Genomic DNA, 57124 nt, shown 5'->3' on the forward strand with positions numbered 1-57124 from the left:
ACCATCGATGGCCAGGTTTTCCATGGCCTTGTTCTGGAATTCCTCAAGCTTCTTCTTATCATCGCAAGCGATCCAGCGGGCCGACCACACGGTGATCGGCTCGTAGGCGCATTCAACCTTGTACTCTTCCTTCAGGCGGCTGGCGACCACGTCGAACTGCAGCACACCGACTGCACCGAGAATGATGTCGTTGCTGCGCTCGGGGAAGAACACCTGGGTCGCGCCCTCTTCCGCCAACTGTTGCAAGCCCTGACGCAGCTGTTTGGATTTCAGAGGGTCCTTCAGGCGCACCCGGCGGAACAGCTCTGGGGCGAAGTGAGGGATACCGGTGAAGCCCAGCGCTTCGCCTTCGGTGAACGTATCGCCAATCTGAATGGTGCCGTGGTTGTGCAGGCCAATGATGTCGCCGGCGTAGGCCTCTTCCAGTTGCTCACGCTCGGAGCTGAAGAAGGTCAGTGCATCGCCGATGCGCAGGTCTTTGTTCAGACGTACATGGCGCATCTTCATGCCCTTCTCGTACTTGCCCGAGCAAATGCGCATGAAGGCGATGCGGTCGCGGTGCTTGGGGTCCATGTTCGCCTGGATCTTGAACACGAAACCTGTGAACTTCTCTTCAACGGGCTCGACGGTGCGCTCATGGGCGACACGACCCAACGGGCGAGGCGCCCAATCGACTACAGCGTCCAGCACATGGTCGACACCGAAGTTACCCAATGCCGTACCGAAGAATACCGGGGTCAGCTGGCCGTCGATGAACTCTTGCTGGTTGAACTCGTGGCAGGCTCCCTGCACCAGCTCCAGTTGTTCGACGAACGATTCGTACTGATCGCCCAGGTGCGCGCGGGCCTCGTCGGAGTCCAGCTTCTCGATGATCTTGGCTTCGGTACGTTCATGGCCATGGCCTGGGGTGTAGACCACGATGTAGTCCCCGGTCAGGTGATACACGCCTTTGAAGTCGCGGTAGCAGCCGATAGGCCAGGTGATCGGCGCGGCCTTGATCTTAAGAACCGCCTCGATCTCGTCGAGCAGTTCGATCGGGTCACGGATGTCCCGGTCGAGTTTGTTGATGAAGCTGACGATCGGCGTGTCGCGCAGGCGGCAAACGTCCATCAGGGCAATGGTTCGTGGCTCAACGCCTTTACCACCGTCGAGCACCATCAGTGCCGAGTCCACTGCAGTCAGAGTGCGGTAGGTGTCCTCGGAGAAGTCTTCATGGCCGGGGGTGTCGAGCAGGTTGATCATGTGCTCGCGGTACGGGAACTGCATCACCGAGGTGGTGATGGAGATGCCGCGCTGTTTCTCCATTTCCATCCAGTCGGAGGTAGCGTGGCGGTCGGACTTGCGCGACTTCACGGTACCGGCGACGGCAATGGCCTTGCCCATCAGCAGCAGCTTCTCGGTGATGGTGGTCTTACCGGCGTCGGGGTGGGAAATGATTGCGAAAGTGCGGCGCTTCGCGACTTCGGCGGCCTGGTTGGTCATGGGAAATCGCCTGACTGAGGATCGAAAAGGGGCAGTATCATACCCGAATCCGCAGGCAGACCAAAGCACCGGCGCGCCGCCTGTTGAGGCGACACACCGGTTGCGGATCAGTGGTCGTCCAGCAACTCTTCACCGATGTCGGTGATTTCAAGCCGCAGGTCCAGCACCGGCCCACCGTGGGAAACCGCGTACGCCATCCACTGGTCAGCCACCTCGGTACGGCCGTAGCCACAAAGGGCAAGGTTGGTTGGCGTCCAGATCTGCGCTTCGATGTGCTGGCCTGGCGCCAAGTCATCGCCAACACTGACGAATTCATCATCCTGCAGGGTCATGACGCTCCACAGGCGGTCAGTGGCGGTTGGCTCCTTGTAGAGCTTGGCGTAGCCGTTATTGGTCAGTTCAAGGTTGCGCACCTTGGTGTTGAAATCCCGCCCGGTGCGACGGCTCCACGACTGAATGTCGTAGTAACGCATGCCGTGCTCGTCTTCCATGCAGCGAAACCAAAGGCGATGCGGCTCACGCCCCGCCACAGGCGTGATGATCATGTAGTCGTCGGCCGTGAAGGCAGCTCGTCCTTCCTTTTCGGCCAATTTGGCGAAATTCAGATACCCCTCAAGCGTCGGGGTGATACAGGCGACATGCGCCACGAACGATCTGTCATACACATGATTGAACATTTTCAGCTCCTGTAAGCGACTTAAATCAGGTTTTTCAACCGCTTGTCGGCATAGCCGACACCCTTGATTTGAAAGGCCTGGGGCGCTGCGAAGCAGTGGGAATATTTGTGCGGGAAGGAAATCGGCGCTGGCCAAATGCCGCCTCAAATGGGAACCTTTGCGCCCACGGAGACGTCCATTCCCCTGCAACCCGCTTCGCTTGGGGACTGGTTTCATCAGCATTTTCGGGCCCGACGGGGTTCGGCTCATGGCTTGAACGCAGCCTTCGGTTGCCTCTTGCTGCTATTCGCGAACACACCACCCGCCGCCAGCATCGGCCGGCATCAAAGAAGTGTGCTCGCCGACAAAACAAGGAGTCCGCCTGTGGCTAAACGCTACGGAAAAGGGCTGTTGGGATGCGCCACCGTGCTCATCATCCTGGCCCTGCTGGTCCACTGGATCGGCATCGATACGATCGTGCGATATCGCGACGATCTTCAGTTCTACCTGCAAGCGCATCTGGTCCTGGTGCTGGCTTCGATGGCGGCGGCGCTGGCCGTGGGCATCCCCGCCGGCATTGCCTTGAGTCGACCGCACCGGGTCGACAAAGCCGAGCGCTTCATGCAGTTCTTCAACGTAGGCAACACCATCCCCCCGCTGGCCGTACTGGCCATTGCTCTGAGTATCCTCGGCATCGGTGCCGGGCCTGCGATCTTCGCGCTGTTCCTCGCCTCCCTCCTGCCCATCGTGCGCAACACCTACGAGGGCCTCAAGAACGTCCCCGCCTCACTCAAGGAAGCCGCCACCGGCATCGGCATGACACCGCGCCAGCAGCTCTGGCAAGTGGAACTACCTAATGCTGTGCCGATCATCGTCGGCGGTGTGCGGGTGGCCTTGGCGCTGAACGTCGGTACCGCGCCCCTGGCGTTTCTGATCGGTGCCAACAGCCTTGGTAGCCTGATCTTCCCCGGCATCGCCCTGAACAACCAGCCACAACTGTTGCTGGGTGCAGCCTGCACCGCGCTGCTGGCCCTGATTCTGGATGCGGCAGTGAGTTTTGCCAGCAAGCGCTGGCTGGAACGCGGCCTGGCTGGTTAACGAGAGGGAAACCATGAAGAAGAAAATCGCCTTGCTGCTGGGCGCGGCACTGCTGTTCGCAGGTTTTGCCCAGGCAGCGGAGAAACCGCTGATTCGCATCGGCGCGCGGGTGTTCACCGAGCAGACCGTGCTTGCCGAAATCACCGCGCAATACCTGCGTGCCAACGGCTTCGACGTACACGTCACCAACGGCCTTGGCAGTAGCCTGGCACGCCAGGCACAGGAGACCGGGCAGCTCGATCTGATGTGGGAATACACCGGTGTTTCGCTGGTGTCCTACAACCACATCGAAGAACGCATGCCCAGTGCAGAGGCCACCTACGCCAAGGTCAAGGCGCTGGATGCGAAGAAGGACCTGATCTGGTTGACGCCGTCGAAGTTCAGCAATACCTACGCTTTGGGCCTGCCCAAAGAGGTGGCTGAGGCTTACCCACAGGTCAACACCATCAGCGACCTCAACCAGGTACTGCGTGATGAAAGCGACCGCAACCACTTGGTTGCCCTGGACACCGAATTCGCCAACCGGCCGGATGGCCTCGTGGGCCTCAAGCAGATGTACGACCTGCAAGTGGGGCGCGCCAATATCCGCCAGATGGATGCCGGCCTGGTCTATACCGCGATGCACAACAACCAGGTGTTCGCAGGCTTGGTGTACACCACTGACGGCCGCCTGAGCGCCTTCAAGATCAAGCTGCTCGAAGACGACAAGCACTACTTCCCCGATTACACCGCCGCCCCGGTGGTGCGCAAACAGATCATCGACGCCAACCCGAAACTGGTGGCGCTGCTCAAGCCACTGGCCGAACAGCTCGATGACGAAACCATGCGTCAGCTCAACGCCAAGGTCGATGTCCAGCACCAGAGCCCGACCAGCGTGGCCGCTGCCTTCCTGCGCGAGCACCCCTTGAACAGCGAGGTCCAGCCATGAACCTGTTTGACACGTTCGCCCATCTTGACTGGGCCTTGGTGCTGCAGCTGACCTGGCAGCACATCATGCTGGTGGGCGTGGCGGTGGGCCTTGCGATTATCGTCGGGGTGCCGCTGGGCATTCTGATGACCCGCTTCCCGGTGGTCGCCGGCCCTTTGCAAGCCAGTGCCACGGTGCTGCTGACCATCCCGTCGATCGCGCTGTTTGGCTTGCTGCTGCCGTTCTACTCCAAGTTCGGCCAAGGGCTCGGCCCACTGCCCGCGATCACCGCAGTGTTTCTTTATTCGCTGCTGCCGATCCTGCGCAACACCTACCTCGCCCTGACCAACGTCGAGCCCGGTATCCGTGAGGCGGCGCGGGGGATCGGCATGACCTTCGGCCAGCGCCTGCGCATGGTCGAGCTGCCCATCGCCGTGCCCGTGATCCTCGCCGGCGTGCGCACCGCCGTGGTGATGAACATCGGCGTCATGACCATCGCCGCCACCATTGGCGCCGGCGGCCTGGGGGTGCTCATTCTCACCTCAATCAGCCGCAGCGACATGTCGATGCTGCTGGTCGGCGCTGTGCTGGTCAGCCTGCTGGCGATCATCGCCGACCTGCTCCTGCAAACCCTGCAACGTGCCCTGACTCCAGAAGGACTGCGCTCATGATCGAACTGAAGAACCTCAGCAAAACCTTCAACGTCAACGGCAAGGACGTCAAAGCCGTCGACGCGGTAAGCCTCACCGTCAATGAAGGCGAAATCTGCGTGTTCCTCGGCCCATCGGGCTGCGGCAAGAGCACCACGTTGAAGATGATCAACCGCCTGATCACGCCCACCTCCGGGCAGGTGTTCATCAATGGCGAAGACACCAGCGCGCTGGACGAAGTGACCCTGCGCCGGCACATCGGCTACGTGATCCAGCAAATCGGCCTGTTCCCCAACATGACCATCGAGGAGAACATCACCGTGGTCCCGCGGCTGCTCGGCTGGGACAAGCAAAAGTGCCGTGAGCGCGCCCGTGAGCTGATGCACATGATCAAGCTAGAACCCAAGCAGTACCTGCAGCGCTATCCGCGCGAACTTTCCGGTGGCCAGCAGCAGCGCATCGGGGTGATCCGCGCGCTGGCAGCCGAAGCACCGGTATTGCTGATGGACGAGCCGTTCGGCGCAGTCGACCCGATTAACCGCGAGATGATCCAGAACGAGTTCTTCGAAATGCAGCGGGCGCTGAACAAGACCGTGATCATGGTCAGCCACGACATTGACGAGGCGATCAAGCTCGGCGACAAGATCGCCATTTTCCGCGCCGGTAAATTGCTCCAGCTCGACCACCCGGATACCCTGCTGGCGCACCCTGTGGATGATTTCGTGAGCAACTTCGTCGGCCAGGACAGCACCCTCAAGCGCCTGCTGCTGGTGCGCGCCGAAGATGCCGCAGACAACGCGCCATCGGTCAGCCCGCAAACCCCGGTCAATGATGCCCTGGAGCTGCTCGATGAGCATGACCGTCGTTATGTGGTGGTGACCGACGGGCAGAACAAGGCACTGGGTTACGTACGCCGCCGCGACATGCACCGCCAGCAAGGCACCTGCGGCGACTTCCTGCGCCCGTTCAACGCCACTGCATCGCACGACGAGCATCTGCGTATCCTGCTGTCGCGGATGTACGAGTTCAACCGTGCCTGGTTGCCGGTGCTGGACGCTGAGCAGGTATTCCTTGGCGAGGTCACACAGGAGTCGATTGCCGCTTACCTGAGCTCCGGGCGCTCACGTGGGGCGAAGACCAGCATTGTTTCGCCTGCCGAGGTCGCAGCTTCCTGACGGCATCATCCAGGCTTAGATGGCAGTGATTCTCATGGACGAGCACTGTCCGCCTGTCGGTAACAAAAAATTTATGAGTCATTTTCTGCACGCCGGTCCCAGAAAACCGTGGCCATAAATATGAACACCAAAGCCTCCTCCCCGTGTGCTGTCGCTCCCGGCCGCACCGGCAAAACCCTGTAGGAGCGGGTTAACCCGCGAAGGTGCCAACTCGCTCCATTCCACAATTTTTTACGCTTGAAAGTGCCAGGGGAACATCAGCTGGTCATGCGAGTCGGTTATTCAGTGGGAAGGGTGCCGTTCCACGACGATCACGCCCGGATTGCCTGTTGATTCTGCATTCTTCACGCCCTAAAGTGCGCGCCGAACGTCCATGCTGGAAACGATCCATCCGGCTCAAGTACTGAGTAGGCGAACCAAAGTGGGGATACGGAGGACGTTCAGTTGCAGCCACTTATTCTTTCAGTTTGCCCATGGAGTCCCTGAGCATGTCGATCCAGGTCGAAGACTATTTCGCACGTGACACCTTCCAGAAAATGAAGGCGTTCGCCGACAAGCAGGAAACCCCGTTCGTACTCATCGATACCCAGATGATCAGCCAGGCCTACGACGACCTGCGCGCAGGTTTCGAATTCGCCAAGGTGTACTACGCGGTCAAGGCCAACCCCGCCGTCGAGATCATCGACCTGCTCAAAGAAAAAGGCTCGAGCTTCGACATCGCCTCGATCTACGAGCTGGACAAAGTGATGAGCCGTGGCGTCAGTGCCGACCGGATCAGCTACGGCAACACCATCAAGAAATCCAAGGACATTCGCTACTTCTACGAGAAGGGTGTGCGCCTGTACGCCACCGACTCGGAAGCGGACCTGCGCAACATCGCCAAAGCCGCGCCGGGCTCTAAGGTCTACGTGCGCATCCTTACCGAAGGCTCGACCACGGCCGACTGGCCGCTGTCGCGCAAATTCGGCTGCCAGACCGACATGGCCATGGACCTGCTGATCCTCGCCCGTGATTTGGGCCTGGTGCCTTACGGCATTTCCTTCCACGTAGGCTCCCAGCAGCGCGACATCAGCGTGTGGGATGCGGCCATCGCCAAGGTCAAGGTGATCTTCGAGCGCCTGAAGGAAGAAGACGGCATCGAGCTTAAGCTGATCAACATGGGTGGCGGCTTCCCGGCCAACTACATCACCCGCACCAACAGCCTCGAAACCTATGCCGAAGAGATCATCCGCTTCCTGAAGGAAGACTTTGGTGACGACCTGCCGGAGATCATCCTTGAGCCTGGCCGTTCGCTGATTGCCAACGCCGGCATCCTGGTCAGTGAAGTGGTGCTGGTGGCACGCAAATCGCGCACCGCCGTCGAGCGCTGGATCTACACCGATGTGGGCAAGTTCTCCGGCCTGATCGAAACCATGGACGAAGCCATCAAGTTCCCGATCTGGACCGAGAAGAAAGGCGAAGCCGAAGAAGTGGTCATCGCCGGCCCGACCTGTGACAGCGCCGACATCATGTACGAGAACTACAAATACGGCCTGCCGCTGAACCTGGCCATTGGTGACCGCCTGTACTGGCTGTCGACCGGTGCCTACACGACCAGCTACAGCGCAGTTGAATTCAACGGCTTCCCGCCGCTGAAGGCTTACTACCTGTAAAGCCAAACGGGGCCTGATGGCTAATGCCATTCAGTTGAGGCTGATGCTTTGAGCGTTCGGCCATAGGCCGCAAAATCCGATACCGGTGATCTGGTGTCGGATTTTTTCGGCTTGGTTTGAGCCTTTTGGTGGCAGTGAGATCGAGCGCCGCCTTACAACGTGCTGCGCTCGACCTGCTGCAACCGCTCGGCATAGCGGGCTGCGTAAGACGTCAACATCGGCCCCGCGCCCTGCAAGGTCACCAAGGCACTGCGCAGAAAATTCAGGTTGCCCTCCAACCGCGCCCGTTCCAGCCAGGTCCCAGCCTCGGCCAACTCGCCACGCTCGGCCAACACCATGGCCAGGCTGAACATGCCGCGAAAATCCCCCGCCTCAGCCGACCGCCGATACCAGCGCACCGCCCGTGCCGGGCTTGGCGCGGTGGCGATGCCATGCTCCAAATAGCGCCCATAGAGGTTCATCGACTTGGCATGGCCCAACAGCGCGGCCTTCTCGTAACAGATCAGCGCCTGGGCTTGATTGACCGGCAGCCCACGCCCAGTCGCGAGCATGTTGCCAAGGTTATAGAGGCCCCAATCGAGCCCTGCATCGGCGGCCTGCGCATAATGAATGGCCGCTAGTGCATCATTCACCTCGCCTCCCCAGCCCTGCTCGTGGCAACGACCGAGCATGTTATGCGCCATGGCATTGCCGCCCTGAGCTGCAATGGCGAACCAGCGCCGGGCCACACGTGCATCCTGCTCGATGCCAAGGCCATCGAGCAGGATTTGCCCAAGCAGCAACTGAGCCTCGACCATGCCCTGCCCCGCTGCCGCCAGAATTGCCTGGGCCGCCTTGCCAGGACTGTGTTGGAGCATCGCCTGCAGGCCGGCAGCATCCACCACTTCTTCACGCCGTAACTGATAGGACACGGTTTAGACCTCGGCCCAGCGGCGCAGCAAGTTATGGTAAGTGCCTGTCAGTTGCAGCAAGGATGGATGGTCTGGCACGTCGGCAGTGAGTTGCTGGATGGCATTGTCCATCTCGAACAGCAGCGCGCGCTGGCTGTCCTCGCGCACCAGGCTCTGGGTCCAGAAGAATGCCGCATAGCGCACGCCACGGGTCACCGGGTTGACCTTGTGCAAACTGGTGCCGGGGTACAACACAAGGTCACCGGCTGCAAGCTTGACCTGTTGCTCGCCATAGGTGTCCTGAATCACCAGCTCTCCACCGTCGTAGCTGGCTGGGTCGCTGAGGAACAGGGTCGAGGACAGATCGGTGCGCACTCGTTCGGCGCTGCCTTTGGGCTGGCGCAGCGCATTGTCGATGTGGAAACCGAAATTTCCGCCCTCGCGGTAGCAGTTGATCAGCGGCGGGAACACCTTGTGTGGCAGCGCCGCCGACATGAACAGGGGGCTTTGCCACAAGCGATCGATCAGCGCACTGCCGATTTCCTTGGCCAGGGCATGGCCTTCTGGCAATTGCAGGTTGTGCTTGGCCTTGGCCGACTGAAAACCGGCCGTGGCCTTGCCATCTGCCCAGTCGGCCTGCTCCAGCGCTACGCGAATGCGAGCCAGCTCTTGAGCATCGAACACCCCTGGAATATGAAGCAACATGCGACGGCACCGTTAAGAACTGTAAGATTTCGATGATATTGATTCCCTTTTACACTGCACAAGCCCTGACTGGGCTTACACGTTTCAGTGTCGCTAAAACGTAAAGAGAATATGTAAAGATTGTAAATTTCTAGCGAATGGTAACGAGTCTCAATTGTGCCTTACAAATCCTTACATTAACATCCGCGGCCTTCACACCTTGGGGAAGGTCCAGCGCAATGCCAAACGTACCATCTGCAGTAAGCTCACCACGCTCGATCGTAACCGCCATCGGCTTAGCCCTCGGCGCGTCCGGCGCCTATGCTGCCGACCCGGTCGCCAGCACTGCCTTGACCCTCGACGCCACCAGCGTCAAGGGTAAAGCTGAGCAAGCCAGCACCGATTACCAAGTAGAGCGTGCCTCCTCGCAGAAGTACACCGCACCGCTGGTGGACACCCCGCGCTCGGTCACCGTCATCCCGCAACAAGTCATCAAGGACACCAATGCCCTGACCCTGCAGGACGCGCTGCGTACCGTACCGGGAATAACGTTTGGTGCTGGCGAAGGCGGCAACCCGCAAGGCGACCGCCCGTTCATCCGCGGTTTCGACGCCCAAGGCGACACCTACCTGGATGGCGTGCGTGATACCGGGGCCCAGAGCCGGGAAATCTTCGCCATCGAATCGGTCGAAGTGGCCAAGGGCCCGAACTCGGCGATTGGTGGTCGTGGTGCCGCAGGCGGTACCATCAACCTGGTCAGCAAACGTGCCCACCTGGGCAATTCGCTCGACGGCGCCTGGACCTGGGGCAGTGACCAGACCCAGCGTTACACCCTCGATGGCAACTACCAGTTCAGTGACACCGCCGCCGGGCGCCTGAACCTGATGACCCACGACAGCAACGTCGCCGGCCGCGACAAGGTCAACTACGACCGCTGGGGTATCGCCCCCTCGCTGGCCTTTGGGTTGGGCACGCCCACCCGCGTCAACCTTGACTACTACCACCTGGAAAGCGACGACCTGCCTGACTCGGGCATTCCCTACAGCATCCCGGCAGGTGGCAGCAACGCACGCACCTCTGCTCACCCGAGCAAGCCCTACGACGGTGGCGACAGCGACAACTTCTACGGCCTGACCGACCGCGATTTTCGCAAGACCCGCGTCGATATCGCCACCTTCGCCATCGAGCACGACCTTAGCGACACCCTGACGGTGAAAAACACCCTGCGCCATGGCAACAGCATGCAGGACTACATCCTCACCCAGCCCGATGACAGCAAGGGCAACGTCAACAACGGCAGCGTCTGGCGCCGCGCCAACACACGGGTTGGCAATACCGCCACCACAACCAACCAGACCGACCTGTTCGGCGAGTTCTACCTGGCCGGGCTGAAGAACAGCTTCTCCACCGGAGTGGAACTGAGCCGCGAAGAAAGCCAGCGCTCGTCCTACACCGTCAACACCGATACCGTGCCAGGCGGCGCCGCCAACACCAACTGCACCCCAGGCATGATCGGCGCCAGCAGTGGCTATAACTGCACCTCGCTGAGCAATCCGAACCCGGACGACCCGTGGAGCGGCAGCATCGCCCGCAACTACGCTGGCACCACCACCAACAGCAAGACCCGTGCACTTTACGTATTCGACACGCTGGAACTGACGCCGCAGTGGCTGCTGAACATGGGCCTGCGCTACGACCACTTCGATACCGACTACAAAACCTACAACGCAGCAGGCACTACGACCGCCAAGGGCCAGGACACCAGTGAGTTCGTCACCGGCCAGTTAGGGCTGGTGTGGAAGCCTGCCGAAAACGGCAGCATCTATGTGTCCTATGCCACCTCTGCAACGCCACCTGGCGCGATGCTCGGCGAAGGCACCGAAGGCAACCCACTGCCAGGCACTCCTGATCGCAGCGGTAACTTGCTCAGCAGCGACCTGGAGCCCGAAGAAACCACAAACTACGAGATCGGCACCAAGTGGGACCTGCTCAACGAGCGCCTGTCCCTGGCCGCCGCGCTATTCCGTACCGAGAAGGAAAACGCCCGCGTACAGGTAGGCACTACCAGCTACGAAAACGTTGGTGAAACCCGCGTGCAGGGCATCGAGTTGTCGGCCAGCGGCAAAATAACCGACAAGTGGCAGGTATTTGCTGGCTACACCTACATGCAAGCGCGCCAGATCGATGGTGGGCCCATTGGCGGGGTCAACGATGGCAACCAACTGCCAAACACCCCCAACAACAGCGCCAGCCTGTGGACCACTTACTCGATCACGCCAAAGCTGACCGTTGGCGGCGGCGCATTCTATATGGATGAGGTCTACGGCAACGTGGCCAATACCACGGTAGTAGACAGTTACGTGCGCTACGACGCCATGGCCGCCTACAAGCTGACCAAGAACGTCGACCTGCAACTGAACGTGCAGAACCTGACCAACGAGGTGTATTACGACAAGGCCTTCTCTACTCACTTCGCCAATCAGGCAGCGGGCAGGACCGCATTGCTGACCACCAGCGTCCACTTCTGAAGATCCGAAGCCCAGCCCCGTTCACTCCAGTGAGCGGGGTTTTTGCGTATCAAGGCATAATCCCGCCGCATAGAGGGCGGTAGCGACACAAGGTGAAGACGTGGTGAAGAAGACGCTGTTTCAACTGCACTGGTTTTTTGGCATCACCGCAGGCCTGGTGCTGGCAGTGATGGGTATCACCGGTGCGCTGTACTCGTTCCAGGAAGAGCTGCTGCGCGCCTTCAACGCCGATGTCCTCAAGGTTGAAGTACGGGCTGAGGGCGTACTGCCGCCAGCCGAGCTGGTTAGCCGCGTGGAAACCGCCCAGGGCGAGAAAGTTTCGATGCTGTGGGTGGATGTACGCGAAGGCAACGCTGCGCGGGTGTTCTTCACCCCGCCACCCGGCGAGCGCCGGGGCACACTGCGCTATGCCGACCCCTACACTGGCGAGCTCAAGGGCGATGCCACCGGCCAGGGTTTCTTCAACCTGATGCTGAGCCTGCACCGCTTCCTCGCCATGGGCGACACTGGCCGGCAGATCACCGGCGCCTGCACCCTGATGCTGGTGTTTTTCTGCCTGTCCGGCTTCTATCTGCGCTGGCCGCGCAAGGCGCTCAACTGGCGGACCTGGCTGACCCTCGACTGGGCCAAAAAGGGCCGTGCCTTCAACTGGGATCTGCACGCGGTGGCCGGTACTTGGTGCCTGCTGTTCTACCTACTGTTCGCGCTCACCGGGTTGTTCTGGTCTTATGAATGGTATCGCTCGGGGCTGAACAAGCTGCTGGCGGAGCCAGCGGCCGGTCAGCAGCACAAACGCGGTGAGGGCCGTGGTCGTCATGGGCCGCCCAATATCGACAAGCATGCGCCGCCGCTGGTGGTCGACTACGACGCTATCTGGGCCACCCTCAAAGGTGCAGCCGGCCCGAGCCTTGCCGCCTATAACCTGCGCCTGCCGCCAGCGGGCAACCAGCCGGCGAATCTGTTCTATTTACTAGAGGGTGCAGCCCACCCACGGGCATTCAACACATTGGTAATCGACCCGGCAACTGGCCAGATCAAGCGCCAAGAGCGCTACATCGAAAAGCCCTTCAAGGCTCAGTTGCTGCAAAGCGTCTACGCGCTGCATGTCGGCGAATACTTCGGCCTACCCGGGCGCATCATCGTCACCATCGCCAGCCTGAGCATGCCGCTGTTCTTCATCACCGGCTGGCTGCTATACCTCGACCGACGGCGCAAGAAGCGCCAAGTGCTTGCCGCCCGCAGCCATGTCGACGCTCGGCAGGGCGACGGTGACAGCTGGCTTGTTGGTTTCGCCAGCCAAAGCGGCCTGGCCGAACAACTGGCTTGGCAAAGCGCAAGCCAGCTGCAGGCAGCGGGCTTGCCGGTACGCGTACGCGCCCTGGCCGAGCTGAATGAGGCCGACTTGAAGCAGGCCCGTCGCGCCCTGTTCGTGGTCAGTACCTTCGGCGATGGCGAAGCCCCCGACAGTGCCCGTGGCTTCGAACGCAAGGTGCTCGGCCAGCCCTTGACGTTGAACCACCTCAACTACGCCCTACTCGCCTTGGGGGATCGGCAGTATCCACATTTCTGTGGTTTCGCCCGACGCCTGCAGGCTTGGTTGAGTGATCGGGGCGCCAGCAGCGCTTTCGGCCCAGTGGAAGTGGACAATGTCGACCAGGCCGCTGTGCAGCTCTGGCAGCAGCAGCTGGCGCAACTGACCGGTGTTCAACCTGTCAGCGCCTGGCAGCCGCCGAGTTTCGGCAACTGGACCCTGGTCAGGCGCGAGCAGCTCAACCCCGGCAGCCAAGGCCAACCGGTCTACCTGCTAGGCCTGCGGCCAGAGCAACCGGCCAGTTGGGAAGCCGGTGACCTGGTGGAAATCCTGCCGCTCAATGGGCGCGCCCGGATCGATGCGTTTGTGCATGGCATGGCGCAGGACGCCAATGTCAGCGTGCAGGTCGAAGGCTTGCACACAACCCTGAGCCAGGCCCTGGCTGGCCGCCAGCTGCCGAGCCGTCGCGACCATCTGCTTGGCCTGCACCCGCAGGCCCTGGTTGATGCCCTGGTACCGATCGGCAGCCGCGAATACTCCATCGCCTCCATCGCCAGTGATGGGGTGCTGGAGCTGATCGTGCGCCAGGAGCGTAATGCGCACGGCCATCTCGGCCTGGGCTCGGGCTGGCTGACCGAATACCTGCCGCTTGATGGCACCCTAAGCCTGCGCTTGCGCCGCAATAGCAGCTTCCACCTGCCCCAGGCTCCTGCACCGATGATCCTGATCGGCAACGGCACGGGGCTGGCAGGCCTGCGCAGCTTGATGCGAGCGCGGGTCAATGCTGGCGAGCAGCGCAACTGGTTACTGTTCGGTGAGCGCAACCGCGCCCATGACCTGCTGTGTGGCGCAGAACTGCAGGGCTGGCTCGCCAGCGGCGACCTGGCACGGCTGGACCTTGCCTTTTCACGTGATCAGGCCGAAAAGGTGTATGTGCAGGATGTGTTGCTGCAGCAGGCCGAGACCTTGAAGCAATGGGTGCTAGACGGGGCTTGTGTGTATGTCTGCGGCAGCCTGCAGGGCATGGCGGCAGGGGTGGACGCAGCGCTCAAGGGCATCCTTGGAGAAGCGACTGTGCAGCAGCTGATAGAAGATGGGCGTTATCGACGGGACGTGTACTAACCGAAAAATGATGTAACCAAGGCCGGCCTCTTCACTATTAAACCCGCGAAGAGGCCGGTTCTGCTTCAGTGGATCTCGTAGGTATCGGCGTCCAGGTTGGCCGGAAATTTGGTGCGGTAGGCCGCCAGCTCCGCCGCGCTCAACACCGCCGTGAACACCCCGTCCGCTTCCCCCGCACTGAGCAGGCTCTCGCCCTGGAAGTCCAGCACCTGGCTGTCGCCGGAATAGGCAAAGCCTTTGCCATCGGTGCCCACGCGGTTCACCGCTGCTACATAGCACAGGTTCTCGATGCCCCGCGCCGGCAGCAGCCGGTTCCAGTGCAGGCGCCGTGCCGCAGGCCAATTGGCGGTGTACAGCAGCAGGTCGGTGTCCTGAGCATCACGGCTCCATACCGGGAAACGCAGGTCATAGCAGATCAGCGGACGCACCCGCCACCCCTTGAGCTCGAACTGCACCTGACGCTCACCTGGGGTGTAGTGCTTGTGCTCGCCGGCCATGCGGAACAGGTGACGTTTATCGTAATGCAGCACCTCGCCATCCGGGCGCGCCCACAACAAACGGTTACGGTGGCTACCGTCGGCAGCCTGGATGATCACGCTGCCGGTGACCACCGCATCGATGCGCTTGGCCTGGGCCTTCAGCCACTTGTAGGTTGGGCCGTTTTCAGGCTCACACAAGGTGTGCGACTGCATGGAAAACCCTGTGGTGAACATTTCCGGCAGTACCACCAGGTCGGCGCCGCGCGCCTGATCCAGCAGCACCTCGAAATGCGCATAGTTGGCTTCACGGTCGTGCCAGGCCAGGGCGGTCTGCACCAGGGCGATTTTCAGGTTAGGCAGTGCACTCAGATCGCGCATAGTTTTTCCGCTGCCTGGCGCAGCGTCTCCTCACGTTTGGCAAAGCACAGGCGCACCAGGCGTTGCTCGGGGACAGGTTGCTGGTAGAACACCGAGACCGGAATGGTCGCCACACCGTGCTCGCGGGTGAGCCACATGGCCATGTCGACATCGTTCAGGTCCGGGCGAATTTGCGAATAGTCCACCAACTGGAAGTAAGTACCCGCGGTAGGGGTAAACCGCAAACGCGATCCTTCGAGCAGGCCGCAGAACAAATCGCGCTTGGCTTGGTAAAACCCCGGCAGCTCATCGATGTGCTCCGGGTGCTCGGCCATGAAGTCGGCCAAGGCACACTGCAGTGGTGTAACACCGCAGAAATTGACGTACTGGTGCACCTTGCGCAATTCGGCGGTCAAGGCCGGTGGCGCGATCACATAGCCGGTTTTCCAGCCGGTGACGTGGTAGGTCTTGCCGAACGAGCTGATGACGAAGGCGCGTTGGTACAACTGTTCATGGGCCAGCACACTGGCATGGCGCACGCCATCGTAGACCAGGTGTTCGTAAACTTCGTCGCTGACCAGGTAGATATCGCGGCCTGCGATCAGTTGCGCCAGTTGCTCGAGGTCCTCACGGCTGATCAATGCTCCACTGGGGTTGTGCGGCGAATTGAGGACGACCATGCGCGTACGGGGGCTTAAAGCATCGCTGAACGCCTGCCAATCGATGCGGAAGTCGCCGTCACTGAGCTGCACATGCACACAGCGCCCGCCTGCCAGTTCAACCGACGGCTCGTAACTGTCGTAACAGGGGTCGAAGACGATCACCTCGTCACCTGGGTGAACCACTGCCTGGATGGCGCAGAAGATCGCTTCCGTGGCGCCAGGGGTGATGGTCACTTCATGGTCAGCATCCACCATGGCGCCATACAACCTGGCGACTTTGGCGGCCACCTGCTGACGCAGGGCCGGCAGGCCAGTCATCGGGCAATACTGATTGTGACCGGCGGACACATGCCGACCGACCGCATCGAGCAGCGCTTGCGGGCCGTTGAAGTCGGGAAAACCCTGGGACAGGTTGAGCGCGCCGGTTTGCGCGGCCAGCTGAGACATGGTGGTGAAGATGGTCGTGCCGACATTCGGCAGTTTGCTGCGGATCATGGAGCCCTCTTTCCTGGGGTGTATCCGGCACGGGTGGAGTCCGAGCATAGCGGATCGCGTGGTCAGGAAAAAGGTTGAAACAATAACAGGATTGCTCTGGATCAAAGGGCAATTTCGCGGGTAAACCCGCTCCTACAGGTGATGCGTAAATCTGCATCGGCACCCTGTCGTAGGAGCGGATTTAGCCGCGAAGCAGAATCAGCGCTTGTCGCGGCGCTTTTTCTCGGCCTTCTTGTGGTGGGACATCAAGCGGCGCTTTTTGTTGACCTGGCGATCGGTGAGGGTATTTTTCTTGCCCTCATAGGGGTTTTCACCACCTTTGTACTCGATGCGGATCGGGGTACCGACCAACTTGAGCACACGGCGGTAGGTATTTTCCAAGTAGCGCGAGTAAGACTTGGGAATCTTCTCGGTCTGGTTGCCGTGGATCACGATCAGCGGTGGGTTAGCGCCGCCGAGGTGGGCATAACGCAGCTTGATACGGCGACCGTTGACCAACGGCGGCTGGTGCTCGCTTACCGCGTCTTCGAGGATCTGTGTCAGGCGGCTGGTCGGCCAGCGGGTGACCGCAGACTTGAACGCGGCCTGTACCGACTTGTACAGGTTGCCCACGCCGGTGCCATGCAGGGCTGAGATGAAGTGGATGTCGGCGAAGTCGACGAAGAACAGCCGACGCTCCAATTCGGTCTTGACGTAGTCGCGCTCGCCCGGCTCCATGCCGTCCCACTTGTTCAGCGCGATGACGATGGCGCGGCCGGCTTCGAGGGCGAAGCCCAGCAGGTTCAGGTCATGGTCGACCACACCTTCGCGGGCGTCCATGACGAAGATCACGACGTTGGCGTCCTTGATCGCCTGCAGGGTTTTGACCACCGAGAACTTTTCGACTTCCTCGTGGATCTTGCCGCGCTTACGCACACCCGCGGTGTCGATGAAGGTGTACTTTTCGCCATCACGCTCGAACGGGATATAGATACTGTCACGGGTGGTACCTGGCTGGTCGTAGACCACCACCCGCTCTTCCCCAAGCATGCGGTTGACGAGGGTCGACTTGCCCACGTTCGGGCGGCCGATGATGGCGATCTTGATGCCATCTTTCTCGCTCGGGCCAGGGATGCGGACAGCTTCCTCGCCCTCGGCGACCTCAGCGTCCAGGGCTTCCTCGACCTGGTCACGCGGGATGTGGCCGAGCACAGCTTCCATCAACGCGTTGATACCCCGGCCCTGGGAGCCAGCCACCGGGATGGCGTTGCCCATGCCCAGCGGCGAGAACTCGGCGCGCGCCACATCGGCATCGATGTTGTCGATTTTGTTGGCGACCAGAATTGCCTCTTTGTTGCGCTTGCGCAGGTGCTCGGCAATCATCTGATCCGCGGCGGTCATGCCGGCGCGGGCGTCAACCAGAAACAATACATAGTCAGCTTCTTCGATGGCCATCAGCGACTGCTCGGCCATCTTCTCGTCCATGCCCACTTCGTCACCGGTAATACCGCCGGTGTCGATCAGGATGAAGGAACGACCCTGCCAGGAGGCATCACCGTACTGGCGGTCACGGGTCAGGCCCGACAAGTCACCGACGATGGCATCGCGGGTCTTGGTCAGGCGGTTGAACATGGTGGATTTGCCGACGTTCGGGCGGCCCACCAGGGCGATTACGGGAACCATGCGGCTCTCCACTCTTGAATTCTTGAAAATGCAAAGGCCGCTGCAAGGCAGCGGCCGGAGTTCGGGCGGCGTATCCTACGCCGCGGCCTGAAGCCCACCAGGGCTCCAAGCATAGCTTCAGCGAACGGTCAGTGCCTCGAGCTTACCGCTATTGCCAAAGACGTAGATGGTGTCGCCGACCACAAGTGGACGAGCGCGCACACCATCGCTGTCGATCCGCTCACGGCCGACGAAACGGCCATCGACCTGGCTCAGCAGGTGCAGGTAACCTTCGAAGTCACCCACCGCCACGTAGCTTGAGAACACCTCTGGCGCGCTCAGCTGGCGACGGGCCATCGAATCGTTGCTCCACAGCGCGCTGGAAGAACGTTCGTCAACACTCTCGACAGTACCGCTGGCTTCGCTGACATAGACGTTACCGTAACCCTGGGCAACGCCCACGTAGCTGGAAGCATCGCGCTGCCACAGCACACGGCCGCTTTCCAGGTCCAGGCCCGCGACGCGGCCCTGGTAGGTGCTGACGTACAGGGTACCACCGGACAGCAGCAGGCCGCCGTCGATATCCACCACACGGTCCAGTTCGGAACGGCCCTGTGGTACGGCCACGCGGCTTTCCCACACCGGCACGCCGTTGTTGATGTCAACCGCAACCACTTTACCGGTGGACAGGCCAGCCACCGCCAGGCGGTTGGTAGCGATCGGTGCACCGGTGCCACGCAGGGTCAGCACGGCCGGGGTGCTCTCGTAGATCCAGCGGCGGTCGCCAGTGGCGGCATCCAGGCCAATCAAGCGATCGTCCTGGGTTTGCACCACTACCACGTCACCGTTGTTGGCCGGCGGCGCGAGCACTTCACTGGTGACGCGCGCCTTCCAGCGCTCCTCACCCGTGCTGGAATCCAGCGCGATCACCTCACCCTTGAGAGTGCCGAGCATGACCAGGCCATAACCGACACCAACAGCGCCGGAAACTGGCTTTTCCAGGTCCTTTTTCCATACCACGTCGCCAGTGAGGCGGTCGAGGGCGAACACTTCGCCGTTGACATCGGAGGCATAGATGCGGTCGTTCTCGATCGCGGGAACCAGCGTGTTGTAAGTTTCACCCTGACCGTCACCGATCGAACGGCTCCACAGTTTTTTCAACGCCACTTCTTCGGTGAACTTGGTCAGTTCGGCCGGAGGCAGTTCCTTTTTGCTGTTGCTGCTGCAACCTGCGGCCAGCACGGCCAGGGTCAGCACTGCTGCTTGTTTCCAACCGATCACTTACGCATCCCCTTTGGCCAAGTCATCCAGCTTCAGTTGCAGGCCACCGACCGCTGCTTCATCAGACAACGCGGCCTTGGCTTTTTCGTAGGCACTGTGGGCATCGTCGCCGCGCCCCAGTTGCACCAGCAGGTCTCCCTTCAACTCTTCACGGCTGGCCAGAAACGCTTTTTCAGTGTCACCATCGAGCAGCTTGAGGGCCTCTTCGGCCTTGTTCTGCGCGGCGAGCACACGGGCCAAGCGCTGGCGCGAAATCTCACCCAGGGTGACGTCGGCAGGCTTGTCCAGCACGCTTTTCAGCTCGGCAGCAGCGTCGTCGAGCTTGCCGGTCTCGACCGCAACCTTGGCCACGAACAGGCTGCCGTACTGAGCGTACGCGGTACCGCCGAACTCGCTCTTGAGCTTGCCGGCCAGTTCCGCAACCTTGGTCGCATCAGGCTGGCCGGTCGGCGTCAGGCTGGTTTCTAGCAGGGCCTGATACAGCTGCGAAGCACCTTGCGCCTGGTTGCTCTGGTACTTGTGCCAGGTATTCCAGCCCAACACCACCACGCCAGCCAGCAGGGCACCGGTCAGCAGCGGCTTGCCGTTGCGGTTCCACCAGTCCTTGACTCCGGCCAGTTCATCATCGGTACTCGACACCCCAATACTCCTTTTCGCCTATTCGCTTGTTGAACCGCGTTACGCCTGGGCGATCGCGGTTTCCAGGTGCTCAGCCAGAGCATCCCAGGCAATGTTCTGTTGTTCGCCCTGGCCACGCAGGGGCTTGATGCCAACTTCCTGCTTGGCCAGCTCATCGTCGCCGAGAATCAGGGCGAACAGGGCGCCGCTCTTGTCGGCTTTCTTGAATTGACTCTTGAAGCTGCCGCCACCGGCGTTGACCGCCAGGCGCAGGCCCGGCAAGCGATCACGCAGGCCCTCGGAAACACGCAGAGCGGCCAACTCCGCCTGGTCGCCAAAGGCGCACAGGTAGACGTCGATGGTGCGACTGATCGATTCAGGCACCTTGCCGAGGGTTTCCAGCAGCAGGATCAGGCGTTCGATACCCATGGCGAAACCTACACCAGTGGTAGGCTTGCCGCCCATCTGCTCGACCAGGCCATCGTAACGGCCACCCGCGCATACAGTGCCTTGAGCTCCGAGCTTGTCGGTGACCCACTCGAACACGGTCTTGCTGTAATAGTCCAGGCCACGTACCAGCTTGGTATTGATCACGAACGGAATGCCGGCGGCATCCAGGCGAGCCTTGAGGCCCTCGAAGTGCGTGCGGGAGTCTTCGTCCAGGTAATCTTCCAGCTTCGGGGCGCCGACCAGCACCGCCTGGGTGCCTTGGTCCTTGCTGTCGAGAATTCGCAGCGGGTTGCTCTTGAGGCGGCGCTGACTGTCTTCGTCGAGCTGCTCAAGGCGCGCGCTGAGGAATTCGACCAGGGCGTCACGGTAGCGGGCACGGGCTTCGCTGGTGCCCAGGCTGTTGAGCTCGAGCTTGACAGCATCCTGGATGCCCAGCAGGCCCCAAAGGCGCCAGGTCAGCATGATCAGTTCGGCGTCGATGTCCGGGCCGTCGAGGTTGAATACCTCCACGCCAATCTGGTGGAACTGGCGGTAACGACCTTTTTGCGGGCGCTCATGGCGGAACATCTGGCCGATGTACCAGAGCTTCTGCACCTGGCCATTGCCGGTTATGCCGTGCTCCAGTACAGCGCGCACGCAAGCGGCGGTGCCTTCTGGGCGCAGGGTGAGCGAATCGCCGTTACGGTCTTCGAATGTATACATCTCTTTTTCGACGATGTCGGTGACTTCACCGATCGAGCGTTTGAACAGCTCGGTGAACTCGACGATCGGCGTGCGGATCTGGCTGTACCCATAGGTATCCAGCAGCCCGGCAACGGTACCTTCGAAGTAGCGCCAGAGCGGCGACTGCTCTGGCAGGATGTCGTTCATGCCACGAATGGCTTGCAGCGATTTGCTCACGAAAAGTCCTTACGAATCTATGTGTCAGCTACGGGCGATCAGTGCCGCGTCAGCCTCGACCTTTTCGGCCGCTTTCTGGCGGATGAGCTTCTCCAGCTCATCGACCAGGTTGTCATTGGTCAGCTTCTGTGCTGGCTTGCCGTCGATATACACAAGGTTAGGCGTGCCACCGGTCAACCCCACGTGGGACTCCTTGGCTTCACCCGGCCCGTTGACCACGCAACCGATCACCGCCACATCCAGCGGGACCAGCAAGTCCTCGAGGCGCCCTTCCAGCTCGTTCATGGTCTTGACCACATCGAAGTTCTGCCGCGAACAGCTCGGACAGGCGATGAAGTTGATGCCACGCGAACGCAGGTGCAAAGACTTGAGGATGTCGTAGCCAACCTTCACTTCTTCGACAGGGTCAGCGGCCAGCGAGATGCGGATGGTATCGCCAATGCCTTCGGCCAGCAGCATACCGAGGCCGACAGCGGATTTCACCGTCCCCGAACGCAGGCCACCGGCTTCGGTGATACCCAGGTGCAGCGGTTGAATGATCTGCTTGGCGAGCAGGCGATAGGCCTCCACGGCCATGAACACATCGGAAGCCTTGACGCTGACCTTGAAGTCCTGGAAATCCAGGCGGTCCAGATGTTCGACATGACGCAGGGCCGACTCCACCAGTGCAGCTGGGGTCGGCTCGCCGTACTTCTTCTGCAGGTCCTTTTCCAGGGAGCCTGCATTGACGCCGATGCGGATTGGAATACCACGGTCGCGCGCAGCATCGACCACCGCGCGCACGCGGTCTTCGCGGCCAATGTTGCCGGGGTTGATGCGCAGGCAATCGACACCAAGCTCAGCCACGCGCAGGGCGATCTTGTAGTCGAAATGAATGTCGGCAACCAGCGGCACGGTGACCAGCTGCTTGATCTTGCCGAACGCTTCGGCGGCGTCCATGTCCGGTACCGACACTCGCACGATATCGACGCCGGCATCGACCAGGCGCTGGATCTGCGCCACGGTGGCCAGCACATCGTTGGTGTCGGTGTTGGTCATGCTCTGCACCGCGATGGGGGCATCGCCACCCACCGGCACATTGCCGACCCAGATTTTGCGGGATTCGCGACGTTTGATCGGAGATTCGCCGTGCATGACTTTACTGTCCCAACTTCAGGCGAGCGGTTTCGCCACTGGTGAACGGGGCAACATCGACCGGCTGGCCGTTGTAGCTGACCTGGGCGCCCCGGGCAAAGCCCAGACGTACCGCAAATGGCGGTTTGCCGGTCAGCTCGAGGTTGTCCCCTTTGCGCTTGATGGCGCTGAACAGCACCTTGCCATTGCCATCGGACACTTGAGTCCAGCAATCGGCGGTGAACTGTATTGCGACCTTGGCGCTACCGGCCGGTACAGCCGCTGGGGCAGCAGGCTCGGCAGTTGCCGGGGCGCTGGCCGCTGGGACGGCTGGGGCTGCGGGGGCGACGGCGGTGGCCGGTGCCTGCTGCACGGCAACTGAAGCCGAAGCCGGGGCAGACTCAGCCGGGGCAACTTCGCTGGTCGGCTGGGTAACCGCGTCGGTTGGCGCCTGCTGCAGGGCCAGTGGCGCGCTCTCGGGCTGCTGCCCCGCCGTCACGGCCTGGTCTTCAGGCTCATCCAGCGGGTGGATCTGCGTGGTACCGTCGGCGCTTTCGACTTCGACATGTTCCAGGGCAATTTTCGCCAGGTCCTTGCCTTTGAGGCTGCCCTTGTCCTGCCACCAGATGAAACTGCCACCCACCACCGCGACCAACAGCAGCAAGGTCACGCCGCGCATGATGTTATGCGACAAACGCATCGGCTCTTCGATACGACCGAGCGAGTGCACGTCACTGCCTTTGGCGTGGGTGCCGGTGTACTGGTCGAAGGCTTCGACCAGGGGTGCCTGGTCCATCTCCATCAGTTTGGCGTAGGCGCGGATGTAACCTCGGGCAAAGGTGTGCCCTGGCAGCTTGTCGAAGGCGCCGGTTTCCAGGTGATTCAACGAATTGACGGTGAGGTTCAGCTTGCGGGCCACCTCGGCTTGCGACCACTCCCGTTTCTCGCGGGCCTGGCGCAACAATTCACCGGGGTTCTGGCCAGTCGCTGCTGCTACTTCGGGATGCGCGGCTTTCATCGTTGCTCCGACAGGTATTGCTGATATTCCGGCGTACCGGGATAAAGTCGTTGTAATTGCTGGCCAAGATCGGCCAGGGTACCTTGCTCGTCGAACACACGGGCAAGGCGGCTGCCCAGCAGCAGGCTACGGGCGGTGTGATCGCTCAACTGGCTGAAACGATCGTAGTATTCACGGGCCGGCACATAATGCCTGTTTTCGTAGGACAACTCAGCCATTTCCAATAACGCTCTGGGCTGGCGTCGGTCGAGTTGCAGGGCCTTGGTCAGATACGCATGTGCCTGGTCGCGATCGTCGAGCTTCAGGGCCGTGAGGCCAAGGTTCTCGTACACGCGCGAGCGTTCAGGATACAGGGTATCGGCACTGGCCAGGCGAAACATCTGCTCGGCTTGGGCAAAACGTTGCTGAGCATATAGGAAACTGCCGTAATTGTTGCGAATACGCGTATCGCCAGGGCGCGACAGTAGCGCTTTTTTGAAATGCGCCTCGGCCAGGGCAGGCTCCGCCTCGGCCTGGAACACCAGGGCCAGCGCCGCATGGGCATCGGCGTCACCTGCATTGAGGGCCAGGGCTTTGCCAAGAGGCGCCTTGGCCTGCTGGGTCAAACCTTGTTGCAGATACCCCAGGCCAAGCTGCGTGTACGCACGGCCTGCCTCCAGCCGCCCTTGCCGATTGGCAAGGGGGTCGCTTGCACCGCCGGACACGCAGCCGGCCAGCAGCGATAGCGCAAGGATCGACAGCGCGGCGCGCAAGCTCATGACAAAGCCAGGCTCAGTGGCGCACGCCGCTGACTGGCTGCTCAGCGTCAGCGGACAGCTGGCGGACAGCGATATAGCGCTCGCTGCGGCGGGTACGGTCGTTTACCTGACCGACCAGTTGACCACAGGCCGCGTCGATATCGTCGCCGCGGGTGGTACGGGTGGTGACGTTGAAGCCACCATGGTGCAGCAGGTCCTGGAAGCGGCGGATAGCGTTGTTGCTCGGCCGTTCGTAACCCGAATGAGGGAACGGGTTGAACGGGATCAGGTTGATCTTGCACGGTACGTCGCGCAGCAATTCGATCATTTGCGCCGCATGCTCAGGCTGGTCGTTGACGTCCTTGAGCAAGGTGTACTCGATGGTCAGCACACGCTTGCCGCCAAGGGTCGACATATAACCCATGCACGACTCAAGCAGCATCTTAAGTGGGTACTTTTTATTGATCGGCACCAGCTGGTTGCGCAGTTCGTCGTTGGGTGCGTGCAGCGACAAGGCCAGCGACACGTCGATGTGCTTGGCCAGTTCGTCGATCATCGGCACCACGCCCGAGGTGGACAGGGTGACGCGGCGCTTGGAAATGCCATAGCCCAGATCTTCCATCATGATCTTCATGGCGGCGATGACATTGTCGAAGTTCAGCAGAGGCTCGCCCATGCCCATCATGACCACGTTGGTAATGGCGCGGTCGATCTTGGCAGGGACGGTCCCAAAAGATTTGTTCGCAAGCCACACCTGCCCGATCACTTCGGCGGCGGTGAGGTTGCTGTTGAAGCCTTGCTTGCCGGTGGAGCAGAAACTGCAGTCCAGGGCGCAGCCGGCTTGGGACGATACGCAGAGCGTACCGCGGTCGTCGGTAGGGATGTAGACGGTTTCGACGCAGCTGCCGGAGGCAACGCGGATCACCCACTTACGGGTACCGTCTGCGGAAATGTCTTCACTGACCACTTCCGGGCCGCGAATCTCGGCAACGGCCTCGAGTTTTTCGCGCAAGACTTTGCCGACATTGGTCATGGCGGCGAAATCGTCGACGCCAAAATGGTGAATCCACTTCATCACCTGCCCGGCGCGAAAGCGCTTCTCCCCGATCGAGTCGAAGAACTGTTCCATTTCCTGCAGGGTCAGCCCCAACAGGTTGATTTTGCCGGTAGATGTCGTCATGGATTCACCTTCACCCTTAAGCTTTCGCTTAGCGAGTGGTTACCTCGGTAGCAGCGAAGAAGTAAGCGATTTCGCGGGCAGCAGCAGCTTCGGAGTCCGAACCGTGAACGGCGTTGGCGTCGATCGACTCAGCGAAGTCAGCGCGGATGGTGCCTGGAGCAGCTTCTTTAGGGTTGGTAGCGCCCATCAGCTCACGGTTCAGAGCGATGGCGTTTTCGCCTTCCAGAACCTGAACGACGACCGGACCGGAAGTCATGAAAGCAACCAGGTCACCGAAGAAGCCACGAGCGCTGTGCTCGGCGTAGAAGCCTTCGGCTTCGGCTTTGGACAGTTGCTTGATTTTCGAGGCAACGATTTTCAGGCCGGCTTCTTCGAAGCGGGTGGTGATCTTGCCGATAACGTTCTTGGCAACGGCGTCCGGCTTGATGATCGAGAAAGTACGTTGAACAGCCATGGAAAACTCCAGAATATGAGTGTTACGAAAAATTAAACCCGCGAATTATACGCGGGTTCCAGGGGATTGCCTAACCTGCAGCGTCACGCTTAGTCGGCTTCGTCAATCCAGGCCGCCTGGATGGCCTCGAGCACTTTTTCACCGCCTCGTGACGGATCGTCGCTGAACTCCGGCAGCGCCAGCACCCAACGGTGCAGATCGACGAAATTCACATATCTAGGATCGACTTCCGGCTTGCTTTCTGCAAGCTGGATGGCGATCTCAAGTACATCAATCCATTTCAGGCTCATGGGGCAAATCTCAGTGCGGTGCTTCGGCAGCGTGGTTGAGCGAATATTTTGGAATCTCGATGGTGAGGTCCTCGTCACCGACGATAACCTGGCAGGCCAGACGCGATTGCGCCTCCAGGCCCCATGCCTTGTCCAGCATGTCTTCTTCCAGCTCGTCGGCCTCCTCGAGGGAGTCGAAGCCTTCACGCACGATGCAATGACAAGTGGTGCACGCGCACACACCACCGCACGCGCTCTCCATCTCGATGTGGTGCTCGTGGGCCAGCTCCAGAATGTTGGTGCCTGGCTCCACTTCAACCACCAGCCCTTGCGGGCAGAACTTCTCGTGCGGCAGGAAAATCACCTGGGGCATCGGTTACTCCTCGATCTCATTCAGGTTGCGCCCGGCCAGTGCGGCTTTGACCGTCGAATCAAGGCGACGGGCGGCAAAAGCATCGGTCACCTGCGACAGACGCTTGGTCTGCTGCTCGATGGCGGGGCCATCGGTGCCGTTGAGCAAATCACGCAATTCTTGCATCTGGTACTCGATGGCCACCCGCTCATCTTCGCTGAGCAAGCGTTCACCGTCGGCATCCAGGGCACCCTGCACCGCTTCGAGCAGGCGCTCACCGTCGACTTGGTGCTCGCGCAACTGGCGCGCCTGCTTGTCGGAGCCTGCGTGCTCGAAGGAATCCTTGAGCATGCGGGCGATCTCGCCGTCGGTCAGGCCGTAGGATGGCTTCACCTGAATGCTGGCCTCAACCCCCGAACCCAGTTCGCGGGCGGCCACGCTGAGCAGGCCGTCGGCGTCGACCTGGAAGGTCACACGGATCTTCGCGGCGCCGGCGACCATGGCCGGAATGCCGCGCAACTCGAAGCGCGCCAGGGAGCGGCAGTCGCTGATCAACTCGCGCTCACCCTGCAGCACGTGGATCATCATGGCCGACTGGCCGTCTTTATAGGTGGTGAATTCCTGGGCACGCGCCACTGGAATGGTGGTATTACGCGGGATCACCTTTTCCATCAGCCCGCCCATGGTCTCGAGACCAAGTGACAGCGGGATGACATCGAGCAGCAGCAGTTCGCCGCCTTCGCGGCGGTTGCCGGCCAGGGTGTCGGCCTGAATGGCAGCGCCGATGGCGACGACCTGATCGGGGTCGATGGAAGTCAGCGGCGTACGCCCGAACAGCGCGCCAACGGCTTCACGCACTCGCGGCACGCGGGTCGAACCACCGACCATGACCACGGCGCCCACCTCGTCCAGCTCGACACCGCTGTCGCGCACGGCGCGCCGGCAAGCTTTCAGGCTGCGCGCGACCAGGGGTTCGATCATGGCTTCGAAGGCCACTCGGCTCAGCTCGCCGCGCCAGGCGCCATGGCTGACAGTGACGCTATCGGCGTCGGTCAGGGCCTCTTTGGCAGCGCACGCGGCTTGCAGCAGCTGGCGTTGGGTGGCCGGATCGAGGTCGGCCGAAAGACCCGCCTGCTCGATGATCCAGCCGGCGATGGCGTGGTCGAAATCGTCGCCACCCAGGGCCGTATCGCCACCTGTGGCCAACACCTCGAATACACCCGCAGTCAGGCGCAGGATGGAAATATCGAAGGTACCGCCACCCAGATCATAAATGGCCACCAGGCCCTCGGCATTCTGGTCGAGCCCATAAGCCACGGCAGCGGCAGTTGGCTCGTTGAGCAGGCGCAGTACGTTAAGGCCAGCCAGACGGGCAGCATCCTTGGTGGCTTGGCGCTGGGCATCGTCGAAATAGGCAGGCACGGTGATCACTGCGCCCACCAGCTCACCGCCAAGGGTGGCTTCGGCGCGCTCGCGCAGCACCTTGAGAATGTCGGCGGAGACTTCGACCGGGCTTTTCGGGCCCTGCACAGTGTCGATGAACGGCATGTGCGACTCGCCGCCGACAAAGCGATAAGGCAGCTGCTCGCCGAGCTGTTTTACATCGGCCAGGCCTCGCCCCATCAGGCGCTTGACCGACAGCACGGTGTTCAGCGGGTCGCTGGAAGCCGCTTCACGCGCTGCCAGGCCAACTTCATTGTGGTCGGCCAGGTAACGCACTGCTGACGGCAGAATGACGTTGCCCTGCGCATCAGGCAGGGGCTCGCTGCGACCGCTGCGCACGGCAGCGACCAGAGAATTGGTGGTACCCAGGTCGATACCCACCGCCAGGCGGCGCTGGTGCGGCTGAGGGCTTTGACCGGGTTCGGCGATCTGCAGTAGGGCCATGCTTATCTGAATACCTTAGGTGTCGCCACGGGCGACACCGGGTTAGTCGTCGAGGCGCTCTTCGAGTTGGCGCACTTCTTGGGCGAGCTTGTCCAGGAATTGCATGCGGCGCATCAGGCGCTCGGCCTTGTCGCGCTCGGCAGGCACATCCCAGCAGGCGGCAAAATCCTCGTTCAGCGTGTCCTGAGCAGCCTTCAGGCGCTTCTTGAACACAGCCACGCCGTCGAGGTCGGCTTCATCCTGCAGCTCTTCCAGCTCTTCGCGCCACTGCATTTGCTGCATCAGAAAATCAGGGTCGTGGACCGTGATCTCCTGGGGCACTTCGTGGCCACCGATGGCCAGCAGGTAACGGGCACGGCGCGGCGCGCTGCGCAGCGTCTGATAGGCATCATTGAGGGCCGCAGACTTTTCCAGCGCCGCCCGCTGCTCGCGCTCGGAGGCGTCGGCGAAGCGATCCGGGTGGACCTCACGTGCCAGTTCGCGATAGCGAACAGCCAGTTTATCGAGGTCCAGACGGAAGCAGGGCTGGAGGTCGAACAGAGCGAAGTGACAAGGAGTACCCACGGCCAGCCTCAAACGTTGAAGCTTTCGCCGCAGCCACACTCACCGCGCACGTTGGGATTGTTGAACTTGAAGCCTTCGTTCAAACCTTCCTTGACGAAGTCCAGCTCGGTACCGTCCAAGTAGACCAGGCTCTTGGGATCAATGATCACCTTGACGCCGTGGTTCTCGAACACCTGGTCTTCGGCGGCCAGCTCGTCGACGAACTCCAGCACGTAGGCCAGGCCCGAGCAGCCGGTGGTGCGCACGCCCAGGCGAATGCCCTCACCTTTGCCACGCCCATCGAGGGAACGGCGAATGTGGTTGGCGGCGGCTTCTGTCATGCTGATAGCCATCGGAACTCCTTGAGTCTTGCGGGCGGGCTTAGATCAAGCCTTTCTTCTGCTTGTAGTCGCGAACGGCTGCCTTGATGGCATCTTCGGCGAGTACCGAGCAGTGGATCTTCACTGGCGGCAACGCCAGCTCTTCCGCCAACTGGGTGTTCTTGATGGTTTCGGCTTCGTCCAGCGTTTTGCCCTTCATCCATTCGGTGGCCAGGGAGCTGGAAGCGATGGCCGAACCGCAGCCGTAGGTCTTGAACTTGGCGTCTTCGATGATGCCTTGCTCGTTGACCTTGATTTGCAGACGCATCACGTCACCGCACGCCGGGGCGCCGACCATGCCGGTGCCGACATCTGGGTCCTCGGCATTCATCTTGCCGACGTTACGTGGGTTTTCGTAGTGGTCGATGACCTTTTCACTATATGCCATGGTGCAATTCCTTCCTCATCAGGGAGCCGCTCTTGCCGGCGACTGCTTAGTGGGCGGCCCACTCGATCTTGGAGATGTCGACGCCGTCTTTGTACATGTCCCAAAGCGGCGACAACTCACGGAGTTTGTTAACGGCCTCGCAGACTTTCTGCGCGGCGTAGTCGACTTCTTCCTCGGTTGTGAAGCGGCCGAAGGAGAAGCGGATCGAGCTGTGCGCCAACTCATCGTTGCGGCCCAGCGCGCGCAGCACGTAGGACGGCTCGAGCGAAGCGGAGGTACAGGCCGAACCGGACGATACGGCGATGTCCTTGAGCGACATCAGCAGCGACTCGCCCTCGACATAGTTGAAGCTCAGGTTGAGATTGTGCGGCACGCGTGCAGTTTTGCTGCCGTTGACGTACAGCTCTTCAAGGTCCGATACCTGCTTGAAGAAACGGTCACTCAGGGCCTTGATGCGCACGTTCTCGGCGGCCATTTCCTGCTTGGCGATGGCGAACGCCTCGCCCATGCCAACGATCTGGTGGGTTGGCAGCGTGCCCGAACGCATACCGCGCTCATGGCCACCACCATGGATGATGGCTTCCAGGCGCACCCGCGGCTTGCGGCTGACGTACAGCGCGCCAATACCTTTAGGGCCATACGCCTTGTGAGCGGAGAACGACATCAGGTCGACCTTCAGCTTCTGCAGGTCGATTTCAACCTTGCCGGCCGATTGAGCGGCGTCAACGTGGAACAGCACGCCGCGCGAACGGGTCAGTTCACCGATGGCAGCAATGTCGTTGATCGAACCGACTTCGTTGTTCACGTGCATCAGCGAAACCAGGATGGTGTCGTCGCGCAGCGCCGCCTCGACCATGGCCGGGGTGATGATGCCGTCTTCGCCCGGCTCCAGGTAGGTGACTTCGAAACCTTCACGCTCGAGCTGGCGCGCGGTATCCAAAACCGCCTTGTGCTCGATCTTGGAGGTGATGATGTGCTTGCCTTTGCTCTGATAGAAGTGCGCCACGCCTTTGATGGCGAGGTTGTCGGACTCGGTGGCACCGCTGGTCCAGACGATTTCGCGCGGGTCGGCATTGATCAGCTCGGCGACCTGACGACGGCCGTTCTCAACCGCTTCTTCGGCCTTCCAACCGAACACGTGGGAACGCGAAGCCGGGTTACCGAAGTTGCCGTCGACCAGCAGGCAGTCGGCCATTTTCTGGGCGACACGAGGGTCGACCGGCGTGGTAGCGGAATAATCGAGGTAGATCGGCAACTTCATGGGTATCTCCTATCAGGCGGTGGCGTCGCTCGTCGCGGCTAATGGTCAGTCGACGGCAGACGTCTCAATCTTGTCCAGCTGGGCGGTACGGCCTGCGACTCGCCGCAGGTCCTGGCGCTGAGCGACTTCCTGCACCTCACGGCGCATGACGAGGTCGGCCAGGCTGATGCCGCTGAGGAATTCGTGAATCTGCTGACTGAGGTCGCACCACAGGTGGTGGGTCAGGCAGGTGTCACCGGCATGGCAATCCCCAAGCCCCTGGCAACGGGTGGCATCGACCGATTCGTTGACCGCATCGATGACCTGGGCCACCTGGATGGTTTCCATGCCGCGCGACAGCTGATAACCGCCGCCAGGGCCGCGAACGCTGGAAACCAGGCTGCTGCGGCGCAGCTTGGCGAACAGCTGTTCCAGATAAGAAAGGGAAATGCCCTGGCGCTCGGAAATGTCGGCCAAAGACACAGGCCCGTGCTGCGCGTGCAGTGCCAGGTCGAGCATGGCAGTGACGGCGTATCGGCCTTTAGTAGTCAGTCGCATGGCTAATGGGTACCACGGGAGTTACGGGATGTGTGCAAGTATGCGATTCCCGAGCATTTAAGTCAACTATTAGACCTAGTGCTTTAGTCGGGTTTGCATCCGGAGGGCGGGCGCGATTGTAGCAGCAACGGGGCGCGAGCACACGCCCCATGTGTCAGAGCCGCTCGGACGCGACGCGATCAATGCAACTGAGTGTCGCGCTCAGCGGCCTGGGTTTGTTGGATGAAGTCATCTTCGGGCAGCTTGGGCAGCTCTTTGGCACAGTAGTCGCTGCCCATTTTGGTCAGTGCCCCGCACATGCCTTCCAAACGCTCGTCGACGGCCTGCAGATGGTCGAGCATCTGGCCAATGGCGCGAGCCACCGGGTCCGGCATGTCGCCGCTGACGCCGTAGGCATCGAAGCCGATTTTCTCGGCCATGGCCTTGCGCCGCGCCTCGATGTCACTGTCTTCGCTCTTGACGATGATCCGCCCAGGGATACCCACCGCCGTTGCACCGGCGGGCACCGCCTTGGTCACCACCGCGTTGGAGCCAATCTTGGCGCCCGCCCCGACGGTGAACGGGCCGAGCACCTTGGCACCTGCGCCTACCACCACACCGTTCTCCAGGGTTGGATGGCGCTTGCCTTTGTTCCAGCTGGTGCCACCAAGGGTCACCCCCTGGTAGAGCGTGACATCGTCGCCGATTTCGGCGGTTTCGCCGATGACGATACCCATGCCGTGGTCGATGAAGAAGCGTCGACCGATGGTTGCGCCCGGATGGATTTCGATACCTGTCAGCCAGCGGCCGAAGTTGGACACCAGGCGTGCCAACCACTTGAAATCACGCTTCCACAGGGCATTACCCAAGCGGTGCAGCCAAATGGCATGCATGCCGGGGTAGCAAGTCAGCACCTCGAAAGCGTTGCGCGCTGCAGGATCACGATGAAATACGCTTTGGATATCTTCACGCAGACGTTCGAACATCTGTCAGTCCTTCCGTTTATGCGGCTCGCCCCGGACCACTTTCTGGGTCTCGGTGAGGATGCCGCGCAAAATGCTTATTTCCGTACGCTCGACCGAACTGCGCCCATACAACCGGCGCAAACGCGGCATCAGGTGTTTGGGCTTGGCGGGGTCGAGGAAGCCGATGTCCACCAGGGTTTTTTCCAGGTGTTCGTAGAACAGCTCCATTTCGTCCATGGTCGCCAGTTCGTTGCCGCGCGTAGCGCCGGCGTCAGCCTTCTCGATGCTCAAGACCCCACCCTCGACCCCCAGCCAGGCCATGCGTACCTCGTAGGCAAGCACCTGAACCGCTGCAGCGAGGTTCAACGAGCTGAAGTCTGGATTGGAGGGAATATGCACATGGAAGTGACATCGCTGCAGTTCGTCGTTGGTCAGGCCGGCATGCTCACGCCCGAACACCAGGGCGATGGACTCACCCGCTTTGGCATGCTCCACTGCCTTGACCGCGCACTCGCGCGGATCGATCAGCGGCCAGGGGATGCTCCGCTCCCGGGCGCTGGTGCCCATGACCAGGCTGCAACCGACCAGCGCATCCTCGAGGCTGTCGACCACCTGGGCATTGGCCAGGATGTCGTCAGCTCCGGAAGCTCGAGCGCAGGCTTCATCAGCTGGAAAATCTTTTGGCTGCACCAGCACCAAACGCGACAAGCCCATGTTTTTCATGGCACGCGCAGCGCCGCCGATGTTGCCGGGGTGGCTGGTATTGACCAGAACAACACGAATATTTTGCAGCAAGGTGTTGTGCTCACAGATGCAGGTTTGGGGGGAAACGATCTTACAGAACCGACCAGCGTAACGCCAAGAAAGCAAATGTGACACTTCTGCCGCCAAACTTTTCTGCTAGAATGTCCGGCTTTATTCTTTAACATCTCCAGGTGACCCGCCCATGCAGCCTATGCTGAATATCGCCCTGCGCGCCGCTCGCAGCGCCAGTGAACTGATTTTCCGCTCCATCGAACGCCTGGATAGCATCAAGGTCGACGAGAAAGAGGCCAAGGACTACGTCTCCGAAGTGGATCGCGCCGCCGAGCAGAGCATCGTCAACGCCCTGCGCAAGGCCTACCCGAACCACTCCATTCAAGGTGAAGAAACCGGCCTGCACGCCGGCACCGGCGAAGAAGGCAAGGACTACCTGTGGGTCATCGACCCGCTGGACGGCACCACCAACTTCCTGCGTGGCATTCCGCACTTCGCTGTCAGCATCGCCTGCAAATACCGCGGCCGCCTCGAGCACGCCGTGGTCGTCGACCCAGTACGCCAGGAAGAATTCACCGCCAGCCGCGGCCGTGGCGCCCAGCTCAATGGCCGCCGCCTGCGCGTCAGCTCGCGCACCAGCCTCGAAGGCGCCCTGCTGGGCACCGGTTTCCCATTCCGTGACAACCAAATGGCTGACATGGACAACTACCTGGGCATGTTCCGCGCCCTGACCGGCCAAACTGCCGGTATCCGCCGCGCAGGCTCCGCCGCACTGGACCTGGCCTACGTGGCCGCTGGCCGCTTCGACGCCTTCTGGGAGTCGGGCCTGTCCGAGTGGGACATGGCAGCAGGCGTGTTGCTGATCCAGGAAGCCGGCGGTTTGGTGAGCGACTTCAACGGTGGCCACGATTTCCTCGACAAAGGCCACATCGTTGCGGGCAACATCAAGTGCTTCAAGGCCGTACTGACCGCTATCCAGCCACACCTGCCAGAGCACATGAAGCGCTAAGCGCCAATTGCCGGCCATAAAGAAAGCACCCCATGGGGTGCTTTCTTTTTGCCTGAAGATTGGTAGCGCAATCAAAGGTCAACCGAAGCCAACCAGAGCGACGCAGACCTCAAAGCTTACGCCGCAGGGGCCAGCGCAGATACGCCCATCACTGCCCAGCTTCACTGAGAATCAGCTTGCCATTCTTGTCCACAGGAATGGTCGAGCCTGGTTCGTGATCCATCTTCACCTGCCCCGCCTTGTCGCCAAGCGTGTATTTGACGTTATACCCGACTACCTTGTCGCTGACGTCATGCACGGTGTTGCAGCGAGTTTGGGTGGTGGTATAGGTGTCACGCTGCTGCATGCCTTCCTGCACCTTGTTGCCCGCATAACCACCACCGACAGCACCGGCCACGGTGGCGATCTTCTTGCCAGTGCCGCCGCCAATCTGGTTACCCAGCAGTCCACCGGCGAGCGCGCCGACCACAGTACCGGCAATCTGGTGCTGATCCTTGACCGGCGCTTGGCGCGTGACGGTAACGTCTTTGCACACCTCACGCGGTGTCTTGATCTGTTGCTTGATCGGTTGCACGTCGGTGACCTGGGCATATTCAGGCCCTTTGTTCACCAAGCTGTAGGTGGCCACAGCACCTCCGGCGGTTACACCGACAGCACCCAGTACAGCGCCTACCAGCATTGATTTGTTCACATGAACCTCCTGTTGTACCTGCAGGAGTCAACCTGCTTTCTCCCTGCCTTGGAGCAAAAAAAAAGGCGCGAGTTCAACACTCGCGCCTTTGGGGTCGCCGAACGGAGTAAGACTAATCGTCAGGGACGATCATCCACACCGTCGGTTTTCGCGGGTGGAATCAGGTCTTCGCTATTCAAGTTCAGCCAGATCAGCACCACGTTGGCGATGTAGATCGATGAATAGGTACCTGCCATGACGCCGATGAACAGCGCCAGCGAGAAGCCGAACAAGTTATCGCCCCCAAAGAACAGCAGCGCAGCGATGGCCAGCAAGGTCGAGACCGAGGTTGCCACGGTGCGCAGCAGGGTCTGGGTGGTCGAGACGTTGATGTTCTCGATCAAAGACGCCTTGCGCATCACACGGAAGTTTTCACGCACCCGGTCGAAGACCACGATGGTGTCGTTGAGCGAATAGCCGATGATGGCAAGCACCGCTGCCAGTACCGTCAGGTCGAAGGTGATCTGGAAGAACGACAGAATGCCCAGGGTGACCACCACGTCGTGAATCAACGAGATGATCGCGCCCACGGCGAACTTCCACTGGAAGCGGAATGCCAGGTAAATGAGGATACCGCCCAAGGCCAGCAGCATGCCGAGGCCACCTTGATCGCGCAGCTCTTCACCTACCTGCGGGCCGACGAACTCGACTCGCTTGATGGTCGCTGGGTTGTCGCCACCGATCTTCTGTAGCGCAGCTGCCACTTTGTTACCCAACTGCGGGTCATCGCCCGGCATACGCACCAGCAGGTCGGTGGTGGCGCCAAAGCTCTGCACCACAGCCTCGTGGAAGCCGGAGTCGACCAGCTCGGCGCGCACCGCCTTCAGGTCAGCCGGGCGCTCGTAGGTCAGCTCGATCAGCGTGCCGCCGGTGAAGTCCAGGCCGAAGTTCAGGCCCTTCTGCCACCAGCTGAACAGCGCCAGCACGGTGAGGAGCACGGTAATGCCGAACGCGACATTACGCACGCCCATGAAATTGATGGTTTTCATCGTAGCTCCCTCAAACCCACAGCTTCTTGATGTCACGCCCGCCGCAGGTCAGGTTGACCATTGCGCGAGTCACCATGACGGCGGTGAACATTGAGGTGAAAATCCCGAGAGACATGGTCACCGCAAAGCCCTTGACCGGACCTGTACCCATTGCGAACAGGATGCCGCCGACCAGCAGGCTGGTCAGGTTGGCGTCGATGATCGCGGTGTAGGCCCGATTGAAGCCTTCATGGATCGCGCGCTGTACCGACATGCCGGCTTTGAGCTCCTCGCGAATACGCGAGAAGATCAGCACGTTGGCGTCCACCGCCATACCCATGGTCAACACGATACCCGCAATACCCGGCAGGGTCAGGGTTGCACCGAGCAGCGACATCAGCGCCAGCAGCAGCACCATGTTGCCTGCCAGGGCGATGGTGGCGATCACGCCAAAGCCGCGGTAGATGGCGATGATGAACAGCGAGACGAACAGCATGCCCCACAGCGACGCATCGATACCCTTGGTGATGTTGTCCGCACCCAGGCTAGGGCCGATGGTGCGTTCCTCAGCGAAGTACATCGGCGCCGCCAGGCCACCGGCACGCAGCAGCAGGGCCAGTTCCGACGACTCCCCCTGGCCGTTCAAGCCGGTGATACGGAATTGGCTGCCCAGTGGCGACTGAATGGTTGCCAGGCTGATGATCTTCTTCTCTTCCTGGAAGCTCTGAACGGCAACGTCCTTCTCGACGCCGTCGACGGTCTGCTTGACATAGCGTGTGACCGGCTTCTGCTCGATGAAGATCACCGCCATGCTGCGGCCCACATTGCTGCGGGTTGCGCGGCTCATCAGTTCACCACCGTGACCGTCCAGACGGATGTTCACCTGTGGACGACCGTGCTCGTCGAAGCTCGCCTGGGCATCGGTCACCTGGTCACCCGTGATGATCAGGCCACGCTCCACAGCAGCGGAGCGGTTGCCTTCGCGGAACTCGAAGACCTCGGTAGTAGCCTTGGAAGCACCAGGCTCGGCGCCAAAGCGGAACTCCAGGTTGGCGGTCTTGCCGAGGATGCGCTTGGCTTCGGCAGTGTCCTGCACGCCCGGCAGCTCGACCACGATGCGGTTGGCACCCTGACGCTGTACCAGCGGCTCGGCCACACCCAGCTCGTTCACACGATTGCGCACGGTGGTGAGGTTCTGCTTGATCGAGTACTCGCGGATCTCGGCAACTTTCGCCTGGGTCAGCGCCAGACGCAGCACCGCCAGGTCATTGCGCTCGGTGGTGGTCAGGTCGAAATCATTGAAATTCTTGCGGATCAGGGCACGTGCCTGTTCGCGGGTGGCGTCGTCAGCGAAGCCCAGCATCACAGCGCCATCTTGCGGCGGCAGGCTGCGGTAGCGAACGCGCTCTTTACGCAGCAAGGTCTTGACCTCGCCTTCGTAGACTTTCATGCGGGCAGTCATGGCCTTGTCCATGTCCACTTCCAGCAGGAAGTGCACACCACCGGACAGGTCCAGGCCCAGCTTCATCGGGCTTGCGCCCAGGTTACGCAGCCACTGCGGCGTCGTTTGAGCCAGGTTCAAGGCCACGACGTAATCATCGCCCAGCGCCTTGCGCACAACATCCTTGGCTGGCAGTTGATCTTCCTGGTTGTTCAGGCGAATCAGCCCACTGCCCTTCTCACCCAGGCTGGCACCCTTGACGGTGATGCCAGCATCGCTCAGCGCCTTGCTGACGCGATCGAGGTCGGCCTGCTTGACCTGCAGCGCCGAGCTGGCACCACTGATCTGCACCGCCGGATCGTCCGGGTAGAGGTTGGGAGCGGAATAAATGAAACCGATCGCCAGTACCACCAGGATCAGTGCGTATTTCCACAGAGGGTATTTGTTCAGCATCACGCCGCCCGTTCAAGACGCGGGGCGCTTTGCGCGCCCCGACTGGAAAAAATGAAACCGGTAACTCAGATAGCTTTGAGCGTACCTTTTGGCAGGGTGGCCGCGATGGCACCCTTCTGGAACTTCAGTTCGACGGTATCGGAAACTTCCAGTACCACGAAGTCATCGGAAACCTTGACGATCTTGCCGGCGATGCCGCCGTTGGTGACAACTTCGTCACCCTTTTGCAAGTTGCTCAGCAGGTTCTTCTGCTCTTTGGCACGCTTGGCCTGTGGGCGCCAGATCATCAGGTAGAAGATGACCAGGAAACCAACCAGGAAAATCCACTCGAAACCGGTACCGGCGGGGCCAGCGGCGGGTGCTGCAGCGTCCGCGTATGCGGCGGGGATCAAGAAGCTCATTGGGCACTCCTAATGTAATTTTCTAATAATAATTGCGAACAGTCAGTCCAAAGGCGGCACAGCAAGCCCGCGCTTGGCGTAGAAGGCGTCGACGAAGGCGGCCAATTTACCCTGTTGAATAGCCTCGCGTAAACCGGCCATCAAGCGCTGGTAATGGCGCAAGTTGTGGATGGTATTCAGCATGCTGCTCAGCATTTCGCCGCACTTGTCCAGATGATGGAGGTAGGCACGGGAGAAGTTGGTGCAGGTGTAGCAATCACAGGTCGGATCCAGTGGCGAATCATCGTGGCGATGGAACGCGTTACGGATCTTGATCACCCCTGTATCGACGAACAGGTGGCCGTTGCGCGCATTGCGCGTAGGCATCACGCAGTCGAACATGTCGACGCCGCGGCGCACACCCTCAACCAGATCTTCAGGTTTGCCTACTCCCATAAGGTAACGAGGTTTGTCAGCGGGCATCTGATCTGGCAGGTAGTCCAGCACCTTGATCATTTCGTGCTTGGGCTCGCCAACCGACAGCCCGCCGATGGCCAGGCCGTCGAAGCCGATGTTTTCCAGCGCTTCGAGCGAGCGCATGCGCAGGTCCTGATACATGCCGCCCTGGACGATGCCAAACAGCGCGGCAGTGTTGTCGCCGTGGGCATTCTTCGAGCGCTGAGCCCAGCGCAGCGACAGTTCCATGGAGGTGCGCGCCACATCATGCTCGGCCGGGTACGGCGTACACTCGTCGAAAATCATGACAATGTCCGAGCCCAAATCGCGCTGGACCTGCATCGACTCTTCCGGGCCCATGAACACTTTGGAGCCATCGACCGGCGAGGCGAAGGTTACACCCTCTTCCTTGATCTTGCGCATGGCACCCAGGCTGAACACCTGGAAGCCGCCAGAGTCGGTAAGGATCGGACCTTTCCATTGCATGAAGTCGTGCAGGCCGTTGTGCTTCTTGATCACCTCGGTGCCTGGGCGCAGCCACAGGTGGAAGGTGTTGCCCAGAATGATCTCGGCACCGATGGCCTCGATGTCACGCGGCAGCATGCCCTTGACCGTGCCATAGGTACCCACTGGCATGAAGGCTGGGGTTTCGACCGTGCCACGGGGGAAGGTCAACCGGCCACGACGGGCCTTGCCGTCGGTAGCCAGCAGTTCGAACGACATTCGACAGGTGCGACTCATGCTTGATCCTCTGGGCCGCGTGGCGCCGGATTGCGGGTGATGAACATGGCATCACCGTAACTGAAGAAGCGGTAACCGTTGTCCACCGCTGCCGCGTAGGCAGCCATGGTCTCGGGGTAACCGGCGAAGGCCGAGACCAGCATCAGCAGCGTGGACTCCGGCAGGTGGAAGTTGGTGACCAGGCAATCGACCACATGGAAGGGCCGGCCTGGGTAGATGAAGATGTCGGTGTCGCCGCTGAACGCCTTGAGCACGCCGTCGCGCGCCGCGCTCTCCAGCGAACGCACGCTGGTGGTGCCGACGGCGATCACCCGGCCGCCACGGGCGCGGCAGGCCTCGATGGCGTCGACCACATCCTGGCTCACTTCGAGCCATTCTTTATGCATATGGTGGTCTTCGATCTTGTCGACGCGCACCGGCTGGAAGGTGCCTGCGCCCACGTGCAGCGTGACGAACGCGCGCTCCACGCCCTTGGCGGCGATCTTTTCCAGCAGCGCCTGATCGAAGTGCAGGCCGGCAGTTGGCGCTGCGACGGCCCCGGCGCGTTCGGCGTAGACAGTCTGGTAACGCTCACGATCCGCGCCTTCGTCCGGGCGGTCGATGTAGGGCGGCAGCGGCATGTGACCGACCCGATCGAGCAGCGGCAACACCTCTTCGGTAAAGCGCAGTTCGAACAACGTATCGTGGCGGGCGACCATCTCGGCCTCGCCTCCGCCGTCGACAAGAATCACCGCGCCCTCTTTGGGCGCCTTGCTGGCACGCACATGGGCCAGCACTCGGTGGCTGTCGAGCACGCGCTCGACCAGCACCTCCAGCTTGCCGCCGGAGGCTTTCTGGCCAAATAGCCGCGCCGGGATCACCCGGGTGTTGTTGAACACCATCAGGTCACCAGGCTGCAGATAGTCGAGCAGATCCGGGAATTGCTTGTGTGCCAGCGTACCGCTCGGCCCATCGAGGACCAGCAAACGGCTGCCATGGCGCTCGGCCAGAGGATGGCGGGCGATCAGGGAATCAGGGAGTTCGAAGGAGAAATCGGCGACGCGCATGATGATGTTCGGGTTCGACAGGGCCGGGAAGTTTAGCCCAATGTGTGAAAATAGACCATGAAAGCCGATTGACCGACCAAAGGCATGTCTCTATACTGCGCGCCACACGCCCTGATGGCGGAATTGGTAGACGCGGCGGATTCAAAATCCGTTTTCGAAAGGAGTGGGAGTTCGAGTCTCCCTCGGGGCACCAACCGCATGTTTTTACCTGTCTCTGGCAGTGTAAAAACGAGAAGAAATGACTTGTAAAGCCCGCCCTGTGCGGGCTTTCTTGTTTCTGGCTGTCTCTATCCATCTCCCTTCACTCCTTCCTTTCCTGTATCCCCACCTGTATCCTCCCAAAAATCTCTAACTTTGGGATACACAGATGAAGCGCTCGCAGATCAAGCGCCGCCCCCTCGCTGACACAGTCCTTGCGGCCTTGGAGCCAGAAGCCACGGAATTTCGCGAGCTGTATGGCGAAAACCTCTATTTTCGTGTGAAGCCAAACGGAGGAAAATCGTGGCAATTGAGATATAAGAAGCCCGGCGGCTCTTGGGCTTGGCTTGGTCTGGGTGGCTACCCGGAAGTCAGTGCTGCTCTAGCTAAAAGCAAGGCAGCTGAGCATCGAAAGCTGGTGAGCCAAGGTATTGACCCGCTTGAGCAAAAGCGCGCAGCTAAAGCGGCACTCGAGGTTGCTAGGACACGAACCTTCCGCTCCGCTGCTGCTGGGTGGTTGCAATCCAAGACTGATCAAGGCCTAGCTAAAACGACGCTAGAAAAAATGCAAACCTACCTGGAGAAAGACATCCTCCCTGCGTTGGGTGACAAGCTGCTTGATGAGATCACTCGCAACGACTGCGCTAGTCTCCAGGCATCAATTGAAGCCCGTGGTGCCCACAATGTCGCTGAGAAGTGCCGTTCTTGGCTTAATCAGATCTTCGGTCGAGCTATCGGCCTTGGCCTCACTGAGAACGATCCTGCAAGTAGGCTGCGAGATATTGCGGATGCAGCTCCAACAACAAAGCAGCACCCTCATCTTCTTGAGGGCGAATTACCGGATTTCATTAGAGCACTAAAAAATACAACCAGCCGGCTCCCTGCCCGAACCGCTGCCTGGCTTTGTATCTGGACAGCTTCACGACCAGGTGTCGTTCGCTTTGCCGAGTGGTCTGAGTTTGACCTCGAGGCAGGTGTCTGGATGATACCAGATGAAAAAATGAAGATGGGCCGTGATCACGTTAGCCCCCTTCCTTTACAAGCAATAGCCGCACTTAAGGATCTCCAGAGGGTTACAGGCCGAAGCAGATGGCTGTTTCCTGGAGTAGGCCCCAAAAACCCTATGATTAGCGAGAATACCATTAACAAAGTTTTCGCTAGTATCGGGTACAAAGGTCGCTTGGTTGGACATGGCACTCGCCATACTGCAAGTACCTTGTTACGCGAACACGGATGGCCTAAGGATCATATTGAAGTCCAACTTGCTCACAAAGAAGCAGGTGTTTCGGGCGTTTACAATAAAGCACAGTATTTGGATAAACGCTCCGTAATGATGCAGTGGTATGCAGACTATCTAGATAAGCTCGCGACGACAGGGAACTAATAATGGAAGAACTATGGATTAATCCGGCGCGCGCCGTTGAGACTCTCAACAGAGCCGGCAATCATAAATTCACCCTGCGAGACTTAAAAACCCTCTGCGCAATCGGAAGGTGTCCTGCATATATAAGCTGTGACGATGCAATAGGATTTGAGCTCGAAACAAACAGGAAAGTACGAGCCTCCGGCAAACAGTTACTGGTTAATCCAGAGCAACTTCGCGTTACCACCTTAGAATATGTCGACCAACCTATAATCAATACTCTGACCATCTTCAAGCACATCGTAGTTCAAGGGCCTACGCAAACGTGCAAGGAACAGAGCGACTCAGGAGGGTCGAGCTGCAATACGATCTGGAAGCTGAACTGCAAAACCACACGATACTGCGCGGTATTCAGATCGTCTGACATTGAAGCCGTTACTAGAGACACAATAACAATACAAGAATTGATCAACAGCGTACCTGCCTTGCCTCACCCTGTAACCTTTGTAGCTGCCAAGAGCATACCCACCATTGAAAGCAACGAAATCTCGAAACTGCAGCAACAGCTGGAGATCGAGCGCAATGCCCGAAGACTGGCGGAGGAAAAACTTGAATCAGCAAGTACCTCTGTGAAGACTTCGTACCTTCTAACAGTAGCTGGTCTGCTGGAATTGTTACTATCAGAGCAAAATAAACCCCACTACGACCAGGGAAAAATTGCAGCAGAAATAGAAGACAAAGGGTGGAGAGGCGCAAGCGCCAGCACACTTACTAAGCTTTTTGCTGAAGCTAAAGCGGCAGCCGCTGAAGCGGAGAAAATCACCATCGCTAAAGCTGAGGCTAGGGAAAAGCTAACAAAGCAACGAATTAACCGCTAAGATATTTTGCAATTGCAAAAACCACTTTTGCAATTGCAAAGACTAATTGAGAGCTTTTCGTCAATCTGAGGCCGTCATCACCTATAACGGGCTCAGATATGTTCACCCTTCCCTTCCCCCGCCCTAGCAACACATCTTGGGCGTCCGAGATCATCAATCCTCGGTCTGTCATCATCCGCATGCGTGATGTCGAAGCCATCACCGGGTTGGGCCGAAACTCCATCTATAAACGATTGAAAAGTGATTCAAGCTTTCCTAGACCTGTCAAGCTTAGTGATAGCACTTCTCGAGGCGCACCCGTTGGTTGGGTACTGGCTGAAGTTCAAGATTGGGTAGAAGGAAGAGCGGCATTGAGGGAGAAGCAATAATGGATCACTCCAACATCCCGCAGCCGTGTCCTGTGGCATCGCCCTCGAACTCAATGACTAGCACTGAAAAACAAGAAGCCTGGAAGCGACAGCTCATGGACTATGAGCGACAACGTGCAGCTACCGAGGCTGTGGGCCTGCCCGCATTGCACAGGTTAGTAGAAGTCGCCAACCAGGATTCGGGACAGAGCCGAGTATGCGGTCGCTTTCTGCTCGCGCTCTATAATGGTAAAGCATTTCCTTTTGAGCTCAGTGAGCTTCGTAGCCTTGAAAGATCAATTTGGGAAGATTGCATGGCCGTGCTTGCACTCGACCAGCGCCCCAAAAAAGAAATTCATCTCCTTGTGAAAAATGGCCCTGCCATTTGGGATAAGTTGAAATTCACCTGGGCGCCTAAAAAGCGAGCATAACATTAGAGATATTAGATCTCTACGATACTGGCTAATACTAACTTAGCCAGTTCTCCTTTGCTTCATCAATAGCTAAACCTCCACATCCAAGACTACCTGGCTGTGATGATATAAATTCTGGGGCAGGGAATCTTTGCTCCGCCTGCCTATGTTCGATGCCACGAGGGCTGCAACATGATTTTTCAATTCAAGGAAGAAAATCACATATCAAAGGAACCACAGTGCCAACTGAACGAAAAATACAGACGGAAAAAGAGATTTACTCAACTATTGGCTTGACCGTTACGGCTGAGTCACTACCCCCGCTCCATTCTCTTTCTCCGAAGCAGATATCCTACCTGGCAGTCAGAATAGCTGGACAGTTTTCAGCAAACCAGGATTATGATTTTGAATATTTCAACACCAGGGTCGAGTTTAAAACCAACTTCTATGCAATCACGATTACTGGTTCTTCTGCGCCGGCCGTGATCGCAAAGTCAATGTCACGAAAATATTGGAGGCGCCGAATACAATACGAAGCAGATATTGCAAGACTCAATGCTGAAGCGGCACTCAAAACAGTCGGTGGCCTCTCTCACGCAGCCCAGCTATATTCTTCTGATGTTACTGTAGAAAAAATAAGACTTAGAAAAAGCGACCTAGATGATTACCTGAGTAGCAAGGTAATCGTAAACACTCACACAGGAAACAAAATCTCGCTATCTGAACTAGCTGAGCGGGCAGCTGTAAATCGATTCAAAGAATTATATTGGATATCCAAAAATTTTGAATCTATTGCGAAAGACCGGGGAATGGGATGGCTATTTGTAACCTACACAGCACCGCCTGAATACCACCCGAACCCTTTGAAAGGGAAATGTAGCTATAACCCCAAATTAGGAATTAAGGCAAGTCATGATTATATTTCCTCAGCTTGGGCACGCATTAGATCGCTCTTGAATAAGCGAAATTTTAAAAGCGGGATTGACACATACTTTGGTATCAGAACAGCCGAAACCCATAAAGATGGGTCTGTACATTGGCATCTCTTGATTTTTGCCACGCCCGAAGCAGTCCACCCGTTCATTGAGGCTAGCAAGGAACAATTCCCACTCTACGGACAGTTAAAAATTGAAATTGGAGATCCAAATATCGGCAGTGCTTCAAGCTACATATTCAAATACCTCGCTAAAGGGTTCGACACGGCCGTTTCAAATTTTGACAGCCAGGGTAAGGACGCAGAAACCGATGATTTGCGGGAACAGGAAGACTTGGCATCAATCAGGCACGGAGAGCGAGTTCGTGCAGCATTACAAACTATGCGAGTAAGGCAGTACCAACCTTTTGGAGTAAAAAATGTCCTCACATTGATTCGCTCAGTCAACAAGCTTCAAGAGGAAGATTTCAAATCACTGGAGGGTGAGGTGGCGGAAATTGTAAAAACAAAAATTTGGAGAAACCCCTATGGCTTAAAAAATTTACTCCAGGCACCTGACTTGTTCAAGAAATATAACGGTGTAGCTCCCCTGATGCTGATTAGAGAAGAGAGCAAAACCGTCTACGGCGAGAAAACATACAAGATCATTGGCTTGAAGATCGGTGATAATCACATTTGCAGCCAGGGGAAATTCAAAATCGAGGACGCTTAGCCATTCGGTTACAGTTATTAATAGTGTTCCAAGAAACGCCATCACGGCTCCAACCCCAGTCATAAACGATACTCACCAAGAGAGGCTAATTATGCTAATTGATAGGAACGGCGTGACCTATTATGATGGCTGTGAAATGTGCGGCAGCAGTGAAGTGCCCCCTTACTACGTAGGAATTGGGTTCTATTGTCAGTCTTGCGCGAACAAAGAGGTGGAGCACTCTGGGAAGGAACTGGTGAAAAGCTTGTGGGCACCACACCCAGCTACTCGGAGTAGCAGACCTCAATCAACTTAGACTCCGTTCATTTGCGAGTTCACGGCCCCCTTGTGGGGCCTTTCTTTTTTCGCCTGTACTAAGCTCTAGAATTTCAAAGCGACGCGCCAAGGCGTCTCTCTCTGCTTCTATTGATAAGACATGACTCTCGATCTGACGAATCTCTTTTTCTCTTTCAGCTAGGGACTCGGAGCGACGCTCAAGGTCGGCAGTTTTCATAGCGTCTTCGATCTCTCGATGCTTAGCAGCCTGCTGTTTTCCGACGATGTCTAATCTCATGGCCTCTAGTTTCTTTTGCCTAGATCGATCTGCTTTTCTTCTACGCAACTCGCGTTTTGCGAGCAAATTGTTAGCCTGTGCTATGACTTCCGCCTGCTTCCAGGCCTCAGTTTTAATCCCAAACGCCGCAGCCGCGTAGTCCTTTCGGCAAAGCTGAGGCGCAAGGTTAAATTCCGTCAGGGCTGTATAGAATGATGCTACGGCTTCATGCTTAGCCTTGGAGCCTTTTAATCCACGCTTCAAGCCGCGCTTGGAACCGCAGGCAAGATGAAAGTCGTCTTGCATCTCCCTTAACTTTGCGGGGCTGCCCAGGAAGTCTCGACAGGACAATCGTCCATCCTGTGTACGAGGCACTACGTAAGCGACCATATGGGGCGTCGATTCATCAAGGTGCACAGTTGCACTCAGGACGTTAGCCTCTCCATGGCGCTTCCTTAACCACGCAAGAGAGTCACTGAAATATCCTTCGCCCAAGTCGTCTAAATGGCCACCATGGCGCTTAAACAGCTCAGGGGAGGCGGTTATTAGGTATTCAATACAGATAACTGCATCGCTTCTCCTTTTCTTTGGTAACTGGCTCTGCACAGCGTCCAAGAGTTGGCTAGTGCTCCTGGCTCCGACCGTGCGATTTTGTTTTAGTCTGGTGGGGTCGGCGTTAGGCGTAGCCTGCTCTCTGAAGGTGTGATTAGAAGACCGGCGCACGGCATTTAGGCTTTTAAGCTTTTTAGTACGCAATATACCGTACATCATAAAGCCGGCTCGTCGAAGTCAATTCTCGCCAAGTTCCGTTTCCAGGTAGGCACATATGGCTTGCCTTCAGTGCTGTCGACAACATAAGGTGGCTCTGGCGGTGTACCTCCACCACTCGAATGAGGTAAGAGTATTCCAGCAATGACATCCAGCAGCAGAGATATAGTTTTCATCATAGCGTCAAACAGCGTCTGCTCAACTCTTAGGACTTCTCTAAAACCTTCGTGATCCGCCTCAATATACCTATGTGCAGCGCGTGTGCTCTGAATCGTTAATAGCGCATCAAAAGCTAACGGAGCATCTATGCGCCGGATCTCATAAAAATACATTTGCTCCTGGCCGACTGATATATCGGCAAGTGCTCTTATCATCACATCATTTAGCTTTTTTCCTGGGAAAGTTTTTCCCGCTTGCATCCAGAGGTTGCGCTTATCGGCTGGCAAAGCAATCACGTTAGAGTTAATCATCACGGCATCTCCTATTGCTCTTCTTATTTTTTAATAAGTATGCAAATGGAGCAAAGTTTTATGCAACGACTTTCTGAGACACAAAGTGTAACCCACTACACATTAACTACGTTAATGGTGGGCCAGCGTGCCGCTGGACTGCCTGCGCGTCGGTTCCCGCCTTGCAAAATCGCGCCCCCTTTGGGCGCCACCGGCCTGGGGGCCGCCCCAGACGCTCGGGGGTGGGGAGGTAAAGCTCTCCCCACCCCCTCGGGCAGGTTGCGCCCGAAGCATGTCGTCAAGGGTACGCTAAGCGCCAATCCTCACCCGTTCCTGCTCGCTCGTACCTCGCTGCGCGGGCTGCGGCTTCCGGTTAGCCCCTTGACTACAGATGATCTAGGACGTATCTGTACATCTTTTCATGTTGGCACATGGCCATGCTAGACCACAGCTGCATACATGCAGACCTTTAGTTATTAAGACACGGAGTAGTTAATAATGTCATTTCAAACACCTATTACCATAGCAGAAGCAATTAGGAACATTGAAAACAACAGGTATCTTTTACCATCTATTCAGCGGGAATTTGAATGGAGCCACAGCAAGATTGAATGGCTTTTCGACTCCATCATGCGCAACTATCCCATTAGCTCTTTTTTGTTCTGGCGCGTTGAAGACATCACGAAAAACCAGTTTAAATTTTACAAATTTATCCGAGAGTTTCGCCAACGATATAAAACCCACAACGAGGAATTTAGCACTACTGGCCACAGCGACTTTACCGCAATACTTGATGGCCAACAGCGATTAACCTCTTTATATATCGGACTTCGGGGAAGCTATGCTTATAGAACTCCACGTTTGCGAGAAGAGGACTCAGAACGAGTCTATCCGACCAGGCTCCTATATCTAAATATTGTCAAGCCGCTAGAGAACGAGGAAGACGGCCGACAGTTTGAGTTCAAATTCCTAACAAACGAAGAGTACGAGCACGACAAGGAGTCCTGGTTTAAAGTCTCAGAAATATATGGCCTGTCTGATGACTTCGAGTTCAACAAATACCTAGACGCACATAATCTCAAAGCACATGAGTTCTCTTACAAAACTTTAGCTACACTCAAAAACATCGTTCACTCAAAACCAATTATCAACTTCTTCTTAGAAACTGAACAGAATATCGATAAAGCTCTGAATATTTTCATCAGAATCAACAGTGGTGGCGAGCCCCTTAACTTTTCAGACCTAATCATGTCGATTGCGGTCGCCAACTGGGATACCATTGACGCGCGAAAAGAAATTCATGCACTCACAGACGCAATTGTTGATAAAGGCTTTACTATTACTAAAGACTTCGTTCTAAAAACGTTCCTTTTTCTTCACAGCAAAGATATTAAGTTCAAGGTAACAAACTTCTCCAAAGCTAATGCACAAAACTTTGAAAAAGAATGGCTCAACATTCGCGACTCAATATTATCCGCGTTTGATCTTGTAAAATCTTTTGGCTTTGTTGACACCACTTTAACTTCTAAAAATGCTGTATTGCCGATCATCTACTACCTGTATCATCGAAACATCTACAAGGGATTCGACAGCAAAATCGAATACGCACAAGATCGTGATGTAATTCGAAAATGGATTCACACAGCTCTGGTAAAACGCTTGTTTGGCGCTCAAACAGATAGCGTACTCAATCAAATTCGTAGAGGCTTCACAGATGATGTCTTGAGCTCTCCCATTGATCCCGCACAGACAAGTTTCCCCGTAGCCGATATCAATCAACACATTCGTAAAGACCTAGGTATCAGCGATGAGTTTATCAGCGAACTTCTGATGACTCAGAAGGATGAAAAGTATGCGTTCTCGATCTTAGCCTTACTATACCCCGACATGGACTATAGGAACAATAATTTCCACAAAGATCACTTACACCCTGAGATCATGTATTCAAATATTCCAGCATCTAGCGCACACTACGACGACTGGGAAACATACAACTCAATTAAAAATCTCCAGATGCTAGATGCCAATGAAAACCAATCGAAAAACGGCAGTGACCTTCATTCATGGATCACAAGCCGCCCAGGTTTCTCTGGTAACAAAGAGTTCTTTTTGAATCGCTATTTGATTCCCGACACCGATCTAGACATCACAAACTTTTCAAACTTCATCACTCTAAGAGAGAACATGCTCCGCAACATATTGAAAGAAAAACTGGCTTAAATTTCCCGTCCTGGAAATCGCTAGCCAAAACCTACCCCTCGTGGTCTTGAAGCGGGCTTAGGGAATCCCGCCAAGCTCTGGGATAGCCAAGGCCCTTAACCACTTGGGGTGGTCGGCTTTGAAGGGAGCATCAGTCGGGGATCCTCGCATGGGGCTGGGGCTCGAGGTCAACCCATTTTCGTTTCAGACCGAGCCCATGTGGTGTTAGACCGAAGGCCTCTTTTTATCATCGCCCTCCGCTGCGTAAACCTAGCTGGAAGGTATGGCCTTCGAAAAAATGACACAGGAATCACCTAGTCGAGAATGCCTTGTATCCCCTTGTGTATCCCCAGAAAATATCCAGTGAAAATTCCCTATATTCATTGGCTTATTCGAGTCTCCCTCGGGCACCAAAATCCGGAAAAAACCGACCCTCGGGTCGGTTTTTTTTCGCCTGCCGTTCGGTCCCACCCGTACCACTTTTGGCGCCAACCTGCTGACCTCGCCCACGCCGCGCATCCAAGCAATCAATTGGCCAGGTCTCCGATAATGGCCATAAGCTGTCATTCGTCGGTTATATGCCAAAAGTATTGCCTCAGTAGTGGCACTTAGCCATAGTCGCGCCTTTATCCACCACTACTGCGTGCCCCATGAACAAAACCGCACCTTGGCTAGCAGCAATGACGCTGCTGAGTGGGTGCAATGGAATGCCGACCGCTTACGTTTCCGACCCCGTCTACGATCAGGCTTTTGTCGTTACCTCTGGCGCCCCCCTGCCGATGCTGCTGATGGCGACCGCCATCCAGTGGAATGAAGAGTACGCCGTCACTGCCAAGCACACCCCTTTCCTTCGCAATGTGGTCCACGAAGGGTTGGGCGATGTGGTGTTCTTCAAGCACAAGGCCAATAAAGTGCCCCAATGGCGCCAGTTCGTCCCAGGCGAATCGGTGACGGCGGTCGGCTTCAACAGTTTGATGATGCCGGTACAGGGCAAAGGCCATACCCTCGCCTCGCTGGTGCGTCTGAGCGGTACGCCAGGCAGCGTCTTCTACTCGGTGCATGATGGCCCGATCACCAAAGGCATGTCCGGTGGGCCGGTGTTCGCCGACGACGGCAATGTGGTCGGAATGAATGTGGCGTACATCGCCAAAGACCAGATAGATGCCCGCACTCGGCCAGACCTTGCCGACAAGCAACGGATCAGCGTTTTCATGTCCTACAGCGAAATCGACAAGGAATGGCGCCGTTTCCAGTATCTGGCTCACAGGAGCAAGCCCCAGGGCGCGCCTGCGGCCATCAAAGGCTTTGTCGCGGTGGCGAATAAGCCTTGATACGCCACGGGGGTTAGGCCAGATGAAACAACACGTTCAGTAACAGCGTGGCGCCATGCCCCCAGAACCAACCGCATCGAATGACGTCACATCCTGCATCTCTGGCTTTTCGAGACAGCCCCGTGAAAGACGTCATCGCCCGCAAATACCGCTTGATCGTCAAGACCTTCGGCTACATCGGCTGGTCGCTGGTCTGGCTACTGGTATGGGACGTGTTGGTTACCATCGACTTCATGCTGTTTCTCGACAGCAAGTTCACTCTGCCACTGATCCCGCTGACCTTGCTGGGTTCGGCGCTGGTGGTGCTGGTGAGCTTTCGCAACAGCAGTGCCTATAACCGCTGGTGGGAAGCGCGGACGTTGTGGGGTGCGCTGGTGAACAGCTCGCGCAGTTTCGCACGCCAGACCTTGACGCTGATCGATGACCCCGACGGCAGCCCGAACCCGGTCAAAGCCACGCTGCTGCGTCGGCATATCGCCTACGTGAACTGCCTGGCTTCGCACCTCAAAGGGCAGGCCTGCCCAGAGGAGCTGATGGCATTCATCCCGCCGGGTGAGTTCGAACGGCGCAACCGCTCCAACAACTTCGCCAACGACATCCTCAGCGGCTCGGCAGGATTCCTGGCCCGGGAATACCAGGCCGGCCGACTCGACAGCATCCGTCTGGCGCGCCTTGAATCGACACTGGTAGACCTGTCCAACGCCCAGGGCGGCATGGAGCGCATCGCCAATACCCCATTGCCGTACCCTTACGTGTATTTTCCGCGGTTGTTCATCACCCTGTTCTGCTTGATCGTACCGGTGGGGCTGGTGGAGTCACTGGGTTGGTTCACACCGCTGGCATCGACGGTGGTGGGCTTCATGCTGCTGGCCATCGAACGAATCGGGACCGACCTGCAGAGCCCGTTCCGCTCCAGCGAGCATCAGATCCAGATGGATAGCATCTGCGAGACCATCGAGCGCAACTTGGAGTCGATGCAACGTGAAGCACAATGTGGTGAGTTGGTTTCATGACTTGAGCCCGCTCAAGCCCGCACGTAGCGCTGGCGTAGCACATCACTCAAAGCATCGACCAGCAGCACCAGCAGCAACATGGCCATGATCACCGTGCTGGCCTGGGCTTCCTGGAACAGGCTCAGGGTGGTGTAGAGCATCTGCCCCAGCCCCCCAGCGCCGACGAAGCCCAAAACGCTGGCCATGCGAATGTTGTTTTCCCAGCGGTAAAGGCTGTACGCAAGTAACTGCGGCCACAAATTGGGCAACGTGCCAAAGCAGAACGCCGCTACCTGCCCGCTACCCTGCAGGCGAATGGCCGCAGCGGGTGCCGCCGGTGCGTTCTCCAGTGCCTCGGCGAATAGTCGCCCCAGCACCCCTGTAGTGTGAAGCGCCAAAGCCAGGGTGCCAGCGTTGGGCCCTAGCCCCGCCGCCAGCACCGTCAAGGCCGCCCATACCAGTTCGGGAATCGCCCGCAGCGCATTGAGCAGCAGCCGCGCAACGGATTGCAGCGGCCAGCCGAAACGGCCCGCTGCCGGCAGGGCCAGCAACAGGCCCAGCAGCATCGCCAGCAAGGTGCCCATCCCCGACATGGCAAGGGTTTCCAGCGCACCACGCCCGACTGCCCGCAGGTGCTCGCCGAAAAAATCCGGATGCATAAAGCGCGCAGCGTATGCGCCCATCTGCCCGAGCCCGCCATCGCCGACCAACGCATGCAGGTCCAGGTCCAGGTAGCCGAACGACGCTGCCACTGCCGCCACAATCGCGGCGAGCACCAATAGATTCACAACCCGGCTCATGCCAGCCGCCCACGCAGGAAACGACTGAGCAGGTCCGCCAGCAGCACCAGGCCGAGGAACGCCAGCAACATACTCGCCACCTCACCGCCTGCGAACATGCGCATCGACAGGTCGATCTGCTGCCCCAGGCCACCTGCACCGACAAAGCCCATCACCACCGATGCGCGCACGGCGCACTCCCAGCGGTACACGGTATAGGACACCACCTCTGCCGAGGCGTTGGGCAAGATACCGTAACAGAACGCCGCCAACCGACCACTGCCGCCCTGTAGCAAAGCATGGGCCGGGCGCTGGTCCACCGACTCGAAGATCTCTGCATAGACTTTGCCCAACATGCCGCTGTAAGTAATGGCGATCGCCAATACCCCCGCCGTAGGCCCAAGGCCCACGGCCCGCACGAACAGCAACGCCCAGACGATCTCCGGCACGCTGCGCAGAAAAATCAGCAAGCTGCGCACAGGCAGGCGCACCAGCCGCGACCACAGCCCCGCACGGCCCCCGCGTGACGCAGCGCGCAGCGATAGCGCACGGCTGGCCAGCAGGCTGCAGGGAACTGCCAGCAGCAAGGCCAAGGCCATGCCGGCAGTCGCCACGGCAAGGGTCTGCAAGGTGGACTGGTATAGCAACTCGAGAAAATCAGCACTGTGCGCCGGGGGCCAGAAAGCGCGGGTGAAACTGGCGATTTGCTGACGGTTTTCTGCCTGCAGCAACACCCCTGGGTTGATCTCGCTCAGTTGCAGGCCAGGCCAAAGCACGGCCAACACCAGCAGGGTCACCAGCAACCGGGGTAATGCAGCCGGGTCGCGAGTATCGGCGCTCAGCATCGCGGAATCTGCACCGTCAGCGCCGGTTCTTGGGGTTGTACGGGTGAGCCCAGCTGCTCGTTGGCGTAGAGCGCATCCAGCAACTGCTGGGTGACTGCCTCGGCCGGGCAATCGAACGCGACCTGCCCCTCACGAATACCGATTACCCGCGGAAAATGCGCCAACGCCAAGTCCACCGAATGCAGGCTGGCCACCAGGGTCACGTCATTGGCCAGGGCGTGGCGGTTGAGCAAGGCCAGGCTGTGGTCAGCCAGTACCGGGTCCATGGCCGAGACCGGCTCGTCGGTCAACAGCAGCTGCGGGCGCTGGTATAACGCTCGGGCAATGCCCACTCGCTGCAACTGGCCCCCGGACAACTGCCCGCACTGCACAAACAGTTTGTCGGCCAGGCCCAGCTCGGCCAGCGCTTGACGGGCACCCGGCAGATCCGTGGGGTATATCAGATTGAACAAGCCACGCAGCAGCCCCCATTGCCCCAGGCGGCCCGCCAGCACGGCGGTCACCACACGTTGGCGCGGTGGCAGCGGCGGCGCCTGATGCACCAAGCCAATACGCCCGCGCAGGCGCTGGCGAGCCCTGGCAGGCATCGCCCAGGGCTGTTCACCGAACAGTTCCAGGTGCCCGCCTGTGGGCTGCACAGCGGTGGCCATCAGGTGCAGCAGGCTGGACTTGCCAGCGCCCGAAGGTCCGATGATCGCCACCCGCTCGCCCTTGGCGATTCGCAAATCGACCGCATCAAGCGCGCGCACCTGGCCATGGCGCAGGCTGGCGCCCTGCACATGAATAGTCACTTGAGCAGGCCGGCCTCACGTGCAGCTTGCTCGGTGCCCGCATAGTTGTCAGGGTTGGTTTCGATGAAGCGGCTGGCTGCCTGCAAGTCGAGAATGGCTTTGTCCTCCGGCTTGGCAGGGTCAAGGTCGAGAAACGCCTGTTTGATCTTCGCTTTCAGCGCAGGGTCCATGTTGCCGCGCACGGTCCAGTTGTAGTCATAGTAGGTCGGCGTGGTAGCGAAGACCTTGACCTTGCTGGTATCGACCTTGCCGGCATCGACCAGCTTTTGCCACACGCTGGCATTGAGCACCCCGCCATCGACCTTGCCAGCCTGCACCCAGGCAACGGTGGCGTCATGGGCACCGGAATAGGCCACACGGCTGAAATAGTTCTCAGGCTTGATGTTGTCCTGCTTGAGCATGAAGTAACGCGGCATCAGGCTGCCCGAGGTGGAAGAGATCGAGCCGAAGGCGAACGACTTGCCTTTGAGGTCGGCCAGGCTTTTGACGTCCGGGTTAGCGGTGATGAACTTGGACGTGAACTGCGCGTCCTGCTCACGCTGTACCAGCGGTGTGGCGGTCGGGTCTTTCAGGTGGACCTGGACGAATGTGAAGCCGCCCAGCCAGGCCATGTCCAGGCGGTCGCTGGCCAGTGACTCGACCACTGCCGGGTAGTCGGCCACCGGTACGAACTTCACGTCCATGCCCAGTTGCTTGGACAGATACTCGCCCAACGGCTTGAACTTGCGCAGCAGCTCGGTCGGCGCCTCGTCGGGGATGGCGCTGACCCGCAGGGTGTCGGCGGCCTGGGCGGCTACGGCGCAGCAGGACAACACGAAACCGGCGGCGAGCGCCAGGGGGCGTTTGAGCATGAGAGTTCTCCAGGACGGTTGCTGACAAAGGCCGGCATCCGCGCCGACCGTGGCAAGTATAAGAGCCACGGTCGTAAAGGCCAGCTTTGCTACAATCGGCGCACTAAACTGCCCTTTTCGAGGTACACGTGAGCGAGCCAATTCGCCTGACCCAGTACAGCCATGGCGCTGGCTGCGGCTGCAAGATTTCCCCCAAGGTGCTGGATGTGATCCTCGCCGAAAGCGGCGTCCAGGCACTGGACCCGAAGCTGTGGGTCGGTAACGCCTCACGTGACGACGCCGCCGTCTATGCCCTGGACGAGGAGCGCGGGGTGGTATCGACCACCGACTTCTTCATGCCAATCGTCGATGACCCTTACGATTTCGGCCGCATTGCCGCCACCAATGCCATTAGCGATATCTACGCCATGGGCGGTGACCCGCTGATGGCCATCGCCATCCTCGGCTGGCCGGTCAACGTACTGCCGCCCGAAGTTGCCCGCGAAGTCATCCGTGGCGGCCGCGCCGTGTGCGCCGAGGCTGGCATCCCATTGGCCGGCGGCCATTCCATCGACGCCCCTGAACCGATCTTCGGCCTGGCCGTGACGGGCGTGGTGAGCAGGCGCCACCTCAAGCGTAACGATACCGCCACCGCCGGCTGCCGCCTTTACCTGACCAAACCACTGGGCATCGGCATCCTCACCACCGCCGAGAAAAAGGCCAAGCTGCGTGCGCAGGACCAAGGCTTGGCCCGCGATTGGATGTGTACGCTCAACACCCCAGGCAGCCGCTTCGGCAAACTCGAAGCAGTCAAGGCAATGACTGATGTGACCGGCTTCGGCCTGCTCGGGCACTTGGTCGAACTGGCCGAGGGCAGCGGCCTGACCGCTCAGCTGGACTACGCTGCCGTGCCTCGCCTGCCGAGTGTCGACCATTACCTGGCCGAGGGCTGCATCCCTGGCGGCACCCTGCGCAACTTCGACAGCTACGGGCACAAGCTTGGCGCACTGAGCGACGCGCAGAAGCACCTGCTGTGCGATCCGCAAACCAGCGGTGGCCTGCTGGTTGCCGTCGCCCCAGAAGGCGAGGCGCAATTTTTGGCAGTGGCCCACGAGCTGGGCCTGGATTTGGCACCGATCGGCCTGCTGGTCGAACGACAGAGCCACGCGGTCGAGGTGAATTGATGCGCCACGACTGCACCGACTTTCGCCAACTGTTTCTCGACGACGCACCGATGATGGACATGCGCGCGCCGATCGAATTCGCCAAAGGCGCCTTCCCCGGCACCGTCAACTTGCCACTGATGACCGACCAGGAACGGCAGAAGGTCGGCACCTGCTACAAACAACAGGGCCAGGCCGCAGCCATCACCCTTGGCCATCAGCTGGTCAGCGGCGCGACCAAACGCGAGCGGTTGCATGCCTGGGCCAGTTTCGCCAAGGCCCACCCTGATGGCTACCTGTACTGCGCCCGCGGTGGCCTGCGCTCGCTGATCGTGCAGCAATGGCTGCGCGAAGAAGCGGGCATCGACTACCCGCGCATCAAGGGTGGCTACAAGGCGATCCGCAGCTTTTTGCTGCAAACCACCGATCAGGCCGTAGAGCAATGCGATTTCGTACTCGTCGGCGGCCTTACCGGCACCGGCAAGACCGACGTGCTGCAGCAGCTCGACAACGTGCTCGACCTTGAAGGCCACGCCAACCATCGCGGCTCCAGCTTTGGCAAACGCGCCACCGCGCAGCCGGCGCAGATCGACTTCGAGAACAAACTCGCCATCGATGTGCTGAAAAAACGCGCGCGGGGTATCGAACAGTTCGTGCTCGAAGACGAAGGCCGCATCGTGGGCAGCTGCACGGTACCGCTGGCGCTCTACCTGGGCATGCAGCACTACCCTCTGGTGTGGCTTGAGGACAGCTTCGAACAGCGAGTGCAGCGTATCCTTCGCGATTACGTGGTCAAACTGTGCGCCGAATTCGTCGACGTGCACGGGCAGGATCAAGGCCGCCACTTGTATGCCCAACGCATGCAACAGAGCATGGCCAATATCCACAAGCGCCTGGGCGGTGAGCGCTTTCAGCGTTTATCCACGATGCTGCATCAAGCGCTGGATGAGCAATTGCGCAGCGGCGCAGTGGACTTGCACCGTGGCTGGATCGAAGGCTTGCTCAAGGAATACTACGACCCGATGTATGCCTACCAACGTGAGGCCAAGGCCGAGCGGATCGAGTTTGCCGGGGCGGCCGGTGAAGTGCGCGAGTACCTCAAGGCCCGCGCCGCACGGCTCATTGCCCGGGGCTGAGCACCCTTTCGAGCTCTGCGGCGCGCTCGCGGGTCATGTTCAGCACGCACATGCCGCCCTCCAGTTGCGCAAGCGTGCCGCCACTGGCTTGCACATGGAAGGCACAGTTGCTGTCACGAAAAGCGATCCACTGGCGCTGGACATCGCGCAGCTGCTTCTGCGG

General features: G+C 59.1%; 56 protein-coding genes and 1 tRNA gene (2 of these 57 only partly in view). 19 read left to right on the top strand and 38 right to left on the bottom strand.

What is annotated here, in order from left to right; translation table 11 throughout:
- Together J5M56_RS15385 and J5M56_RS15390 are read right to left on the bottom strand one after the other, a co-directional pair.
- Window positions 1-1482, bottom strand: the 5' portion of a protein-coding gene (locus tag J5M56_RS15385) for a peptide chain release factor 3 (RefSeq protein WP_186477672.1). 102 nt of this gene lie to the left of the window's left edge; only the first 1482 of its 1584 coding nucleotides appear in the window; it begins with the start codon at window positions 1480-1482; its stop codon lies beyond the left edge, outside the window.
- Window positions 1483-1589: 107 nt separating this feature from the next.
- Window positions 1590-2159 carry a hypothetical protein gene (locus tag J5M56_RS15390; RefSeq protein WP_207937253.1) on the bottom strand — a complete coding sequence of 190 codons (570 nt, stop codon included), beginning with the start codon at window positions 2157-2159 and terminating at the stop codon, window positions 1590-1592.
- Window positions 2160-2522: 363 nt separating this feature from the next.
- Between J5M56_RS15390 and J5M56_RS15395 the strand changes: the two genes are divergently transcribed.
- The 5 genes from J5M56_RS15395 (at window position 2523) to J5M56_RS15415 (ending at window position 7620) form a co-directional block, all read left to right on the top strand.
- Window positions 2523-3236 (top strand): ABC transporter permease, encoded by a 714-nt coding sequence (locus tag J5M56_RS15395; protein WP_207937254.1) that lies wholly within the window; start codon window positions 2523-2525, stop codon window positions 3234-3236.
- A 13-nt stretch (window positions 3237-3249) separates the two neighbouring features.
- On the top strand, window positions 3250-4164 hold the full coding sequence (locus J5M56_RS15400) for a glycine betaine ABC transporter substrate-binding protein (RefSeq protein ID WP_060480508.1): 915 nt from the start codon (window positions 3250-3252) through the stop codon (window positions 4162-4164).
- Window positions 4161-4814, top strand: coding sequence for an ABC transporter permease (locus tag J5M56_RS15405; RefSeq protein ID WP_060480507.1), 654 nt, complete (start codon window positions 4161-4163; stop codon window positions 4812-4814). Before J5M56_RS15400 ends, J5M56_RS15405 begins: the two co-directional genes overlap by 4 nt.
- Window positions 4811-5968: an ABC transporter ATP-binding protein gene (locus tag J5M56_RS15410; RefSeq protein WP_186477668.1), complete on the top strand. Its 1158-nt coding sequence runs from the start codon at window positions 4811-4813 to the stop codon at window positions 5966-5968. The genes J5M56_RS15405 and J5M56_RS15410 overlap by 4 nt, the downstream gene beginning before the upstream one ends.
- Before the next feature lie 488 nt (window positions 5969-6456).
- A complete protein-coding gene (locus J5M56_RS15415) occupies window positions 6457-7620 on the top strand; it encodes a type III PLP-dependent enzyme (protein WP_060480505.1) in 1164 nt (387 codons plus the stop codon).
- 152 nt (window positions 7621-7772) lie between these two features.
- Here the strand turns inward: J5M56_RS15415 and J5M56_RS15420 are convergent, their stop codons facing one another.
- Both J5M56_RS15420 and J5M56_RS15425 read right to left on the bottom strand, forming a co-directional pair.
- A complete protein-coding gene (locus J5M56_RS15420) occupies window positions 7773-8531 on the bottom strand; it encodes a tetratricopeptide repeat protein (protein WP_060479429.1) in 759 nt (252 codons plus the stop codon).
- 3 nt (window positions 8532-8534) lie between these two features.
- Window positions 8535-9215 (bottom strand): Fe2+-dependent dioxygenase, encoded by a 681-nt coding sequence (locus tag J5M56_RS15425; RefSeq protein WP_207937255.1) that lies wholly within the window; start codon window positions 9213-9215, stop codon window positions 8535-8537.
- Between the two features lie 218 nt (window positions 9216-9433).
- Between J5M56_RS15425 and J5M56_RS15430 the strand changes: the two genes are divergently transcribed.
- Together J5M56_RS15430 and J5M56_RS15435 are read left to right on the top strand one after the other, a co-directional pair.
- Window positions 9434-11722, top strand: a complete 2289-nt coding sequence (locus J5M56_RS15430; RefSeq protein ID WP_186477664.1) for a TonB-dependent siderophore receptor — start codon at window positions 9434-9436, stop codon at window positions 11720-11722.
- Between the two features lie 100 nt (window positions 11723-11822).
- A complete protein-coding gene (locus J5M56_RS15435; RefSeq protein ID WP_207937256.1) occupies window positions 11823-14375 on the top strand; it encodes a sulfite reductase flavoprotein subunit alpha in 2553 nt (850 codons plus the stop codon).
- Window positions 14376-14440: 65 nt separating this feature from the next.
- Here J5M56_RS15435 and J5M56_RS15440 read toward each other — a convergent pair whose 3' ends face one another.
- From J5M56_RS15440 to trmJ, 21 genes are all read right to left on the bottom strand, one after another.
- Window positions 14441-15232, bottom strand: a complete 792-nt coding sequence (locus J5M56_RS15440; protein ID WP_186477662.1) for an amidohydrolase — start codon at window positions 15230-15232, stop codon at window positions 14441-14443.
- Window positions 15220-16368, bottom strand: a complete 1149-nt coding sequence (locus J5M56_RS15445; protein ID WP_207937257.1) for a pyridoxal phosphate-dependent aminotransferase — start codon at window positions 16366-16368, stop codon at window positions 15220-15222. The genes J5M56_RS15440 and J5M56_RS15445 overlap by 13 nt, the downstream gene beginning before the upstream one ends.
- Window positions 16369-16566: 198 nt before the next feature.
- Window positions 16567-18030: a ribosome biogenesis GTPase Der gene (der, locus tag J5M56_RS15450; RefSeq protein ID WP_060479423.1), complete on the bottom strand. Its 1464-nt coding sequence runs from the start codon at window positions 18028-18030 to the stop codon at window positions 16567-16569.
- A 117-nt stretch (window positions 18031-18147) separates the two neighbouring features.
- Window positions 18148-19290 carry an outer membrane protein assembly factor BamB gene (gene bamB / locus J5M56_RS15455; protein ID WP_060479422.1) on the bottom strand — a complete coding sequence of 381 codons (1143 nt, stop codon included), beginning with the start codon at window positions 19288-19290 and terminating at the stop codon, window positions 18148-18150.
- Window positions 19291-19929: a tetratricopeptide repeat protein gene (locus J5M56_RS15460; protein WP_207937258.1), complete on the bottom strand. Its 639-nt coding sequence runs from the start codon at window positions 19927-19929 to the stop codon at window positions 19291-19293.
- A 39-nt stretch (window positions 19930-19968) separates the two neighbouring features.
- Window positions 19969-21258: a histidine--tRNA ligase gene (hisS, locus tag J5M56_RS15465; RefSeq protein WP_060479420.1), complete on the bottom strand. Its 1290-nt coding sequence runs from the start codon at window positions 21256-21258 to the stop codon at window positions 19969-19971.
- A 24-nt stretch (window positions 21259-21282) separates the two neighbouring features.
- Entirely contained in the window at window positions 21283-22392 is a 1110-nt protein-coding gene (gene ispG, locus J5M56_RS15470) for a flavodoxin-dependent (E)-4-hydroxy-3-methylbut-2-enyl-diphosphate synthase (RefSeq protein WP_060479419.1), read from the bottom strand.
- A 4-nt stretch (window positions 22393-22396) separates the two neighbouring features.
- The gene (locus J5M56_RS15475; RefSeq protein ID WP_207937259.1) at window positions 22397-23389 is read right to left on the bottom strand and encodes a RodZ domain-containing protein; all 993 of its coding nucleotides are present in this window, start codon (window positions 23387-23389) and stop codon (window positions 22397-22399) included.
- Entirely contained in the window at window positions 23386-24147 is a 762-nt protein-coding gene (gene pilW, locus J5M56_RS15480; RefSeq protein ID WP_060479417.1) for a type IV pilus biogenesis/stability protein PilW, read from the bottom strand. Before pilW ends, J5M56_RS15475 begins: the two co-directional genes overlap by 4 nt.
- Before the next feature lie 13 nt (window positions 24148-24160).
- A complete protein-coding gene (gene rlmN / locus J5M56_RS15485) occupies window positions 24161-25306 on the bottom strand; it encodes a 23S rRNA (adenine(2503)-C(2))-methyltransferase RlmN (RefSeq protein WP_060479416.1) in 1146 nt (381 codons plus the stop codon).
- Between the two features lie 28 nt (window positions 25307-25334).
- A complete protein-coding gene (ndk, locus tag J5M56_RS15490) occupies window positions 25335-25760 on the bottom strand; it encodes a nucleoside-diphosphate kinase (RefSeq protein WP_011532343.1) in 426 nt (141 codons plus the stop codon).
- An 89-nt stretch (window positions 25761-25849) separates the two neighbouring features.
- Window positions 25850-26050 carry a Fe-S cluster assembly protein IscX gene (iscX, locus tag J5M56_RS15495; protein ID WP_016713204.1) on the bottom strand — a complete coding sequence of 67 codons (201 nt, stop codon included), beginning with the start codon at window positions 26048-26050 and terminating at the stop codon, window positions 25850-25852.
- Window positions 26051-26060: 10 nt separating this feature from the next.
- Window positions 26061-26402 carry an ISC system 2Fe-2S type ferredoxin gene (gene fdx / locus J5M56_RS15500; protein ID WP_060479415.1) on the bottom strand — a complete coding sequence of 114 codons (342 nt, stop codon included), beginning with the start codon at window positions 26400-26402 and terminating at the stop codon, window positions 26061-26063.
- A gap of 3 nt (window positions 26403-26405) precedes the next feature.
- A complete protein-coding gene (gene hscA / locus J5M56_RS15505; protein WP_060479414.1) occupies window positions 26406-28268 on the bottom strand; it encodes a Fe-S protein assembly chaperone HscA in 1863 nt (620 codons plus the stop codon).
- A gap of 42 nt (window positions 28269-28310) precedes the next feature.
- Window positions 28311-28832: a co-chaperone HscB gene (hscB, locus tag J5M56_RS15510; protein ID WP_186477657.1), complete on the bottom strand. Its 522-nt coding sequence runs from the start codon at window positions 28830-28832 to the stop codon at window positions 28311-28313.
- Window positions 28833-28840: 8 nt separating this feature from the next.
- Entirely contained in the window at window positions 28841-29164 is a 324-nt protein-coding gene (gene iscA, locus J5M56_RS15515) for an iron-sulfur cluster assembly protein IscA (RefSeq protein WP_023630636.1), read from the bottom strand.
- A gap of 28 nt (window positions 29165-29192) precedes the next feature.
- Window positions 29193-29579, bottom strand: coding sequence for a Fe-S cluster assembly scaffold IscU (iscU, locus tag J5M56_RS15520; protein ID WP_007929523.1), 387 nt, complete (start codon window positions 29577-29579; stop codon window positions 29193-29195).
- Between the two features lie 46 nt (window positions 29580-29625).
- On the bottom strand, window positions 29626-30840 hold the full coding sequence (locus tag J5M56_RS15525) for an IscS subfamily cysteine desulfurase (protein WP_186477656.1): 1215 nt from the start codon (window positions 30838-30840) through the stop codon (window positions 29626-29628).
- Window positions 30841-30885: 45 nt separating this feature from the next.
- Window positions 30886-31377: a Fe-S cluster assembly transcriptional regulator IscR gene (iscR, locus tag J5M56_RS15530; RefSeq protein WP_008092572.1), complete on the bottom strand. Its 492-nt coding sequence runs from the start codon at window positions 31375-31377 to the stop codon at window positions 30886-30888.
- A gap of 179 nt (window positions 31378-31556) precedes the next feature.
- A complete protein-coding gene (cysE, locus tag J5M56_RS15535) occupies window positions 31557-32342 on the bottom strand; it encodes a serine O-acetyltransferase (RefSeq protein WP_186477655.1) in 786 nt (261 codons plus the stop codon).
- A gap of 3 nt (window positions 32343-32345) precedes the next feature.
- Window positions 32346-33116, bottom strand: a complete 771-nt coding sequence (gene trmJ / locus J5M56_RS15540) for a tRNA (cytosine(32)/uridine(32)-2'-O)-methyltransferase TrmJ (RefSeq protein ID WP_207937260.1) — start codon at window positions 33114-33116, stop codon at window positions 32346-32348.
- A 151-nt stretch (window positions 33117-33267) separates the two neighbouring features.
- On the opposite strand from trmJ, the gene suhB reads away from it, so the two are divergent.
- Window positions 33268-34086, top strand: a complete 819-nt coding sequence (gene suhB, locus J5M56_RS15545; protein WP_060479410.1) for an inositol-phosphate phosphatase — start codon at window positions 33268-33270, stop codon at window positions 34084-34086.
- 148 nt (window positions 34087-34234) lie between these two features.
- Here suhB and J5M56_RS15550 read toward each other — a convergent pair whose 3' ends face one another.
- The 6 genes from J5M56_RS15550 to queA all read right to left on the bottom strand — a co-directional run bounded on the left by J5M56_RS15550 (window position 34235) and on the right by queA (window position 40301).
- On the bottom strand, window positions 34235-34777 hold the full coding sequence (locus J5M56_RS15550) for a glycine zipper 2TM domain-containing protein (RefSeq protein WP_060479409.1): 543 nt from the start codon (window positions 34775-34777) through the stop codon (window positions 34235-34237).
- 119 nt (window positions 34778-34896) lie between these two features.
- Window positions 34897-35805, bottom strand: a complete 909-nt coding sequence (gene secF / locus J5M56_RS15555; RefSeq protein ID WP_060479408.1) for a protein translocase subunit SecF — start codon at window positions 35803-35805, stop codon at window positions 34897-34899.
- Window positions 35806-35815: 10 nt separating this feature from the next.
- Window positions 35816-37678, bottom strand: a complete 1863-nt coding sequence (secD, locus tag J5M56_RS15560; protein ID WP_186477653.1) for a protein translocase subunit SecD — start codon at window positions 37676-37678, stop codon at window positions 35816-35818.
- A gap of 65 nt (window positions 37679-37743) precedes the next feature.
- Window positions 37744-38079, bottom strand: coding sequence for a preprotein translocase subunit YajC (gene yajC / locus J5M56_RS15565; RefSeq protein ID WP_008092587.1), 336 nt, complete (start codon window positions 38077-38079; stop codon window positions 37744-37746).
- Window positions 38080-38121: 42 nt separating this feature from the next.
- A complete protein-coding gene (gene tgt, locus J5M56_RS15570) occupies window positions 38122-39237 on the bottom strand; it encodes a tRNA guanosine(34) transglycosylase Tgt (protein ID WP_186477794.1) in 1116 nt (371 codons plus the stop codon).
- Window positions 39238-39251: 14 nt separating this feature from the next.
- Window positions 39252-40301, bottom strand: a complete 1050-nt coding sequence (gene queA / locus J5M56_RS15575) for a tRNA preQ1(34) S-adenosylmethionine ribosyltransferase-isomerase QueA (RefSeq protein ID WP_060479405.1) — start codon at window positions 40299-40301, stop codon at window positions 39252-39254.
- A gap of 108 nt (window positions 40302-40409) precedes the next feature.
- Between queA and J5M56_RS15580 the strand changes: the two genes are divergently transcribed.
- The 6 genes from J5M56_RS15580 (at window position 40410) to J5M56_RS15605 (ending at window position 45146) form a co-directional block, all read left to right on the top strand.
- Window positions 40410-40494, top strand: a tRNA-Leu gene (locus tag J5M56_RS15580).
- 174 nt (window positions 40495-40668) lie between these two features.
- Window positions 40669-41883 carry a tyrosine-type recombinase/integrase gene (locus tag J5M56_RS15585; RefSeq protein ID WP_207937261.1) on the top strand — a complete coding sequence of 405 codons (1215 nt, stop codon included), beginning with the start codon at window positions 40669-40671 and terminating at the stop codon, window positions 41881-41883.
- A 2-nt stretch (window positions 41884-41885) separates the two neighbouring features.
- Window positions 41886-42740 carry a hypothetical protein gene (locus tag J5M56_RS15590; RefSeq protein WP_207937262.1) on the top strand — a complete coding sequence of 285 codons (855 nt, stop codon included), beginning with the start codon at window positions 41886-41888 and terminating at the stop codon, window positions 42738-42740.
- Between the two features lie 98 nt (window positions 42741-42838).
- Window positions 42839-43108: an AlpA family phage regulatory protein gene (locus tag J5M56_RS15595; RefSeq protein WP_243430790.1), complete on the top strand. Its 270-nt coding sequence runs from the start codon at window positions 42839-42841 to the stop codon at window positions 43106-43108.
- Window positions 43108-43518 carry a hypothetical protein gene (locus tag J5M56_RS15600; RefSeq protein WP_243430791.1) on the top strand — a complete coding sequence of 137 codons (411 nt, stop codon included), beginning with the start codon at window positions 43108-43110 and terminating at the stop codon, window positions 43516-43518. Before J5M56_RS15595 ends, J5M56_RS15600 begins: the two co-directional genes overlap by 1 nt.
- Window positions 43519-43739: 221 nt before the next feature.
- On the top strand, window positions 43740-45146 hold the full coding sequence (locus J5M56_RS15605) for a replication endonuclease (RefSeq protein WP_207937263.1): 1407 nt from the start codon (window positions 43740-43742) through the stop codon (window positions 45144-45146).
- Window positions 45147-45432: 286 nt separating this feature from the next.
- On the opposite strand, the gene mobV is transcribed toward J5M56_RS15605, so the two are convergent.
- Entirely contained in the window at window positions 45433-46449 is a 1017-nt protein-coding gene (mobV, locus tag J5M56_RS15610; protein WP_207937264.1) for a MobV family relaxase, read from the bottom strand.
- Window positions 46446-46916: a hypothetical protein gene (locus tag J5M56_RS15615; RefSeq protein ID WP_207937265.1), complete on the bottom strand. Its 471-nt coding sequence runs from the start codon at window positions 46914-46916 to the stop codon at window positions 46446-46448. The genes mobV and J5M56_RS15615 overlap by 4 nt, the downstream gene beginning before the upstream one ends.
- Window positions 46917-47393: 477 nt before the next feature.
- Here J5M56_RS15615 and J5M56_RS15620 point away from each other — a divergent pair, with 477 nt between their 5' ends.
- The 3 genes from J5M56_RS15620 (at window position 47394) to J5M56_RS15630 (ending at window position 51438) form a co-directional block, all read left to right on the top strand.
- Entirely contained in the window at window positions 47394-49115 is a 1722-nt protein-coding gene (locus J5M56_RS15620) for a DUF262 domain-containing protein (RefSeq protein WP_207937266.1), read from the top strand.
- 686 nt (window positions 49116-49801) lie between these two features.
- The gene (locus J5M56_RS15625) at window positions 49802-50425 is read left to right on the top strand and encodes a trypsin-like peptidase domain-containing protein (protein ID WP_230849778.1); all 624 of its coding nucleotides are present in this window, start codon (window positions 49802-49804) and stop codon (window positions 50423-50425) included.
- A 122-nt stretch (window positions 50426-50547) separates the two neighbouring features.
- The gene (locus J5M56_RS15630; RefSeq protein WP_207937267.1) at window positions 50548-51438 is read left to right on the top strand and encodes a bestrophin family ion channel; all 891 of its coding nucleotides are present in this window, start codon (window positions 50548-50550) and stop codon (window positions 51436-51438) included.
- 11 nt (window positions 51439-51449) lie between these two features.
- On the opposite strand, the gene phnE is transcribed toward J5M56_RS15630, so the two are convergent.
- The 4 genes from phnE to J5M56_RS15650 are packed head-to-tail and all read right to left on the bottom strand — an operon-like array spanning window position 51450 to window position 54683.
- Window positions 51450-52217, bottom strand: coding sequence for a phosphonate ABC transporter, permease protein PhnE (phnE, locus tag J5M56_RS15635; protein ID WP_207937268.1), 768 nt, complete (start codon window positions 52215-52217; stop codon window positions 51450-51452).
- Entirely contained in the window at window positions 52214-53041 is an 828-nt protein-coding gene (locus J5M56_RS15640) for an ABC transporter permease (protein WP_060479401.1), read from the bottom strand. The genes phnE and J5M56_RS15640 overlap by 4 nt, the downstream gene beginning before the upstream one ends.
- Window positions 53035-53832 (bottom strand): ATP-binding cassette domain-containing protein, encoded by a 798-nt coding sequence (locus J5M56_RS15645; protein ID WP_207937269.1) that lies wholly within the window; start codon window positions 53830-53832, stop codon window positions 53035-53037. The genes J5M56_RS15640 and J5M56_RS15645 overlap by 7 nt, the downstream gene beginning before the upstream one ends.
- Window positions 53829-54683: a putative selenate ABC transporter substrate-binding protein gene (locus J5M56_RS15650; RefSeq protein WP_060479399.1), complete on the bottom strand. Its 855-nt coding sequence runs from the start codon at window positions 54681-54683 to the stop codon at window positions 53829-53831. The genes J5M56_RS15645 and J5M56_RS15650 overlap by 4 nt, the downstream gene beginning before the upstream one ends.
- A gap of 128 nt (window positions 54684-54811) precedes the next feature.
- On the opposite strand from J5M56_RS15650, the gene selD reads away from it, so the two are divergent.
- Together selD and mnmH are read left to right on the top strand one after the other, a co-directional pair.
- Complete coding sequence (gene selD / locus J5M56_RS15655; RefSeq protein WP_186477648.1) at window positions 54812-55846, top strand: selenide, water dikinase SelD; 1035 nt, start codon at window positions 54812-54814, stop codon at window positions 55844-55846.
- Window positions 55846-56961 carry a tRNA 2-selenouridine(34) synthase MnmH gene (mnmH, locus tag J5M56_RS15660; RefSeq protein WP_207937270.1) on the top strand — a complete coding sequence of 372 codons (1116 nt, stop codon included), beginning with the start codon at window positions 55846-55848 and terminating at the stop codon, window positions 56959-56961. The genes selD and mnmH overlap by 1 nt, the downstream gene beginning before the upstream one ends.
- Here the strand turns inward: mnmH and J5M56_RS15665 are convergent.
- Window positions 56945-57124, bottom strand: the final stretch of a protein-coding gene (locus J5M56_RS15665) for a lysozyme inhibitor LprI family protein (RefSeq protein ID WP_186477646.1). Its footprint extends 201 nt past the window's final position; the window shows 180 of its 381 coding nt (coding positions 202-381); its start codon lies off the right edge, out of view — the gene reads right to left on this strand; its stop codon occupies window positions 56945-56947. The genes mnmH and J5M56_RS15665 overlap by 17 nt on opposite strands.

This window comes from Pseudomonas sp. 51_B, from assembly GCF_017491595.1.
GTDB classification, from domain to species: domain Bacteria; phylum Pseudomonadota; class Gammaproteobacteria; order Pseudomonadales; family Pseudomonadaceae; genus Aquipseudomonas; species Aquipseudomonas promysalinigenes.

What these genes read in the sequence shown, in the direction of transcription:
- J5M56_RS15390 (WP_207937253.1), bottom strand. Translation starts at nt 2,159, where the DNA reads ATGTTCAATCATGTGTATGACAGATCGTTCGTGGCGCATGTCGCCTGT.
- J5M56_RS15400 (WP_060480508.1), top strand. Translation starts at nt 3,250, where the DNA reads ATGAAGAAGAAAATCGCCTTGCTGCTGGGCGCGGCACTGCTGTTCGCA.
- J5M56_RS15405 (WP_060480507.1), top strand. Translation starts at nt 4,161, where the DNA reads ATGAACCTGTTTGACACGTTCGCCCATCTTGACTGGGCCTTGGTGCTG.
- J5M56_RS15410 (WP_186477668.1), top strand. Translation starts at nt 4,811, where the DNA reads ATGATCGAACTGAAGAACCTCAGCAAAACCTTCAACGTCAACGGCAAG.
- J5M56_RS15415 (WP_060480505.1), top strand. Translation starts at nt 6,457, where the DNA reads ATGTCGATCCAGGTCGAAGACTATTTCGCACGTGACACCTTCCAGAAA.
- J5M56_RS15425 (WP_207937255.1), bottom strand. Translation starts at nt 9,215, where the DNA reads ATGTTGCTTCATATTCCAGGGGTGTTCGATGCTCAAGAGCTGGCTCGC.
- J5M56_RS15430 (WP_186477664.1), top strand. Translation starts at nt 9,434, where the DNA reads ATGCCAAACGTACCATCTGCAGTAAGCTCACCACGCTCGATCGTAACC.
- J5M56_RS15440 (WP_186477662.1), bottom strand. Translation starts at nt 15,232, where the DNA reads ATGCGCGATCTGAGTGCACTGCCTAACCTGAAAATCGCCCTGGTGCAG.
- J5M56_RS15445 (WP_207937257.1), bottom strand. Translation starts at nt 16,368, where the DNA reads ATGATCCGCAGCAAACTGCCGAATGTCGGCACGACCATCTTCACCACC.
- der (WP_060479423.1), bottom strand. Translation starts at nt 18,030, where the DNA reads ATGGTTCCCGTAATCGCCCTGGTGGGCCGCCCGAACGTCGGCAAATCC.
- ispG (WP_060479419.1), bottom strand. Translation starts at nt 22,392, where the DNA reads ATGCACGGCGAATCTCCGATCAAACGTCGCGAATCCCGCAAAATCTGG.
- J5M56_RS15475 (WP_207937259.1), bottom strand. Translation starts at nt 23,389, where the DNA reads ATGAAAGCCGCGCATCCCGAAGTAGCAGCAGCGACTGGCCAGAACCCC.
- pilW (WP_060479417.1), bottom strand. Translation starts at nt 24,147, where the DNA reads ATGAGCTTGCGCGCCGCGCTGTCGATCCTTGCGCTATCGCTGCTGGCC.
- rlmN (WP_060479416.1), bottom strand. Translation starts at nt 25,306, where the DNA reads ATGACGACATCTACCGGCAAAATCAACCTGTTGGGGCTGACCCTGCAG.
- ndk (WP_011532343.1), bottom strand. Translation starts at nt 25,760, where the DNA reads ATGGCTGTTCAACGTACTTTCTCGATCATCAAGCCGGACGCCGTTGCC.
- iscX (WP_016713204.1), bottom strand. Translation starts at nt 26,050, where the DNA reads ATGAGCCTGAAATGGATTGATGTACTTGAGATCGCCATCCAGCTTGCA.
- fdx (WP_060479415.1), bottom strand. Translation starts at nt 26,402, where the DNA reads ATGCCCCAGGTGATTTTCCTGCCGCACGAGAAGTTCTGCCCGCAAGGG.
- hscA (WP_060479414.1), bottom strand. Translation starts at nt 28,268, where the DNA reads ATGGCCCTACTGCAGATCGCCGAACCCGGTCAAAGCCCTCAGCCGCAC.
- iscA (WP_023630636.1), bottom strand. Translation starts at nt 29,164, where the DNA reads ATGGCTATCAGCATGACAGAAGCCGCCGCCAACCACATTCGCCGTTCC.
- iscU (WP_007929523.1), bottom strand. Translation starts at nt 29,579, where the DNA reads ATGGCATATAGTGAAAAGGTCATCGACCACTACGAAAACCCACGTAAC.
- J5M56_RS15525 (WP_186477656.1), bottom strand. Translation starts at nt 30,840, where the DNA reads ATGAAGTTGCCGATCTACCTCGATTATTCCGCTACCACGCCGGTCGAC.
- iscR (WP_008092572.1), bottom strand. Translation starts at nt 31,377, where the DNA reads ATGCGACTGACTACTAAAGGCCGATACGCCGTCACTGCCATGCTCGAC.
- cysE (WP_186477655.1), bottom strand. Translation starts at nt 32,342, where the DNA reads ATGTTCGAACGTCTGCGTGAAGATATCCAAAGCGTATTTCATCGTGAT.
- suhB (WP_060479410.1), top strand. Translation starts at nt 33,268, where the DNA reads ATGCAGCCTATGCTGAATATCGCCCTGCGCGCCGCTCGCAGCGCCAGT.
- secF (WP_060479408.1), bottom strand. Translation starts at nt 35,805, where the DNA reads ATGAAAACCATCAATTTCATGGGCGTGCGTAATGTCGCGTTCGGCATT.
- secD (WP_186477653.1), bottom strand. Translation starts at nt 37,678, where the DNA reads ATGCTGAACAAATACCCTCTGTGGAAATACGCACTGATCCTGGTGGTA.
- yajC (WP_008092587.1), bottom strand. Translation starts at nt 38,079, where the DNA reads ATGAGCTTCTTGATCCCCGCCGCATACGCGGACGCTGCAGCACCCGCC.
- tgt (WP_186477794.1), bottom strand. Translation starts at nt 39,237, where the DNA reads ATGTCGTTCGAACTGCTGGCTACCGACGGCAAGGCCCGTCGTGGCCGG.
- queA (WP_060479405.1), bottom strand. Translation starts at nt 40,301, where the DNA reads ATGCGCGTCGCCGATTTCTCCTTCGAACTCCCTGATTCCCTGATCGCC.
- J5M56_RS15585 (WP_207937261.1), top strand. Translation starts at nt 40,669, where the DNA reads ATGAAGCGCTCGCAGATCAAGCGCCGCCCCCTCGCTGACACAGTCCTT.
- J5M56_RS15590 (WP_207937262.1), top strand. Translation starts at nt 41,886, where the DNA reads ATGGAAGAACTATGGATTAATCCGGCGCGCGCCGTTGAGACTCTCAAC.
- J5M56_RS15595 (WP_243430790.1), top strand. Translation starts at nt 42,839, where the DNA reads ATGTTCACCCTTCCCTTCCCCCGCCCTAGCAACACATCTTGGGCGTCC.
- J5M56_RS15600 (WP_243430791.1), top strand. Translation starts at nt 43,108, where the DNA reads ATGGATCACTCCAACATCCCGCAGCCGTGTCCTGTGGCATCGCCCTCG.
- mobV (WP_207937264.1), bottom strand. Translation starts at nt 46,449, where the DNA reads ATGATGTACGGTATATTGCGTACTAAAAAGCTTAAAAGCCTAAATGCC.
- J5M56_RS15615 (WP_207937265.1), bottom strand. Translation starts at nt 46,916, where the DNA reads ATGATTAACTCTAACGTGATTGCTTTGCCAGCCGATAAGCGCAACCTC.
- J5M56_RS15620 (WP_207937266.1), top strand. Translation starts at nt 47,394, where the DNA reads ATGTCATTTCAAACACCTATTACCATAGCAGAAGCAATTAGGAACATT.
- J5M56_RS15625 (WP_230849778.1), top strand. Translation starts at nt 49,802, where the DNA reads ATGCCGACCGCTTACGTTTCCGACCCCGTCTACGATCAGGCTTTTGTC.
- phnE (WP_207937268.1), bottom strand. Translation starts at nt 52,217, where the DNA reads ATGAGCCGGGTTGTGAATCTATTGGTGCTCGCCGCGATTGTGGCGGCA.
- J5M56_RS15640 (WP_060479401.1), bottom strand. Translation starts at nt 53,041, where the DNA reads ATGCTGAGCGCCGATACTCGCGACCCGGCTGCATTACCCCGGTTGCTG.
- J5M56_RS15650 (WP_060479399.1), bottom strand. Translation starts at nt 54,683, where the DNA reads ATGCTCAAACGCCCCCTGGCGCTCGCCGCCGGTTTCGTGTTGTCCTGC.
- mnmH (WP_207937270.1), top strand. Translation starts at nt 55,846, where the DNA reads ATGCGCCACGACTGCACCGACTTTCGCCAACTGTTTCTCGACGACGCA.